Here is a 56,098-nt window from a genome sequence, read left to right as displayed (position 1 = left end):
CCAGTGAACGCGGGCGGCCGGCCGATCGCCGCGTCGGCCCGGTGGTCCCGAGGGGGAGGTGCGAATCAGGACGTTTCACTAGGATGCTCGCGTGCGCGAAGATCAAGGGGTCTGGCCGGACGCGGCCGGTGACGACGTCATGACCGCGCCGCTCCGGCTCCCGGCGGGCGGGCCGGAGGACCAGCAACCGGCGGAGGCGGTCGTGGAGCGCAGCAGCGAAGTCGATTCCGTGCCGGTGCGCGCGTTCGGCCAGGACGTCGAGCGGCTCGGCGAGCTGGTGGCCCAGCTCGTGACGACGGCCGGGACGCTCGGCGAGCGGCTGGACGGCGAGGTCCGCGAGGTGCTCGGCAGCGCCGAGAAGGCCCTGGCCGAGGCGCGCGGCGCGCGGCAGGAGGCCGCCGAGGCCGACGCCCGCGCGGCGGAGGCCGAGGCCCGCGCGGAGGCGGCCCGCAAGGAGGTCGCCGAGGCGCAGGAGGAGCTGCGCAAGGGCCTCGCCACCGCGAAGGCGAGCGTCACGGCGGCGCAGGAGAGCGAGGCCAACGCGTGGAAGGAGGCCGGCGCCCACCAGCAGGCGCGGGCCACGTCCGCCAACGAGGCCGCCAACGCCGAGGGGCTCCGCAAGCGCGCGGAGGCGGCGTGGAGCACCGAGCACCAGGCCCGCGTCGACGCCGAGCGCGAGCGCGACGACCTGGCCACGCGGCTGTCCGCGGAACAGGCGGCGCTGGCCACCGCGCGCACGGACCTCGCCGACGCCCGCACCGAGCTGGAGGGCCTGCGCGCCAGGCTGGAGGAGGCCGCCGAGGCCGAGCGGCGGCTGCGGGCCGAGCTCAGCGTCGTCCAGGGCGAGGTCGCCGGGCTGACCGTGGAGCGCGACTCCGCCGCGACGCGGGCCGTGGAGCTGGCCTCGCGCGCCGACCGGGCCGAGCAGCTCGCCGACGCCGCGGACGCGCGCATCGACGCCGAGCGGGAGCGCGCCGACCGGGCCGAGCAGCGCGCGGACGCGGCGGAGATGCGCGCGGACGCCGCCGAGATCCGCATCGACCGCGACGCCGCCACCGCCCGCGCCCTGCAGGACACGCTGCGGGCGGCGCTGGACCTCCCGTCCATGGAGGACGTCACCGGCGGCCGGCGCGGGGTGCAGGTGGGCGACACGGGCGCGGTCACCGTCCAGCCCGGCGGGCTCATCGGCGTCGACGAGGTCCCCGAGCTGATGGACGGCGAGCTGGCCGGCCGGTTCGCCCGCGCGATCCTCGCCGTCCGCGTCCACCAGGCGACGCGCCGGACCGCCCACGAGCCGCCCGCCGCCGAACCGGCCGCCGAGCCCGAGCCCGAGGCCGAGGAGACGGCGTCCGAGGACGAGTAGCGCCGCCCGCCCGCGTCATCTGAGCGCGGCGGGGGCGCCCTTTGGAACGACCGGCCTGTCGGGCATGACCCGCTCGACGCGCTCGTAGGCGGCGCCGGGCTCGGGCCGCGGGTCCTTCTGCCCCCGGTTCGGCCAGAACGCCATCGCGCGCTCGGCCTGGGCCGTGATGGTGAGGGACGGGTTGACGCCGAGGTTCGCGGTGACCGCCGAGCCGTCCACGACGTGCAGGCCGGGATGGCCGTGGACGCGGTGGTACGGGTCGATGACGCCGGTCTCCGGGGTCTCCCCGATGACGCAGCCGCCGATGAAGTGCGCGGTCGTCGGGATGTTGAACAGGTCGAACCACGTCCCGCCCGGGGTGGCGTCCAGCTCCTCGGCGAGCATCCGGACCGCGTCGTGGGCGACCGGGATCCAGGTGGGGTTCGGCTCCCCGTCGCCCTGGCGCGCGACGAGCCTGCGGCGGCCGAGGCGCCCCCGCTTCTCGCCGAGGGTGATGGAGTTGTCGGCGGTCTGCATGACGAGGGCGATGACGGTCCGCTTGGCCCAGTCCCGCAGGGACAGGCCGCGCAGGATGATCGTCGGGTGCCGGGCGGCCAGCCCGAGGAACTTCAGCCAGCGGGGCGGGCCGCCGCCGTCCACCAGCAGCGTCCGGATGACGCCCATGGCGTTGTTGCCCGCGCCGTAGCGGGTCGGCTCGATGTGGGTCTTGTCGTCCGGGTGGAAGGACGAGGTGATGGCGAGCCCGGTGCTGTGGTCGACGTCCTTCTTGCGGTGCCAGACGGTCATCCGCTCGACTCCGAGGAGCGCCTCGGAGTTGGTGCGGGTCAGCTCGCCGAGCCGCGGCGACAGGTGCGGGAGGCGGCCGGCCGCGCGCATCCGGTGCAGGAGGCGCTGCGTCCCGTACGTCCCGGCGGCGAGGACGACGTGCTCGGCGGTGAGCGTCCCGCGGCGCCTGCGCAGCGGCGCCGTGCGCTCGGTCGCGACCTCGTGGCCGCCCCCGGCCCGCGGCGTGAGGCCGACGACGGTCGTGTCGGGAATGACCTGCACGCCCGCCCTCTCCGCCAGGAACAGGTAGTTCTTGGTCAGCATGTTCTTCGCGCCGACCTTGCAGCCGATCATGCAGGACCCGCAGCCGGTGCACGTCGTCCGGCGCGGGCCGGCGCCGCCGAAGTACGGATCGCCGGCGTCCTCGCCCGGCTTCTCGCCGAAGAGCACGCCGACCGGCGTCGGATGGTAGGTGTCGCCGGCGCCCATCCGGTCCGCGACGCGCTTCATCGCCTCGTCCGCCGGGGTGACGAGCGGGTTCGTGGTGACGCCGAGCATGCGCCGGGCCTGGTCGTAGAAGGGCTTCAGCTCGTCCTGCCAGTCGGTGATGTGGCCCCACTGGCGGTCCTTGAAGAACGGCTCCGGCGGGACGTACAGGGTGTTCGCGTAGACCAGCGACCCGCCGCCCACACCGGCCCCCGCGAGAACCAGCACCCCGGCCTTGCCGCCCACCAGGTGGACGCGCTGGATACCGCGCATCCCCAGGCGCGGCGCCCACACGTACTTGCGCAGCCGCCAGGACGTCTTGGGGAGGGTGTCCTCGTCGAAACGGCGTCCGGCCTCGATCACGGCGACCCGGTAGCCCTTCTCGACCAGCCGCAGCGCCGACACGCTGCCGCCGAACCCCGAACCCACCACGATCACGTCGAAGTCGAAGCCGTCCTCGGCCACCGCGCACACCACCTTCGTCGGGGGAACGAAGGGCCCGAGTGTGGCCTTCCGGACCGTCGCACACCATGCACACAACGCAACGATTCTCCGGCGCGTTTATCACCCGATTGACAAATCCGGCCCCGCGCGCAGAGCGAGCGCACCACTACACTCCGGCTCAGCGGCTGCCGTCTCGGAGGATCGTGTGCCATTTCCCCCCATATCGACGGAGTGCCCTCTGCGGCTGAGGCACGAGACGGGCCGCGTACCGGACGAGAAGCGCAGGACGCTGACCCATGTCTCCTTTGTCGACAGCACCCGCCAGGTGCGGCGTCCGGAGCGGGGCAAGGCCAGAGAAGTCGTCGTGTGCGATCACTGTGGCCGGAGTACCGAGTTCACCGTTTTCAGCGTCAAGCGCGCGCAGCGGATGCGCACCTTCTGGTTCGCGCTCCTGCTGCCCCTGCTGGTGCTCGCCGTGGCGTCGCTCGTCCTGGTCTTCACCATGTTCACCGGTGTCGGCCCGGGCTACACCGACGGCCTGCCGACCTGGGCCGGGGCCACAGTGATCGTTTCCGGTATCGCGTCCATGTGGGCCATCGGTTTCATCCTCTTCTTCCTGTCGGATGAATTCGGCGTCAGAACCCGCTACCGATGGCGATACACCGGCCAGACGGTCACTCCCGACACGGAGCGCGGGACCTTTATCGGGAAATGCGTGGGGACCTGGCTTGAGCCGGGCCGGCCACACGGCCCCGACACGACATTGTGAGCCGACGGCCTTAGACGATGTCTTCGGGGAGGAGGGTGACGAGTTGGTCCGTGGTGAGCTCCGTACCGGAGTTGGCGAGTTGCTCGGTGCGGCGGGCGTGGGCGGTCACGGCGGCGCGGAAGAGCTTGTCGACCTCGCGGCCGTTGCCCTGCCGGAACTTGTCGCGGTTCGCCTCCAAGTGGGCGGCCAGGGCCTGCCTGGTCGGGTCCGGGACGCGGTAGTCCGCCGCCTTGGCCTTGCCCTCGAAGATGGAGATGAGGCCGTCGACGGGGTAGGGCGCGAAGGTCAGGGTGCGGGCGAACCGTGACGCCAGGCCCGGGTTGGTGGCCAGGAACCCCTCCATCTCGGAGGTGTAGCCGGCGGCGATCACGATGACCTCGTCGCGATGGTCCTCCATCAGCTTGACGAGCGTGTCGATGGCCTCCTGGCCGAAATCGTGGCCGCCCCCCTGGCGAGACAGGGTGTACGCCTCGTCGATGAACAGCACCCCGCCGCGGGAGCGCTGGAACACCTCGGTGGTCTTCTGCGCGGTCTGCCCGACGTACTGGCCGACCAGGTCGGCCCGTGCCGTCTCGACGACCTGCCCCTGCGCGAGGACGCCGAGTGCGGCGAGCAGTTCCCCGTACAGGCGGGCCACGGTCGTCTTACCTGTTCCCGGGGGACCGGCGAAGATCAGGTGTCCGGTGAACGGCTCGGCCTCCAGCCCGGCCGCGCGCCGCCGCCGCGCCGACGCGATCAGGTCCAGCAGGTCGCCGATCTCGCGCTTGACCTCGTCCAGGCCGGTCATCGCGGTCAGCCGCGCCTGGACGGAGCGGACCTGCCCGGGGTCGCGGGCCTCCCCGAACCGCGCCGCCAGGCCGGTGTCGACGTCGAGATCCGCCGCCACCAGCAGGGACAGCTCCTCGGCGGACGGCAGCTCCTCCAGGTCGGCGAAGCGCTGCGCCTGCCGCTCCACCGCCGCCTCGAACACCTGCCGCGCCGCCCGCCCGTTCCCGAACGTCGCGTCCCGCTTCACCGACGCGAAGTGTTCGAGGACCGCCTGCCGCGCGTCGTCGGCAAGCCGGTACCCGGCCTTGCCGGCCTGCGCCTCGACGATCTGGACGAGCTCCCCCGGGCTGTAGTTCTCGAACTCGACCGTCCGGGAGATCCGCGACTTCAGACCCGGGTTGGCGGCCAGGAACTCGCGCATCTCCGCCGAGTACCCCGCCGCGATGACGACGACCTCGTCGCGGTGGTCCTCCATCAGCTTGACGAGGGTGTCGATGGCCTCCAGCCCGAAGTCGGTGCCGGACGCCGTGCGCGACAGCGTGTACGCCTCGTCGATGAACAGCACGCCGCCCTTCGCGCGCTCGAACGCCTCGGTCGTCCGCAGGGCCGTCCCGCCGACGTTCTCCGAGACGAGGTCGCCCCGGCTCACCTCGATGACCTGGCCCTTCTCGACCACACCGAGCGCCGCCAGGATCCCGCCGTACAGCCGCGCGACCGTGGTCTTGCCCGTTCCGGGCGGGCCCGCGAACACCATGTGACGCCCGATCGCCGGGCCGGGCGGCAGCCCGGCGGCGCGCCGCCGCTCGGCGACCTTCTGCAGGTTCGTCAGCTTCCGGATCTCGCGCTTCACCCCGGCGAGCCCGATCATCGCCTCCAACTCGGCGAGCAGCGCGTCCGCCTTCGTGCCGCTCTTTCCTTCCGGGGCGGGCGCCCCGGTCTTGGGCTCGGCGGGTGCCTTACTCGCGGGCTTCTTCGCGGGCGCCGGTTTGGCGGCGTCCTTCGTCTCGCCGGTCTTGACGGGGGTGTCGAACCGGTCCGGCCGGCCGTTGCGGACGCTCGTCAGATCGCTGACGACGACTTTCGCCTCGACGGAGGCGGCGATGCCCCGGCCGGCGTTGTCGGTCACCGAGCATTCCCGGATGGAGAGCTGGGCCCCCGGGTCCGCGGCCACGCCGGCGACCTTGTTGCCGCTGACCGTCACCCCCTCCAGTATGCCGACGCCCTCGCCGCCCAGCCCGAAGCCGACCTTGTCCGCCTCGGCGACCCGGCCCCGGACGAGCATGACCCTCGCCTTCTCGGTGACGGACACGCCGTTGGCGCCGGCTCCGACGACCTCGCAGTCCTGGAGGATCGCCTCGCTCTTGGTCGCGATCAGCCCGGCCCGCTTCGACGCGTCCACCCTGACCCGGCGCGCGGTCAGGACGGCGCCGTTCAGCACCCATACGCCGTCGATCCCCGCGTCCGAGATCCGAGTGTCCTCCGCGTCCGCCTTGCCCTTGTCCCGCACGACCAGGGCCGTCTCACCCGCGTTCTGGATCGTCGAGGTGCGGATGGTCGCGCTCGCGTGGTCGTCGACCACGATCCCGGACTTGCCCGGACCGCTGATCGTGCACTGCTCGAGCACCGGCCGGGACCCCTCGGTCGCCCAGATGGCGTGCTGGGCCGCGTCCTCGACGCGGCACGACCGCAGCATCACCGAACTGCCGCTGCGGATCGCGACCGCGTTGCCGGTCGCCCCGGTGAGGACGGTGTTCTCCAGGGCCCCGGTCGAGGCGCTGTACACGACCGCGCCCTCGTCCACCTTGCAGTTCCGCAGGTAGAGCCGGCCGCCTTTCGACGTCCGCACGGCGATGTTGGACCGTGACACGAACTCGCACTGGTCCGCGATGACGGACCCTTCGTCGAGTTCCACCGCGGTGCCCTCGTCGCTCCAGTTCCGGACGATCAGTCCTTGCAGCACGACCTGGCCCGTGACTTCGATCGTGGCGGCGCCACGGCCGTCGAGCGTGACCGACCCCAGCCCCGCCGCGGCCTCCATGAAGAAGTCGCCGGTGCTGCGAAAGCCGGTGTTCGGGTACGAACCCGGCTCGATCACGATGTGCCGTCCGGGCGGTGCGTTCGCCGGCAACGGCGCGTTGAGCGCCTCCAGTACGGTTCGGTACGCCCCGGGGGAGGTCTGTGACACGACCAGACGATGCAAGCTCGGCTCCTCACGATCACCGCAATCGTGCCATGACGTGTCCCCAGATCATGCAGTCGTGCCAGGTATCGCGGTCGGGGTCGGTCGCCTTCCAGGCTCGGCAGTGGCGCGGGAGACGTCGTTCGTACCGGTATCCGGCGCGGTCGGCCAGACGCAGCGAGGGGGTGTTGCCGGGCTCGATCTCAAGCCAGATCCGGTCCAGGCCCAGGTCGTCGTGCGCCCAGCGGGTCAGTGCGCCGACACCGCGCAGGGCCAGTCCTCGGCGGCGGTTCTCCGGCCGCACCCAGTAGGCGAGTTCGGCGCTGCGCGGGCCGTCGATCATCAACCCCAGGGCACCGAGCAGGCAATCGTGCATGAGGAGCCCGTAGGACGCCTGATTTCCCGCGGCCGGATCCCAGTCGTCCAGGGCGGCGTGCGCGTCCCGAGGCGTGTAGGGCCCGGCCGGGTGCGGCCCCCAGAGCGAACGAGCCGTCTCGGTACCGGTCGCCTCGACCACGAGGGCGACGTCATGCCTGGTCAAAGTGCGCAGCCGCAGCCCCCGCCCCAGGTCGACGTCGGCGATCATTTCACCTGGCCCTGGACGTCCGGACGGCATCGGCCGCGACGTCGTAACGTAGTTGGTGTTCATGTTCATGCCGCCTACTATGCGAACGAAGGAGGTAGGGGGTCAAGTGCGTTACGTCGCCTACATCGGCAATCTGACCCGCCTGGCCGTCGAACTGGTCAACGGTGACGAGCCCAGCGAGCTGCGGCGGGAGTTCTTCCGCCAGCACCACATAGCCGAACCGGACGCCGGCGAGCTGGAAGGTCTCCTCGCGCCCCTGCGCGAGGCGGTCGCTGCCGTCGCGGACGGCGGACCGATCGCTCCCGTCAACCTGCTGCTGGAACGCTTCCCGCCCGTGATGCACGTCAGCGAGCACGACGGGGAGGGCCAACAGCACCTGCACTTCGGCCGCGACGGAGAGGAGCCCGTCGCCTGGCTCGGCCGCAGTTGCGCCGCGGCCCTCGCGCACGCGATCTGCGGAGACCCCGAGGTGGCCGTGGGCCGGTGCCGGGCGGAGGGGTGCGCGCGCTTCTACGTCGACGACTCCCGCAACCGCAGCCGCCGCTTCTGCTCCAACACCTGCGCGAGCCGGACGACCGTCGCCAATTACCGCGCCCGCCGCAAGGCGGCCACCACCCGCTGAGCCGCGCCGCCGTGCACCTCGCGTCGGCGGGCTCGACCCGCCCTGCTCGGCGACATGTAGTCGTCGTAGTTCGCTTGACCACCTACACTCTTGCCTCCTAGCGTAGGCAGCATGAGCGCTAATGACACCTACACAATTCTCGATACCGCCCGCCGCCTGCATGTGCTCGGTGACTGGGACCACGCCGCCGCACTGCTGGCCGGAGAGCGAAGCACCGAAGCGCTCGAACTGAGGGCCGAGATCCTGTACGAGCGGTTCCTGTTCAGGCTCGACGGCATCGACGCCGCGGCCGGCGCGATCGCGGACCTCGGCCCGGAATCGCCGCGAGCCCGCCTGCTCGCCGCCCGGCTCGCCTACACCCGCCTGGTCTTCAAGCTGGACCCGCTGCCGGAGGACTACGAGACCGCCGAGTCCGGGTACCGTTTCGCGTCCGCCGACCCGGCCACGCACGGATGGGCCGAGTTCCACTGGGGAGCGCTCCTCGACAACGTCCGCGACGACGGTGATGCCGCGAAGGCGCACTACACCGAGGCTCTCCAGGCCGCCCACCGGGAAGGCGACCCGATCCTCGAATCGATCGTGCTCCGCCACCTGGCCTGGCGGGTGATCGAGGACGGCGATCGCGACGAGGGGCTGCGCATGCTGCGGCGCTCGCTTCATCTACGCTCCGCGGTCGGCCTGCGTCCGCAGATCGCCGCGGCCCAGCTCCTGCTCGCCGCCGAGCTGCCCGGCGATGATCCTGAGCGTGCCACTCTCGTCGAGACCGCCCGGACCACCGCCGACGAACTGGGCCTCAGCTGGGTTCGGACCGGCCTCGATCAGCTCGCCGCCTGACACCAGCCCCGAGGGACGTCCCGATACTCGGTCCCGAGGACGTGTCGCCGAACGGCGTCACGCCGTCCTTCTGGCGCCGCCGGATCTAGGCGCGCTTGACTTCAAGTCGCCTTTAAGTCGCAGCATGACGCGCATGTCCAACGAAACGATCGAAGCCCTCATCCCTCAACTCGATGCGGTCGACGCGAGCCCGGGCGCCGCCGAGCTGCGCGCCCGCTCGTACGAACTGCTGCGTTCCGCCCCGGGCTCGCTCACGGTCGATGTCGGCTGCGGTGCCGGGCGCGCCGTCGCCGAGCTGGCGGACCAGGGCGTCCGGGTGATGGGGATCGACGTTGACGACCAGATGATCGCGCTGGCGCGGAAACGCTGGCCGGACGGCGAGTTCCGCGTCGGGGACGCGTACGCCCTGCCGCTCGGGGACGGGGAGGCCGCGGGCTATCGGGCCGACAAGGTCGTCCACACGCTGGCCGACCCGGGGCGGGCGCTCGCCGAAGCACACCGGGTTCTCACCCAGGGCGGGCGCGTCGTGCTGTGCGGACAGGACTGGGACACGTTCGCGATCGATTCCGCCGACCCGGAGGTCACCCGCACCATCGTGCAGAAACGCGCCGACCTGGTCGCGTCGCCGCGGGCCGCCCGCCGGTACCGCAACCTCCTGCTGGACGCCGGCTTCCGCGACGTGACGGTCGAGGTGCACACGGGGGTGTTCACCGACGGCTCGTTCCTGCCGGTCCTCACCCGCCTCGCCGAGACCTGCCGCGAGCACGGCGCGATCACGCCCGCGCAGGCCCAAACATGGATCGCCGACCAGCGGGAACGCGCCCGGACCGACCGGCTGTTCGCAGCCGTACCGATCTTCATGGCGGCGGCGACCCGTCCCTGAGAGGGTGAGCCGGCCGGGCGCGGTCAGCGCTGCGGGGCGGGGACCTTGCCTATGCCGAGGGTGTTCTGGGCCGGCATCAGGCCGGTCTCCAGCACCTTCACCAGGATCGGCATCGTGAGCTGCGCGAGGCGGTCGGCCTTGGCGGCGCCGAGCGCGCGCCACGGTTCGTGGGCGAGGTCGTCGGTCAGCCGCTCGACGGAGTCGCGGAGTTCGCGTCCCGCGGCGGTCGCGGTGCCGGCGGCGTCGACGAGGCCGCGGGACGCGAGGCGGTCGCGGGCGGCGGACCACTCGGCGTCCGCCCAGCCGCGGCTCGCGAACGTCTCCTCGGGCGCGGCCCCGATCGCGGCGAACGACACCAGCGCCTCGGCCGGGTCGAGCCCGTGGGCGAGCAGCGCTGCGACGTGCCCGTCCCCGCGCTGCTCGCGCAGGATACCGATGGCGTGCCAGAGGACGAGGTGCGGTTCGTCCGGCCAGGGCAGGCCGGCGTTGGCGGCGGCGATCGGGCGCCCGGCCGTGCTCGCGGCCTCGGCGGCGGCGCGGGCCAGCTCGGCGGCCTCGGCGAGGTCCGCGTCCGCGATGCCGTCGCCCAGAAGCGCGCGGTACATGGCGTCGACGGCGCGGAGGCGCCCGTCGAGGACGCGTTCGGGCGGCGCGACCGCCCAGGCCGCGGGGACGTGCTCGGCCACCATGCGGGGGCTGAAGCTGTAGAAGGCGGCCGAGACCAGCTCGGGGCCCGCGGCGCCGAGGGGCGCGGCACGCCAGGCGAAGTAGCTCGGCCAGCGGGTGCCGGTGTCGTAGCCGAGCCGCTCCGCCTCGGCGAACACCTCGGGCGAGTACCAGAACAGGGCGTGCACGGCTTCGAGCTGGTGCCACATCTGCCGTGCCAGGCCCGGGTCGTCCGTCATCGACGTCTCCTCTCTCGTCGTCTCCCACCCTATCTTGACATTGACTAGATTGGAACGTCGACCGGTCTGCGGGCGGGACGGCGCTCGTGGCGGGGGAACACCAGCAGGGCGAGGACGGCCAGCCCGACGCTCGCGGCGCGCAGCGCGAACGGCCCGGTCTCCCGGGGCCACGGCTCCCCGTACAGCAGCGTGGCCGACAGCAGCAGGTGCGTCTTCGCGGTGACCGTGACGACGGTGACGATCACCGTGAGGCGGCAGCGCTGGAGGCCGATCGTCAGCAGCCCGACCCCGAGCGTCCCCGCGAGGAGGAACAGGTACGGGTGGGGCGAGGACGGCACGTCCGCCCCGCGGCCCGCCGCGAGCATCATCGCCATGCCCTGCCCGAACGCCTCGGCCGCGCCGAGCAGGACGCCGGCGCCCAACCCGTAGGCGATGCCCGTCAGCGGCCGTGCGTGCCGGCCGGCGACGGGCCGGTCCCGCACGGCGAACATCCAGAGCGGCAACGCCAGGGAGGGCACGAACACCGGGGCCGCCTCCCGGAGCGGGAGCGCGGCGGCCCCGTCCGCGCGGTGCATCTCGTCCGGCACCGGCAGCACCGACAGGGCCGCGGCGACCATCGCCGCCACGGTGATGAGGACGGCGGCCCACTCGCGCGCGGTGGGGCGCTCGCCGAACCCGCTCATCCCGACGGCCAGCAGCAGGACGAGCCCGAGCCCGTAGGCGGGCAGCGTCGCGGCGACCGGAAGGCCGGCGAGGGCCGTGGCCGAGAGCCCGAAGCCGGCCGCGAGCACCAGCAGGCCGGCGAGCCAGCGCGGGCTGCCGAGGAACCGCGCCGCGGCCTCGGCCGGATGGCGGCCGGAGACCGGGCCCATCCGCCCTGCGGCGGTCTTGAAGAGAACGTAGGCGGCGATGTAGACGGCCTGCGCGGCACAGGCGAGGACGACCGCTTGCATGGCGCACCTCCACGGGGTGGGCCTTGAGCGTGACACGGGGAACGCGGTCGGTGATTGGCGCTGAAAGACGGAGAAACCGCCCGATTTGTACGTTCGAGTGAGTGGTTCCCCTCACATCCGCGCCACCGATGCCCGCGCCCCGCACCGGCGCGCACGGAGCACCATCAGATATGTGGTGAAGTGAGCAATGTGCTGGTCGTTGTTCACTTTTTCCGTGATGCGGGAGTTCTGTGGTAACTCCTACCGTAAGCTCCGCCACCGAGGGTGAAGCTGTCCCGGAAAGGCCAAGATCAATGCGTCCGTTGCGTTGCCCGATCACTCATCGCAGGTGAATGATTGCGGTGCGCTTCCGAGTCCGAGTGGTGATGCATTGACGTCCTCCCCCCGTTGAAGGCGGGGGGATTTCAACCGTTCCTACGCTGGGTGGAGGTCGGGTTGGGGTTCGCGGTTCCCCGAGACCTGTGCGAAGGAGACGTGCCGGCGTCCAGCACGGTCACGGATGCCCCGGAACGACTTCACACCGCCGGAGATAGGGCGGGACCAGCGGAACCGGACCCATCCCACCTTCGGGACCCGTACCTCACCCGTCTTGCGGGACAGGCGCCGTACATCCCATTGCCTGCCGCGCCGACCGACGATCCGGAACCCCTCATGCACACCGGCTTTGCGCCACGTCGGCCGCTGGTGCGTCCCGCCGAAGAAGTTGGCCATGGCTTGGCCGAAGTCCTTGAGCGCCTTGTGCTGAACGGTCACCGACCCGGCGCGCGGCCACGCGAACGCGGCGCGGGCCTCCGTGAGCTGGGCGCACCGCTCGGCGAACCCCGGCGCACCCCGGCGGTCGGGCCTCCAGCGCCCGTGCTGCTCGACGGCCAGGTTCCATACGAACCGGGCGTGCCCGCAATGCTCGAGCAGCCCCGCCTCCTGATCGGAAGTCGACTGCAGACGGTAACGGGACACGCACCCGACGCTAACGGAAAGGACCGACAGAACATGACCAGCCGCAGGAGCACCCTCCCCGGCCAAAGGGATGGGGCGTTCGCCCCAGAAGCCCAGTGACCGTAGGGATGGAACGGCTCGGTGAACCGTTCGGCTTCACCGGCGACGGCGACGGCGGCCGGCGAGCCCGCCGCCTCGTCCGCGAGCGTGCCGCGAAGGTCGTCGCGGACGACACGCTCCTGGACGACGTCGAGCTGATGGCCGCCGAGGCGGTCGCCAACGCCATCCTGCACGGTTCCGGGCTCGTCACCGTGGACGTCGCCACCGACGGCGAGCGGCTCCGCGTGGAGATCGCCGACGACGGCCCCGCCCAGTCCGACCCGCACAGGCGCCCCCGCCTCGACCACGGCCGCGGCCTCACCGTCATCGACGCGCTCGCCGACGAGTGGGGGCTCGACCAGACCACCCGCCGCACCCGCCTCTGGTTCGTCGTCGACGCCCACCGCACACCCGCCGACGCCTGACCCGCGTGCTCAACCCGCGTCCTGGGCCAGCGCGCGGCGCAGCACCTTGCCGGTGGCGTTGCGCGGCAGGGCGTCGACGAACGTGACGTCGCGCGGCACGGCGAAGCGCGCCAGACGGTTCCGGACGTGCGCGCGCACGGCCTCGGCGTCCAGCGTCTCCCCCGCGCGCAGCACGACGAACGCGGCGGCCCGCTGCCCGAAGTCCTCGTCCGGGACGCCGACCACCGCGACCTCCCTGACCTCCGGCAGCCGCTCCAGCACCTCCTCGATCGCGCTCGGGAAGACGTTCTCACCACCCGAAACGATCATGTCGTCATCGCGGCCGTGCACGAACAGCCGCCCGTCCCCGTCGAGGTGGCCGAGGTCGCCGAGGCTCAGCAGGCCGTCCCGCGTCTCCCGGGTCTCGCCGCCGGTGTAGCCGGCGAAGAGCAGCTCGTTCGCGGCGAAGATCCGCCCGGTGACGCCGGCCGGGACGGGCTCGCCGGCGCCGTCCAGGACCGCGACCCGCGTGCCGGGCGGCGGGGTGCCCGCGGTGTCCGGGTGGGCGCGCAGATCGGCGGGCGTCGCGATGGTGACCCACGACGCCTCCGTCGACCCGTACAGGTTGTAGAGGACGTCGCCGAACTCGTCCATGAAGGCGGTGGCGAGCGTCGCGGGCAGCGCGGAGCCGCTGACGGCCGCGATCCGCATCGAGGACGTGTCGTGCGCGCGCCGGACGCCGGCCGGGACGTCCAGGACGCGCTGGAGCATGACCGGGACGGCGACCAGCGCGGTCGCGCCGGTCTCCTCGATCGTGCCGAGCGTCCGCCGGGGGTCGAAGCGGGACCGCAGGACGACGGTGGCGCGCAGCGATACCGCCGTCTGGAGCATCGCGTATCCCCAGGTGTGGAACAGCGGCGCCTCGATGAACATCCGCTCGTGCACCCGGTACGGGATGCGGGACAGGATCGACGCCAGCGGCGACAGCCCGGGGCGCGAGTGCCGGTCGGCGCCCTTGGGCCGGCCGGTCGTGCCGGAGCTGAGCACGATCGTCCGGCCCGCCCTGGCCGGGGGCTCGACCGGCGCGGCGGGCGCGGCGTCGATGAGCCTCTCCAGCTCCGACCCCGGCCCGCCCGCGGTGATGGCGTGCACGCGCTCCGGCACCGCCGCGAGGAAGTCCCCGAACTCCTCGTCGGCGATCACGACCTCGACGCCCTGCTGACCCAGCACGGTCACGAGCTGGCCGGTGCTCATCCCCGTGTTCAGCAGGACGAGGTCGCAGCCGCCCTTGCCGCACGCCGCGAGCACCTCCACCATGCCGCGGTGGTTGCGGCAGAGGACGGCCACGCGCGGGGCGTCGCCGAACCGGCCGAGCGCGGTGGCGAGGCGGTCGGTGCGGGCGTCGAGCTCGCCGTAGGTCAGCTCCCCGGCGTCGTCCACGACCGCGACGACGTCCGGATCGCGCGCGGCGGCGGAGGCGACCGTCCCGCCGAGCAGGGTGCCCCAGCGGCGGAGCGCGCCGAGCTGGCGGGCGACCTTCAGCGGCGGCCCGGGACGCCACAGCCCGCTCCGGGCGAACATGCCGCCCACCCGCGCGACCGACGCCGCGCGGCGCCCGAACTCCGTCCGTCCGCTCATGTGACCGCCTCCGGTTGAGGTTCCGGATACGAACGGTACGGACGTCGCGCGCCGTCCTCTGCTGATCCGCGCCAGCTCTTCGGCCGGGCGGTTGTCAGGGAGGTGACAACGGGCGGCCGTGCGCGACGGGGACCGTCCCGGCGTCCTCGTCGTCCGCGGCGGAGGTCCCGGTGAGTTCGGCCGCCTCGGAGGTCTCGGCCAGGTCGAGGCTGTCGCGCAGGGTCACCGGCCTGAGGAACGCCGCCGCGACGAGCCCGACGACCGCGATCCCGGCGGAGATCATGAAGATGTGCCCGGTCGCGTCGCCGTACGCGGCCTGGACGATCTCCCGGACGGGCGCCGGCAGCGCCGCGATGTCGAGGGTGCCCGCGTCGCCGCCGCCCGCCGCCGGGCTCGCCCCGAGCCCGCGCAGCCCGTCGGCGATCCGGGCGGCGACCTGGTTCGCGAGGACGGCGCCGAGGACCGAGACGCCGATCGTCCCGCCGAGCGAGCGGAAGAACGTGACGGTGCCGGACGCGGCGCCGATCTCGTCCAGCCGCACCGAGTTCTGCACGACGAGCACGAGGTTCTGCATGGTCATGCCGACCCCGGCGCCGACCAGGAACATCCCGGCGCCGATGAAGACCAGCGAGGTCTGGTGGTCGATGGTGGCCAGCAGCCCGAACCCGGCGGTCAGCACGACCGTGCCGGTCACGATGTACGGCTTGACCTTGCCGGTCCTGGTCGCGAGGCGTCCGGCGACCGCGGACGCGCCGAACACGCCGAGCATCATCGGGAAGGTGAGGATTCCGGCCTTGGTCGGGCTGTAGCCGCGCCCGATCTGGAAGTACTGGCCGAGGAAGACGGCGCCGCCGAACATGGCCATGCCGACCGCGAGGCTCGCCACGATCGCGAGCGCGGTGTTGCGGCGCGCGACGACGTCCAGCGGGACGATCGGCTCCGCCACGCGGGACTCGACCCGCATCGCGAGCGCGAGGAGCAGGACGCCGCCTCCGGCCATCGCGGCCGTCTGCCAGGACAGCCAGGCGAAGTTCCGTCCGACGAAGGTGACCCAGATGAGCAGGACGCTGACCCCGGCGGCGATCAGCGTCGCCCCCACGTAGTCGATCTTCACGTCCGGGCGCCGGACCACCGGGAGCCGCAGGGTCTTCTGCAGCAGCCCGAACGCGACCACCGCGAACGGGACGCCGATGAAGAAGCACCAGCGCCAGCCGAGCCACGAGTCGACGATGACCCCGCCGAGCAGCGGCCCGCCCACCGTGGCGACCGCCATCACGCCGCCGAGGTAGCCGTAGTACCGGCCCCGGTCCCGCGGGCTGATCATCGCGGCCATGATGATCTGGACGAGGATCTGCAGCGCGCCGACGCCGAGCCCCTGCACCGCGCGGAACGCGATGAGCTGCCCCGTGCTCTGCGCGAACCCGGAGGCCACCGACGCCAGGACGAAGATGGCGACGCCCGCTTGGAGCAGCACCTTCTTGTCGTAGAGGTCGGCCAGCTTGCCCCAGATCGGGGTGCTGGCCGTGGAGACCAGCAGGGTCGCGGTGACGACCCAGGTGTACTGCGACTGGCTGCCCTTCAGCGCGCCGATGATCTGCGGCAGCGCGGTGGACACGACGGTGCTGCTCAGCATGGCCACGAAGAGCACCAGCAGCAGGCCGCTGAGCGCTTCGAGGATCTGCCGGTGCGACATCGGCGCCGATCGTGGTCGAGCCTGCTCGGTCAACAAAGCCTCCGGGAGAAGTGGGAACGAGGGCTCCAACCCTGGCCCGGTCCAAATCATTCCCAATGAGCAACTTTTCCCGTTGCGCAGCCTGGCTTCTCGGTAGGCTTGCCTGACCATGGAGAGGACCGGCGGGCTGCGCGAGCGCAAGAAGGAGGCGACGCGCCGCGCCCTGCACGAGGCCGCGATGCGGCTCGCCGTCGAGCACGGCCTGGACGCGGTCACCGTCGAGGCCATCGCGGACGCCGCCGGCGTCTCCCGACGCACGTTCTCCAACTACTTCGCCGGCAAGGAGGACGCGCTGCTCTACGGCGCCGAGCAGCGCATCCGGTCCCTGGTCGGGACGTTCGAGGCCCGCCCGCCCGAGGAGTCGTCCTGGACGGCGCTGCGCGCCTCGTTCGGCGCCGTGCGCGACCGGTTCGGCGAGCCCGACCCGCGGTGGGCCGCGCAGATGCGCCTCGCCCGCGAGCACCCGTCCGTCCTCGCCCGGCAGCTCGCCCAGTACGCCGAGTTCGAACGCAGCCTCGCCGACCTGATCGCCGTCCGGGACGGCCTGCCGCCGCTGCGCGCCCGCGTCATGGCGGGCGCGTTCATCACCGCGCTCCGCATCGGGACCCTCACCTGGATCGAGCAGCAGCCGCCCCACTCCATGAGCGAGACCGTCGAGGCGGCACTCGCCGAGATAGCCCGCGAGTTCACCTGACCCCGCCTACTCCTCGCTCATGGGCGGAGGATGTTGCGGAGGTTGCTGCGGGCCAGGTCGAGCATCTTGCCGACGCCGCCGGTCAGCATGGTCTCGTTCGCCCCGAGCGCGGAGCCTCGGCTGCCGACTGGCGCCGATCGCCGATCGTGAACGTTAGCCGTCCCTCGACGTCGCGCGCCCCACGGGTGGTTTGCCCAACTACTACGCGCACGCCCGCATTCAGCAGCATTTGGCGCCTTTCGGCTGGCTCGGCACCCGCCCACTTCGCGGCATGATCGACGCCCGTGCGTATGCGCTTGGTCCGGGCGGAGACGACCGGCGTTGCGCGCAGCCGTTCGAGGCGATCAGATCGGCTCTGCAACATCCCGGCGACGGCGTCCGCCGCCGGGCCTCGGAGCTTGCTGAGCCGGGCCGCCAGTTCCCGTACCTCGTCCTCCAGTTCGGCGATCTCCCCAGTGTGATCGATCGCAGGAATCGACACCACCTCGATGATCTCCCGGTTCCCGGCGGTGGCGAGGAACTCGCGCTCCACGTAGGCGTCGACAGGCTTTGCAACGACGTACGCCGGTTTGACACATGCTCGCCCATGGGCTTTAGCTGCGCACCTGTACTGCCGCACCGGCGCCTTCCTGTTCGGACCGGGTGATAGCCAGGCCTGGTATAGGCGCCCGCCACACGTGCCGCAGAAGAGGACGCCGAGGAGGGGATGAGCACCCGACCGTCGCCCAGGACCACTCGTCGCACGGGAGTCCATTGCGGCTTGAAGTCGATGCCATACATCGTCATTGAGCAACGCGTCACCCTGGCGCACGACCTCGCCGTCCTCGTTCTGAACGGGTCGGCCGTCTTCAAGCACGAGGCCACGCAGCGTCTGCTGGCGAAGCAGCGTCGACACCATTCCCGGATTCCACCGCGCGGCAGGGTTCGTCGGCCGGCCGGCCAGGAGGGCACGATGGTTCGCCGGAGTGACGCCGGGGTGCTCGGCGTTCAACCACGCCGCGACCGCGTGATACGACTTCCCAGCGATCACCAGGTCGGCCATGGTCCGGATGATGTCGGCGGTTGCCGGTTCCTCGGCAAGCCACCAACCGGCGGGGCCACCTTCCCGGTTGAGCTCCGTCGGGTGCGGCGCCGGCCGCGTACCGAATGGAACTCGCCCCCCGGACCACCGGCCGACTGACCGCAGGTACGCCGATGCACCCGCAGTGCGATCCCGGATGGCCTGGCCCTCCATCTGCGCGGCGAACGCCAAGATCATCAAAATGAGTTCCGATATCGGCGACCCCATATCCAACCCCAGCCGACCGCCACCGGGTCCTTCAGCGAAGATCAGCCGCTTTCCATGGTCCTTAGCCCAGCCGGCAAGATCGGCCATATCCCGCATCGATCGGACTGCCCGGTCGAGCCGCCACCAGGCGATGGCGTCGAAATCGGACGGCCGTCGAAGCCACGCTCCCAGTTCCGGACGGTCGGACGCCCGGGCCCCAGAGGCCGAGACGTCCATGTCCCGCGCCCATCCGATGACGAAGCCGCCGATGGACGCGGCCACACTCTCGACGGCCGCCTCCTGCCGTTCCGGTGATGTGCTGCTATCGCGATACCGGGACAACCGGGTCGCGCCGAGGACCCGCACCCCGCAGCGGGCTGACATTGCCATAGCGGCATGCTACATATGCAGGTACGGCGGTATGGAGATTCGAATCATATCCACTCCACGAGTTCATATCTCAGTGGCGTCCCGCTCGAGGCACGCCCCGGTGGGCAACGCCTGACACCCGCGGCCCGGCGGGGTTAAATAGTCAATCTATGAACCATCGTGGGGAGCGCCGCGTGAAGGATGACGAACTGGACTTCTGGTCGTTCGTCGATCTCGCCGGGGAGCGGCTGGCGGAGGAGTTCGGGTTCCCGCACCGGCTGGCGACGCGGCTGCTGCTGACCCTGAACCGCGCGTCGGCGATCGTCACCTACGACCTGGAGTCCACCGTGCACCGGCCGCGCGGGCACTCGTGGGCGGGCTTCCGGCTGCTGTTCGTGACCTGGCTCGCCGGGCCGCTGGAGCCGGGGCGGGCCGCCACGCTGGCCGGGATGAGCCGCGCCGCGGTGTCCAACCTGGCGAAGACGCTGGTCGCGGACGGGATGATGACCCGCACGCCCGGGGAGCGGGACGGCCGGTCGGTGATCCTGTCGCTGACCGAGCGGGGCCGCGCGGCGATGCTGGAGATCTTCGCCGGGCAGCACGAGCGCGAGCGGCAGTGGGCGGGCGCGCTGACCGAGACCGAGCAGCGGATGCTGATCATGCTGCTGGACAAGCTGATCGAGGGCCGGCACCGGTTCGACGTGCGCGAACGGAGCTGACCCCCGGTTCGCCCCCGATTCCTCCTGGCCGGATTGGGCCCTTCCCTGGATGGGAGAACAGTCGTAGTGTCGGGGAAAAGTAGTTAATGCATTAATCATCGGAGGCGATGGACCGTGACCCACTACCGCCGGGTCGGCCACGTGCCGCCGAAGCGCCACACCCAGCACCGCCACATGGACCACGGGGACGGCGCGGAGCGGCTTCTCTTCGAGGAACTGATGGGCGAGGAGGGCTTCTCCTCCGACTCGTCCCTGCTGTACCACCGGGAGATCCCGTCGGCGATCGTCGACTCGCAGACCTGGGACGTCCCGGGCCTCACCACCACGCCCAACCATCCGCTCAAGCCGCGCCACCTCCGGCTGCACGAGCTGTTCCCGAAGGAGACGTGGGCTGAGACCGACGCCGTCACCGGCCGCCGGGTCCTGCTCGCCAACAACGACGTCCGGCTCTCCTACGTCGTGTCCGCCGCCGACTCGCCGCTGTACCGCAACGCCACCGGCGACGAGATCGTCTACGTCGAGTCCGGCACCGCCACCGTCGAGACGATCTTCGGGACGCTGGCCGTGCGGCAGGGCGACTACGTCGTCATCCCGACGTCCACCACGCACCGGTGGCTGCCGACCGGCGACCAGCCGCTCCGCGCCTACGCGATCGAGGCGACCGGCCACGTCGCGCCGCCGAAGCGGTACCTGTCGCGCTACGGCCAGTTCCTGGAGAACGCCCCCTACTGCGAACGCGACCTGCACGGCCCGGACGAGCCGTTCACCCTGGACGGGACGGACGTCGAGGTCCTGGTGAAGCACCGCGGCTCGCGCGGCATCACCGGCACCCGCATGACCTACGCCAGGCACCCGTTCGACGTCGTCGGCTGGGACGGCTGCCTGTACCCGTTCACGTTCAGCGTCCACGACTTCGAGCCGATCACCGGCCGCGTCCACCAGCCGCCGCCCGTCCACCAGGTGTTCGAGGGCCACAACTTCGTCGTGTGCAACTTCGTGCCGCGGAAGGTCGACTACCACCCGCTGTCGATCCCGGTGCCGTACTACCACTCCAACGTGGACTCCGACGAGATCATGTTCTACTGCGGCGGCGACTACGAGGCGCGCAAGGGCTCCGGCATCGGCCAGGGGTCGGTGTCGGTCCACCCCGGCGGGCTCGCGCACGGCCCGCAGCCCGGCGCGTACGAGCGCAGCATCGGCGTCGAGTTCTTCGACGAGCTGGCCGTCATGGTGGACACCTTCCACCCGCTCGAACTCGGCGAGGGCGGCCTGGCCTGTGAGGACGAGGCCTACGCCTGGACCTGGGCGAGGCGGTCATGATCCCCGCGTTCGCCGTCCGGCTCTGCGACGACGCCGCCGTCTTCCCGCCGGGCCTCGCGCCGCTCGCCGAGGCCGTCCCGGCCCACCGCGACCACCTGTCCGCGCCCCACGCGGAACTGGTCGGCCCGCTCGTCGTCCCGGCCGCCGCGCTGGACGAGCTGTACCCGCTGCTCGGCGGCGAGCCGCTCGACGTGTCGGTCACCGCGCCGAGCGGGCCGTGCCAGGCGGCGAAGGCGATGGGCGCCGCCGCCGACCTGCCGGTCACCGTGCGCGGGCTGGAGGTCGCCGTTCCGCCCGGCATGGGGCCCGACGAGTTCTTCCGCGTCCTCGGCCGTGTCGAGCCGCCGGTGTACGTCGAGATCCCCCGCGACGAGCGCCGTCCGGCGTTCATCGCCGCGGCCGCCGCGCGCGGCCACCGCGCCAAGTTCCGCACGGGCGGGGTGAAGGCCCATCTCTACCCGAGCCCGGACGAGCTGGCCGCCGGGATCGCGGCGGTCGTGGACGCCGGCGTCCCGTTCAAGGCGACCGCGGGACTGCACCATCCGGTCCGCAACACCGATCCGGAGACCGGCTTCCACCAGCACGGCTTCCTGAACCTGCTGCTCGCGACCGACGCCGCGCTCGCCGGACGCCCGGTGGCGGAACTCGCCGCCGTCCTGGCCGACCGCGACGCGCCGTCCGTCGCGTCCCGCGTGGCCGGGCTCGGCGCGGCGCGCACGGCCGCCGTGCGCGCCGCGTTCCTGTCCTTCGGGACGTGCAGCATCACCGACCCTCTCAGCGAACTCGCCGACCTCGGCCTGCTCGCGTCCGCCGCCCTCCAGGAGACCTGCCGTTGACCCGTATCGACATCCCCGGGAACTCCCTCTTCGGGCTCGCCAACCTCCCCTACGGCGTCTTCTCGACCCCCGGGACCGCGCCCCGCGTGGGCGTGCGCGTGGCCTACTCCGTCGTGGATCTGGCCGCCGGCCTCGGTGACGACGTGTTCGCCGCGGCGTCACTCAATCCCCTCATGGCGCAGGGCCATGCGCGCTGGGTCGAGGTCCGCGGACGGATCCTCGACCTGGTCTCGGGCGACGTCCCGGGCGAGGCCGTGCATCCCCTCGACTCCGTCACCCTGCACATGCCGTTCGAGGTCGCCGACTACGTGGACTTCTACGCGTCCGAGCACCACGCGTCCAACCTCGGGCGGCTGTTCCGTCCGGGGTCCGAGCCGCTGATGCCGAACTGGAAGCACCTGCCCGTCGGCTACCACGGCCGCGCGGGCACGGTCGTCCCGTCCGGGACGGACATCGTCCGGCCTTCCGGGCAGCGCAAGGCGGAGGGTGGCCCGGCCTTCGGCGAGAGCCGCCGCCTCGACATCGAGACGGAGGTCGGCTTCGTCGTCGGCACCGGCTCGTCGCTGGGCAGTGCGGTGGGCACGGACGGCTTCTCCGAGCGCGTGTTCGGCGTCGTCCTGGTCAACGACTGGTCGGCCCGGGACATCCAGGCCTGGGAGTACGTCCCGCTCGGGCCGTTCCTGGGGAAGAGCTTCGCGACGTCCGTCTCGCACTGGGTCGTCCCCCTCCTCGCCCTGGAGGAGGCCCGCGTCGCGACCCCGCCCCAGGACCCGGAGCCGCTCCCCTACCTCCACGAGAAGAACCCGTGGGGCCTGGACCTCACCCTCGAAGTCTCGTGGAACGGCCAGGTCGTCTCCCGCCCGCCCTACCGGGAGATGTACTGGTCGCCGGCCCAGATGCTCGCGCACATGACGGTGAACGGCGCCTCGTCCCGCACCGGCGACCTCTTCGCGTCCGGCACCGTCTCGGGGCCGGCCAAGGACCAGCGCGGCGCCTTCATCGAGCTCACCTGGGGCGGCAAGGAGCCGGTCACGGTCAACGGCGAGCCCCGATCCTTCCTGGAGGACGGCGACGAGGTCTCCATCACCGCCACCGCCCCCGGCCCCGGTGGCGCCCGCATCGGCTTCGGCGAGGTCACCGGCAGGATCCTCCCCGCCCGCTGATCACCGAAAGTCAACCGGGCGGCATGGCCGAGCGGTCAGAGGCCGGCGAGGAAGGCGAGCATCGCGGCGTTGACCTCGCCGGCCGCCTCCATCTGGACGAAGTGGCCCGCTCCTTCGACGATGTGGACGTCGCGAAGCCCCGGCACCGCGGTCTCCATCCGCTCCATTGCGTTGGAACCCATCATCTGGAGGACGGGGTCACGCTCGCCCACGAGGAACAGCGTCGGAACGGTGACGGGCTCGTCCGGACGGCGCTGCTTCTCTTCCCAGACGTGGTCGTAGGCCCGATACCAGTTGAGGCCTCCGGTGAAGCCCGTCCGGCGGAACTCGTCGACGTAGTAGGCGAACTCGTCCTGTGACAACCACGGCCAGGGCAGGGGCGGGGCTTCGGGCAGCACATCGAGGTAGCCGTTGCCTTCGCTGGGGTGCCGCCAGATGTCGAGGTACCGGTAACCGCCGCTGAGCGCCCAGAACACGTTCGCCAGGAAGCGCTCCGGCGCCGCTCCCAACTCCTGGTCCGCGGGCCCCTCCTCCTGGAAGTAGTGCACGTGGACGAAATGCTGCTCGGCCATGCGCGCATAGATCTCGGTGGGCGGACGCGTCGAGACGGGCATGCGCGGCACGCTCAGCTGCATCAGCGCCTTGACCCGTCCAGGGGCCCACTGGGGCAGGTCCCAGACGAGAGCGGCCCCGAAGTCGTGCCCGGCGAAGACGGCCTCCTCGATCCCGAGCCCGTCCAGGAGCCCGACCAGGTCGGCGACGGTGTGCCGCCGGTCGTACGCCTTCGGCGAGGCGGGACGATCGCTCCGTCCGTACCCGCGCATGTCGACCGCGATCGCCCGGTACCCGGCCGCCGCCAGCACCGGAAGCTGATGCCGCCAGCTGTACCAGAGCCCTGGAAACCCGTGGCACATGACCACCGGGAGCCCGCTCCCCTGCTCGGCCACATGCAGCGCGACGTCGCCGACGTCGAGCATCCGGTGCCGGACCTCCTGCTCGCCAGGGCTCATACCGACGATCCTCGACGCCCGCCCCGGCGTGATCCTCTCCCCTCCCGTTCACCGGGACGCCCCTGGACGGGCCGTCCCCGATGGCCGAGGGTCGACCACCATGGCGCACCCGTCCGACCTCGCCGAGCGCGTCGCCCGGCTGGAGGCCATCGAGGAGATCAAGGCCCTCAAGCACCGCTACCTGCGCGCCTGCGACGCCAAGGACCCGGCGACGTTCCGGGACTGCTTCATCGCCTCGGGCGCCTCGATCGACTACGGCCGGCTCGGCTCCTTCGACGACGCGGAGGGCATGGTCAAGGTCTTCGAGTCGATCGCGCTCCGGCGGGTGGACGGCCGCGACGCCGTTCTCGACATGCATCACGCGACGCATCCGGACATCACCGTGCACGGCCCGGACAGGGCCTCCGGCCGCTGGACGCTCAAGTTCCGCCAGGTGAACCTGCTCGACATGACCGAGTCGGTGAGCACGGGCGAATACCACGACGAGTACGTCGTCGAGGACGGCCGCTGGAAGATGGCGAGATGCCGCTTCCGCCGCTATTGGACGATCACCCGCCCGATCGGCGGCGGCTGCCGCGTCGACCAGGCGGGCGACGTCCCGTAGCTCAGGGACGGACCGCGACCGCGTCCACCTCGAACAGCATGCCGGGCAGCGCGAGCGCGGCGACGCCGGTGAGGGTCTGCGTCGGGGGCTCGTCCTTCCAGATCTCGCGGATCCGCTCGGCGAGGACCGCGAGCTTCCCGGCGTCGTGCTGGACGATGTGGGTGCGCAGCTGGACGACGTGCCCGAAGCCCAGCCCGACCGACGCGAGCGCGGTCTCCAGGTTGGCCAGCGAGCGCCGGACCTGCCCGGCGAAGTCCTCCGCCACGACCTCGCCCTCGATGCCGGATGCGTACTGCCCCGCGATGAAGACCAGCTCGCCCGAGGCGGACGCGACGTGGCTGTAGCCGAAGCGGACCGGGTCGTGCAGGCCGAGGGGGTTGGTGATGGCGTGCGTCATGGTCGTTCTCCTCATCAGGACGCGGCGGGGTTGCGGAGGGTGACGTTGATCCGGTTCCAGGCGTTGATCGCGGCGATCACCATGACGAGGGCGGCGAGCGACTCCTCGTCGTAGTGGTCGGCGGCGTCGTTCCAGACGTCGTCGGAGACGCCGTCCGGGTTCTCGCCGATCCGGGTGGCGGCCTCGGCCAGGGCCAGCGCGGCCCGCTCCTCGTCGGTGAAGAAGGGCGCCTCGCGCCAGGCCGCGACCGACCAGAGCCGCTCGTCGGTCTCGCCGGCCTTCTTGGCGTCGGTGGCGTGCATGTTCACGCAGAACGCGCAGCCGTTGATCTGGCTGATGCGCAGCCTGACCAGCTCCAGCGTGCTCTGCGGGACGGGGCTGCCGTTGATGTACGACTCCAGCGCGAGCATGGCCTTGTACCCCGCCGCGGCGGGCTTCACGACGTTCATTCGTGCCTGCATGGTGGTTTCCTTTCTGCAATCTGGATGTTAAATGTCCAGAATTAGCCGATGGCCGGACGCCCTGCCGGGCCGGCCGTGATCAGGTGCGCAGGTTCGCGAGCCAGGCGCGGGTCTCGCCGGGCGTGGCCGGACGGTGCCGCTCGACCGTGTCCCGGATGTCGGCGAGGGTCTGCCCGGCCAGCTCCTTACGCCAGGCCAGCTCGGCCCGCCGCATGGCCTGGGAGACGAAGCACCGCCTGCGGTAGTCGATCCCCTCGTGCTCGCCGGGGCCCTGCCGCAGGATCTCCTCGCAGCGGAACGCCTCGTCCGGCCCCTCGATCGCCGTCACGACGTCCAGCAGCGTGACGTCCCCGGGGCTTCGCGCGAGCCGGAACCCGCCGCGCGGCCCGGGGGTCGAGGTGAGGATGCCGGCGCGGGCCAGCGCCTGCAGCTGCTTGTTCAGGTAGGCCGCCGGCAGCGCGTAGAACGCCGCCATCCTGGCCGCCGTCACGGCCTCGCCCGGCTCCAGCCAGGTGAGGTTGAGGCAGCTGTGGATCGCCCATTCGACCCCCTCGCTCATCCGCATATTCTGGATACTAGGCATCCAGGATTACCCGTGCAACCCGCGAGCGGGGCCGGGGCATCGCCGGCCCGGGGCTAGAGTCCCGCCTGTGAGTACTCCGAACTTCACCTTCCGCTCGGCGACGCCGGCCGACGTCCCGGCGCTCGTCACGCTCGTCGAGTCGTCCTACCGCGGCGACTCCGGCCGCACCGGTTGGACGTCCGAGGCCGACATCCTCGACGGCCAGCGCACCGACGCGGGCATGGTCGCGGACGCGGTGAGCGGCGCCGGAAGCCGGGTGCTGGTCGCCGAGACCGTCGACGGCCCGGTCGCCTGCTGCCAACTGGAGAACCGCGACGGGCACGCCTACTTCGGGATGTTCGCGGTGGCCCCCGCCGCCCAGCGCGGCGGGCTCGGCTCGACGATGCTGGCCGAGGCGGAGCGGCTGGCCCGCGAGGAGTGGGGCGCGGACGAGATGCACATGACGGTGATCAGCGTCCGGGAGGAGCTGATCACCTGGTACGTCCGGCGCGGATACGTCCGGACCGGGAAGACGAGCCCGTTCCATTACGGCGACGAGCGCTTCGGCATCCCCAAGCGGGACGACCTGGAGTTCGAACTCCTGGTGAAGCCGCTCCGCTGACTTCCGACTGCCTGTGGTTTGAGGGTCTGCGTCGAGTTTCCTCTGCCGACCTGCGCCATTGTCGGCCAAACCTTCACAGGGCACGTCAATGAGACGATTTAATGTATGAAGTTCATCCTCGAAGTCGACATGAGAGAAGGCGCCATCACCGAGGACGCCGCGGGCGAGCTGGGGCGCATCCTGCGGTACTGGGGCGGCAACGTCCGGCACTACGCGCTGAAGCCCGGCGACGCGTCCGCGATCTACGACTCGGACTACCGCGAGGTGGGCCGCTGGGAGATCACCGAGACGCCCGCCTGACCCCCGCGCACGACGGAACGCCCGGCCGGAGGGAACCGGCCGGGCGTTGCGCGGGGAGCACCAGACCAGATCAGGCGATGTTCTTCGGGCGGTACGCCTTGTACTCGCTGCCGCTCGACAGGCCGTACGTGCGGGTCCGGTGGTCGGTGCCGTAGCCGCCCCGCTGCTCGTACGCCCAGTAGGCGGTGTGCTTGCCGCTGGTCCACTTCTCGAAGATCACGACGTGCCGGGTGGTGTTGCTCCCGATCGCGTCGATGATCAGGTCGCCCTTCTTCAGCTGGGACATCGAGATGCGCGTGCTGTAGGTGGACGACGCCAGGCCCACCGTGTTCGGGCCGGGCTTGGGCAGCCGCAGCGTCATGGACGCGTAGCCGGAGCAGTCGGTGCGGTAGCCGCCGTGGGTCTTGGACTGGCTGTAGGGGACCCGGCTGCCGGTGTGCGGGTTCCAGGTCTTGGCGTTGGCGATGACCTGGTCACGGGTGACCTTCGGCGCGGCGGCCGCCGCGACCTTCGCGTCCGCGGCCTGCAGCTGGACGCCCTGGACCGGTGCGGACGGTCCGGCCTGGCCGGACGCGCCGACCAGTCCGAAGACGGTGCCGCCGGCGAGCGCCAGCGAGCTGGCGCCGATGAGAACGGCTCGGGGGGAAGCCATTGATAATCCTCCGTGAATGGCAGTGGGATTGCGCCCGGTGGGGGCGCTTGGCGGGGGTTCGTCGATCGACTCGGCAAACCCTAGGGAGCGCCGTCCGCCATTCGTCAACCTCTCCGGAAAGGTTGGGACGCTGAGACATTCATTACGGCTTCGACCTGCGACAACGCTGTCCCGGACGGGCGTCCGGCGGGACAGTGGGACACGCTGAATTGCCTCTCGGGACTCACGTTGGGTGCCCGCGGCCGGACGATCGGTGATCATCACGGGATTCCGTACTGGCACTCTCGGAACTGGGCATAATGGGCCAGCCCTGCCCCGAGTTCCGGAGCGCACCCGGGCCGCCGCCCGGAAAAGGCGCTGTGACCTGCGGGAGAATCGTTCATGAGCCGAACCCGACCACCGACCCCGCTGCCCGGAGACCTGCCGGAGGCGGTGCGCGTCCTGCTCACCGAGCTGCGCGGGCTGAAGGAGGAGTCCGGGCTCGACCTGCGCGCCCTGGAGCGCCGGACGCACGCGAGCCGCTCGTCGTGGGGGCGGTGGCTCAGCGCCGAGACATGGATCCCGGCCGACGCGGTCGCGGCCCTCGCGGACCTGTGCGGCGCGGACGCGCACCGCCTGGCGGCCCTGTGGGAGGTGGCGGACGAGGCGAGGCGCGCGGCGCCGCCCACCCCCGCCGGGACGACCGGCACGGCGGACACGATGGACACGGCGGCCACGGTGAGCGCGCCGTCAGAGCCGCTGCCCCACCGGACGGGCCGGCACCGCCGCCTGCTGTTCCTGGTCGCCGTCGTCGCCTGCACGTTCGTCGCCGGGACGGCCGGGGTCGCCCTCGGCGCCTCCCTGCGGACGCCGCCCGTCTCCGGGGACTCGGGCGGCCGCCCGCCCGGCGCGACCGGCGAGCCCGTCGGCGCGATCAGCCGCCAGGACGTCATCGCCCGCAGCCGGAGCTGGCATCCGCACGGCCCGCGGCGGGTGCCCTACGACCAGGCGGCCGGCCACCAGGGGTACCGGACGGACGGCTCGGGCTACGCGTCGATGGCGCTAGGGCTCCCGAAGCCCGGCCCCAACTCCGCGCTCCTGGAGGCGTCCTACTGCCGGCAGATCCCCATGCCGTCGCTGCGCCCCGGCGACCTGGTCATCAAGTCGAGCGGCGGCGCCGACGTCCGGGAGGTCCTGATCTTCGAGAGGTGGACGAGCGGCGCGCGCACCGCCTACTGGGCCTACCAGCAGCGGCGCGGCTACGGAACCGACCACCTGGTCCGCCGGGACGGCCTGGCCCGCGGCAGCGACCACCGCGCCTGCCGCCCGAGGAACATCCAGGACGACCCCGTCGGCTGACCCCGTCGACCGGTCGCCAGGGGCCCGTCACCGGGGAGCCGGGACGAGGCGGAAGGCCAGGAACGCCGGGAGGGCCTCCAGCGTGGCGTGGTCCTCCGGGTAGCGGTCCGCCATCTCGGGGGCCGGGCGGGGCTCCAGGAGCTCCTCGATGAGGAAGCCGGCCTCGCGGAACTCGGCGCAGATCGACGTCAGCGGCCGGCGCCAGGCCCGGATGGGCCAGTCGCGCTCGTCGCTCAGCGACTCCTCCACCGGCTCCTCGGTGAAGTAGGAACCGCCGAGGCGCACCCATCCCATCGTCGGGTGCTCGGTGGACAGCACCAGCGCCCCCGAGGGCTTCAGGATCCGCCGGAACTCCCTCAGCAGGGCCACCCGGTCGTCGATGTAGTGGATCGCCAACGCCAGGACGACGAGGTCGGCCGCACCGTCCCCCACCCAGGTCAGCGGCCGGGAGAGGTCGTGCACGCGCAGGTCGGCGCGGCCCCCGGTGCGGGCGCGGGCCAGCTCGACGAAGGTCGGGCTCACGTCGCAGCCGGTGACGCGGGCGCCGCGGTCCAGGAGCTCCCGCGCGTAGAGGCCGGGTCCGCAGGCGGCGTCGAAGACGCCGCGGCCGGCGACGTCCCCGGCGAGGCCGAGCATCGCGGGACGGTCGTAGAGGGCGTTGTGGGCGCTGTCCTCGGCATGGGCCGCGTATTCGCGGGCGAAGCGCTCGTACATGTCCCCGATCGTGCCAGAAAAGATCAACTGGTCGTGTCAGGAGGACGGCCGCTCTCGGTCAGGTCCGGGGGGACGGCCGGCAGCACGGACGCGAAGTAGTCCTGGGCCGCCGTCGACGTGCCGACGTCCCGGCCCGACCTCTCCGACAGGTACCAGCGGTGTTCGAGGACCTCGTGGAACAGCTCGACGTCGTCCAGGCGATCGCGCAGATCCGGCGGGATCGCTTTGATCACGGGTTCGTACACCTCGGCCAGCCACTGGTTCGACGCCACGACCTCCGGCACCGGGCCGCCGTGCAGGCGTTCGAGATGGCCGCGGAAGGCGGCGATGTCGTTGAGCAGCCGCCGCGCCTGGTTCTCCTGCGCGTCCAGCCCGGTGCGGGCCATGAGGATGCGCCGGTGGTGGCCCGGCTCGGCGACGCGCGTGCGCACGCGCAGCCGCGCCCCCTCCGGCGGGCCTTCGGAGGGGGGACGACCCCCCACACCCCCCGGAGCACCTTCGGTGCTACGCACATCGACCAGCTCCACCTCGTCCACATCGAAGCCGAGGGAGTTGATGCGGCGGAGACGCTCCGCGATGCGGTAGCGCTGGTCGGCGGGATGCAGGATCTCCTCGCGGGTCAGCTCGTCCCAGAGCCCCTGGTACCGGCGGACGGTGTCGTCCGCGACGTCGATCGGGTCGACGTCGTCGGGAAGGGTGCCCGCCGCCGCCAGGTCGAACAGCTCCCCGGCGATCCGCTCGCGCGCCAGCGACACGTCGTAGTCGCGCTGTCCCTCGGAGAGGGACGGGTGCAGCTCGGCGGTCTCCGCGTCCACCAGGTAGGCGGCGAACGCGCCCGCGTCCAGGCGGAACAGGACGTTCGACAGCGAGCAGTCGCCCCACATGAAGCCCGCCAGGTGGAGCCGGACGAGGAGCTCCACCAGCGCGTCCAGCAACCGGTCCGTCGGATGGGCGTAGCGCGCGTTGGCGAACAGCGCGCGGTAGGACGACGAGTGGTCGAGGAAGCGCGTGACGAGGATGGCGTCCTGGTCGGGACGGTCGACGACCACGCCGATCACCTCGACCGCGGGCAGGCCGAGGGAGCGCAGCTCGCGCAGCAGCCGGTACTCGCGGCGCGCCAGCCGCGCGTCCAGCTCCTTCAGCGCGTAGACCGCCCCGCCCTCCGCCACGAACCTGACCGTGTGGCGGGACAGGCCGCGCTGCCTGATCTCCACCAGCCGCGCGTCGTCCCATTCCGCGAGCGGCACCGTCCACGGCAGGTCGAGCAGGCCGGCCGCCGACTCCCCGGGCGGGGTGAAGACGAAGTGCATCGGTCACGGTTCCGCGACCGACGCCCCGTCCCCGGCCGCGCCGGCCGCCGGCTCGCGCTGCGCCTCCCGGCCCGCGACGCGCGAGTCCTCGGCGATGCGGCCGAGCTGCGCGACGCGCTCCTCGTCCCGGGTGAGGTTCTCGCCCGTGGCCGGGTCGAAGATGTGGGCGCGCGCGGTGTCGATCCACAGCTCCGCCTCGCGTCCCGGCGCGATCAGGCTGGCCGCGTCCAGCGACACGACGGCCTGCGTGCGCAGCTGGTCGCTGTCGAGCTCCCGGGACAGGTCGCGCAGCTGCGCGGCGAGGTCGTCGGGCGCCTCGTACGGGACGTAGGCGTACAGCTCGTTGCCGAGCCACTCGGTCACGTCCACCCGGGCCCGGACGACGCTGCCCCGCGCCTTCTTCTCGTCGGCGACCAGCGACGCGTCCTCGAAATGCTCCGGGCGGATGCCGACGAGCACGACCGACCGGTCGCCGATGGCCGTGACCTTCCGCTCGTCCCGCAATTCGAAGCGGCCGAGCGGCGTTTCGAGAAACGCGCCGTCCACGGACGCGGGCAGGAAGTTCATCGACGGCGAGCCGATGAACCCGGCGACGAAGAGGTTGACGGGCTCCTCGTACAGCTCGCGCGGGCTCCCGACCTGCTGCAGGACGCCCCTGCGCAGCACCGCGACCCGGTCGCCGAGCGTCATCGCCTCCGTCTGGTCGTGCGTGACGTACACGGTCGTGGTGCCGAGCCGCCGCTGGAGGCGCGAGATCTCGGTGCGCATCTGCCCGCGCAGCTTCGCGTCCAGGTTCGACAGCGGCTCGTCGAACAGGAACGCGTCCGCCTGCCGGACGATCGCGCGCCCCATCGCGACCCGCTGCCGCTGCCCGCCGGACAGGTTCGCCGGCTTGCGGTCCAGGTGCTCGGTCAGCTCCAGCAGGTCGGCGGTCTCCTTCACGCGGCGCTGCACCTCGTCGTCGGAGGTCTTGGCGAGCCGGAGCGGGAACGCGATGTTCTCGAACACGGTCAGGTGCGGGTACAGCGCGTAGTTCTGGAACACCATCGACAGGTTCCGCTCGCGCGGCGCCACCTTGTTGACGACCCTGTCGCCGATGACCATCTCGCCGGACGTGATGTCCTCCAGCCCGACGATCATCCGCAGCAGGGTGGACTTCCCGCAGCCGGACGGGCCGACCAGGATCATGAACTCGCCGTCCCGCACGTCCAGGGACACGTCGTTCACGGCCGGGAAGCCGTCGCCGTACTGCTTGACGATGTTCTTCATGGTGATGGCGGCCATGGTCTTCCCCTCAGCCCTTGACGGCGCCGGACGTCAGCCCGGCCACGATGCGACGCTGGAACAGCAGGACGATGATCACGACCGGGACCGTGACCACGACGGCCGCGGCACAGATCGCGGTGGTGGGCTGCTCGAAGTACGACTCCCCGGTGAAGAACGCCAGCGCCGCCGGCACCGGTCTGGCGTTGTCGGTGGACGTCAGCGAGATGCCGAAGACGAAGTCGTTCCAGCAGAAGAAGAAGGTCAGGATCGCCGCGGTGAACACGCCGGGCGCCGCCAGCGGGACGATCACCTTGCGGAACGCCTGCCAGCTCGTGGCCCCGTCCACCTGCGCGGCCTGCTCCATCTCCCACGGGATCTCGCGGAAGAACGCCGACAGCGTCCAGATCGCGAGCGGCAGCGCGAACGAGATGTACGGGATGATCAGGCCCGGCCAGGTGTCGTACAGGCCGATGTTGCGCCACAGGTCGAACAGCGGCCCGACCAGCGACACGACCGGGAACATGGCGATGGCCAGCGCGAAGGACAGGATGATCTTCTTGCCGGGGAACTCCAGCCGGGCGATCGCGTAGGCGACGAGCGTCGCGAACACCACCCCGATGAACGTGGCGATCAGCGAGATGCCGATCGAGTTGATCAGCGCGGAGGTGAACAGGTCGGTCTGGAACACCGTCTCGTAGTTCTGCCACGTCCAGTCCTGCGGGAAGAACCCCTGGACGTTGCCGATCTCGCTGGGCGTCTTGAACGACAGCATCACGATCCACAGGATCGGGAACGCCGTCCAGACCAGGATCAGCAGCGAGGCGACGATCCACAGCGACTTCGAACGTGCCGACTCCATCAGCGGTCACCTCGCACTTGGGACAGGTCCACCCGGAACCCCTTGATGAACAGTGCCGCGATCAGCACCACCGACAGGAACAGCAGGACGCCGACCGCGTTGCCGAGGCCGAGCTCCGTCCGGGTGATGATCTGCTGGTAGGTGAGGAACGACAGCACCTGGGTCTTCTCCTGCCCCGCCGTCATGATGAACACGTTGTCGAAGATCCGCCACGCGTCCAGCGTCCGGAACAGCACCGCGACGAGGATCGCGGCCTTCATGTTCGGGATCGTGACCCGCTTCAGCCGCTGCCACGCGGTGGCGCCGTCGACCGTCGCCGCCTCGCCGAGGTCGCGCGGCACCTGCGCCAGCCCGGCGAGCAGCAGCAGCGACACGAACGGGGTCGTCTTCCAGATCTCCGACAGGATGATCACGAACAGCGCGGCCCAGCGGTCGGAGAACCAGGCGAAGTCGCCGAGCCCGAACCAGGAGTTCACGAACCCCGACTGCACGTCGAAGGCGTACTTCCAGGCGAACGCGGAGATGACCGTGACGATGCCGTAGGGCAGCAGGATCGCGGTCCGCACCGTCCGCCGCCCGAAGATCGCGCGGTGCATCACCATGGCCAGCGCGAACCCGATGACCAGCTCGACGCCCACCGTGATCACGGTGATGACCAGGGTGGTGAGCACGGTCTGCCAGAACAGCGGGTCCGACAGCGCGGTCGCGTAGTTGCCGAGGCCGACGAACCGCCGGTCGTCGGGCGCGGTGATCCGGTAGCTGAACAGCGACTGGTACAGCGCGTTGATCAGCGGGTACGCGGTGACCAGCAGCATCACGATCACCGCGGGCGCCGACAGCAGCAGCCCCAGCCTGCGCTCGGCCCGGCCCCGGTCGGAGATCTCCGCCCGGGCGGGGGCGCCGGCCGGCCGCTTGAGCGTCGTATCTGCGGACGTCATCCGGACACCTCCGTTAGAGCAGGGCCTTGCCTTGCAGGACCTCGCGGATGAACGCGGCCGACGCGCCGGGCGTGGTGGCCGGGTTCACCGACGCCGGCGGGTGCCACCGGTTCTGGATGGCGCCGGAGACGTCCGCGTAGTAGGGCGTGGCGGGACGGGGGGCCGCCGCGGCGATGGAGTCCCGCATCAGCGGGGCCATCGGGAACTCCTTGAGGATGTCGGGATCGTCGAAGATCGCCGGCCGGGCGGCGACGTTGCCCTCGTCGAGCATGTACCGCTTCATGTTCGCCGGCGAGGTGATGCAGCGGACGGCCTCCACGGCCAGGTCGTCGCGGTGCTTGCCGTACGCGCCGACGCCGATCTCGATCCCGCCGAACGGCGGCTTGCTCTCCTGCTGCGGGCTCACCCTCGGGTACCGCGCCCAGCCGAGGTCGTTGACGATGTTCTTGTCGATGGCGCCCGCCTCGGCGTCGCCCTTCTCGGCCCGCCAGACATAGCCCCAGTTGAGCAGGAAGCCGCCGCGCGGCCCGTTGATCGTCGACCGGGACTGCTCCTCGATGTCGGTGGACAGCGTCGGGCTCGCGGCCGACGAGCGGGCCAGCTTCTGGATGATCGACGCCGCCTGCCGCCCGGCGGGCGAGTCGATGTCGATGGTGGCCTCGTCGCCCTTCTCGGCGTCGCTGATGATCCGGCCGCCGGCGGACGCGATCAGGGCGTTGATCCACACCATGTAGCCCTCGTACCGGTTGCCCTGAACGCCGATCGTGGTGTTGGTGCGGATGGCCGCGTCGATCAGCTTGTCCCAGGTGAAGTCGGGCGCGTTCGGGTCGATGCCCGCCTTCTGCGCCACCGACTTGCGGTACCAGAGCAGCTGGGTGTTGGCCCAGAACGGCGCCGCGTAGAGCTTGCCCTCCCATGTGGAGCTCTGCACCGCCGTGTCGAACACGCCCTCGGTCAGCGGCGCGGCCTCGCTCTGGGTGAACGGGCGCAGGAACCCGGCGTTGGCGGCCTCCGCCACGAAGACGGGGTCCAGGCTCATCAGGTCGAGCCCGGAGTCCTTGGCCGCCAGCCGCCTGATCAGCTGCTCGCGCTGCTGGGTGGCGTCGCTCGGCAGCAGCGACGTCTCGATCCGGTACTTGCCGCCGGCCGCCTGCGTGCAGGACTTCGCGATGGCCGCCTGCCCGCCGTTGTCGGGGTTGATGTACCAGGTGAGCTTGGGCGCCCCGCCGCCGCCTCCGCAGGCCGAGAGCCCCCCGGCCACCAGGGCCAGCGCCAGCGCCGCCCGCAACCGTCCCGCCGGGCCGTGCCGCCCGGTGGCCCTCGTGCGCCGCCGGGCGCGTTCCGGCCCGTCCGACTCCGCTCGTCCGACTCGCTCGACCATGGGGCCTCCCGCAGCCTCCCGCCGCACCGCGAGCACTTCGCCGGACCGCGGATCCGGCGGGATCGATCTCCATTCGAACACCGGACCGGGTGACTGTCGAGATCCAAAGAGTAATCGGCGGGCAAAGCCGACCTCATGCGGAACACAAGCCACAGGGGTCGCACCGGGAGGGGCCCGGGTCGTACAGCCAGCCCGCGTACTGGACCCCCTTGATGACCGTCCTGACCTGCCGGAACAGGGTCGGCGGGAGCGCGCACAGCCCGCTGTCCACGACGTCGCGGAAGATCGGCTCCGAGACGATGAGCGCCACGTTCCGCTCGGGGTGGGCGTCCAGGTACCGGCGCACCGGCCGGGCGTCGAGGAGGCGGCTCACGACGACCGGCGCGTGCCCGGCCGGCCCCAGCACCGCCGGCCATCCGATGATCAGCGCGCCGTGGTGGAGCGCGAGCCGCACCCGCAGCCGGCGCCCCGGGGCGCCGCGCTCCTCCAGGGCGGCGAGCGCGCGTTCGAGAGCGGGGGCGAAGACGCCGGTGACGGTGACGATGTCGGCGTCGTCCGGCAGCACCGCCAGCACACCGTCCCCGGCCACCTGCTGCGCCCACGCGGCGCGGTCCAGCCCGGCGTCCGCCGCGGCCCGCTCCATGGCGTCCAGCAGATCGAGCTGGGCCGCCACCTGCATGCGCGGCGTGCGGAGGCTGTAGCCCTGGATGTCGACGGCGAGCAGCAGCCGGAACGTCAGCCGGATGTCCGCCGGACGCTCCGGGACTTGCGGTTCTGGGACGGATGTCGGGACGACCGCCATGATGCCCTCCGCCTCGTGCACGGCCCTGGACGGGCTTCCCGGCCTGGCCGGGGTTGCATTCAGAATGGCACCCGGGAGAGCATGGCAGAAGTCGCCGAAATGGCCGCCGAAAGCAGAATGCCAGGTGGCGCGGAGCGATCCGGCATATCGCAACGGAGCAGACTGGAGCACGTTCCCGCAAGCCGCTGGAAAGGCCCAGTTAAAGGCTTACTGATCGCGTGTCCCCTGCCTTTCTGCAACCTGGCAGAACGGCATATGGGGGCGACCTGTCCTCGACGTTACATTCTCATTATCGGTAGGTATCGAGAAGGCGCGGAGAGATCGCGGACCCCGACCGACCCGCGAGCCCTCCGCGCCTTCGCCTGTGGGGCGGTGGCGCGGTGGCGGCCTAGTAGCCGCCGCCCGACCCGTAACCTCCGCCGCTTCCCCCGTCGCCGGAACCCGAACCGGATCCCGAGCCGGTGGCGCGTTTGCCGGACGGCTGGGTGGCCCACCAGACGCCGCCGACGCCCTGGCCCTTCGTCTCGCCCGGCTGCTCGTCCTTCTCGTAGTAGTACATGGGCCAGCCGTCGATGGTGAGCTGGCACTTGCCGTCGTCCTTGCGCTCGATGAAGTCGACGAGCTTCTTGGAGACGCCTTCGACCTTGAGTTTCTTGAACCCGTTGAACACGACCGGCGGCCACGCCTTCTTGCACGAGCCGAAGCAGGTCGTCGTGGGCGGCTTGTCGGTGTCCTTGTCGAACCGGTAGAGCGTCCGGCCCTTGCCGTCGGTCAGGATCATCCCGAGCTTCGGGTCCTGCCTGGCCTTGACGACCGTCCAGCCCTTCCAGCGGTTGTCGTTCTCCTTCTTGACCGGCGCGGCCTTCTTGCCCGTCGGCGCCGCCGCGTACCAGGTGCCGCCGACGCCCTGCCCCTCGGTGTCGCCGGGGCTCTGGTCCTTCGCGTACCGGTACAGCGGCCATCCGGCGAGCGTGACCTGCCACGTGCCGTCCGGGCGCTTCACCTTGCCGACCAGCGACTGCTCGACGCCCGTGACCTCGGTCTCCCCCGTGCCGGCCTCCACCGGCGGCCACGCCTTGGCGCACGCCTCCGCGCAGGTGGACGCGGGCGGGCGGGCGGTGTCGTTGTCGAAGCGGTAGAGCGTCATCCCCTCGCCGTCGGTGACGACCTTGCCGAGCCTGGTGACGCTGGCGACCTCCAGGCTGGACGGCTTCGGCGCCGGCGGCCGCGACGGCTCGGCGGAGGGCCGGGCCTGCGCCTGCGATCCCGCGGCGTTCTGCTTCCCCCCGGCCTTCTCCTGCCCGCACGCGGACAGCACCAGTCCCGTCGCCGTCAGGGCGGCCGCAGCGGGGATCGCCCAACGTGGGAATCTCATGTCGTGGTCCTCCAGGTCGTCTGGGCCCCGGCTCCGGTTCCGGGTCCCGCACGTCGATCGCGGGGAGCCGCCGCACCGCTCTCCTGGATCGTGGAGCAGTACGGTGAAGCCCGCGGACCGGGTTCAACGCCGCGGAACCGGTCAGCCGCGTGCCGAGTCGGATACGTACGGCGATCGATGAGGAAGGCAGCGGTGACCACCGGAAACACTCCCCCCGGCGGACGGGTCGACCTGCGCAAGGGCCCGAGCGAGGAAAGGCCCGAGCCGCGTCCCGGCCCGGCGTGGATCGTCGTCCCCGCCCGGATCGTCGCGCTGATCGTGGTGGTGCCGGTCCGCCTCGTCCACGACCTGCTCGTCGTCTTGGGCCGGGGCATCCGGGCGGGATGGAACGGGCTGATGCGGGGCCTCGCCGCCATCGGGCGCGGGCTCGGCGCGCTGTTCGACTTCCTCGTGGTACGGCCGCTGCGCTGGCTGGCCGTCGTGGTGATCCTCGGCTTCCTGCGCCGGCTCGGGCGCGGCTCCGGACGGCTCGCACGCTGGTTCCACCGGGTGCTGCTCGCGCCCGTCGGACGGTTCATCGCCCTGATCGGGCGCGGCCTCGGACGTCTCCTGGACCTCGTCCTGCTGCGCCCGCTACGGGCCCTCGGGCACGGGCTCGCCTGGTGCCTCCGCCTCATCGGCCGCGGGTTCGCGCTGCTCTTCCAGGGGATCGGGCTGCTGCTCGGCGTGCTGCTGGTCATGCCCGCGGTCCTGCTGTGGCGCTACGTCCTGCGCCCGCCGCTCCTCGGCCTGGCCTGGCTGCTCCTGGGCATCTGGAGCGGCCTCGTCCGGCTGGCCCGCGGCGTGTGGGCCGGTCTGAACTGGCTCGGACGCGGCGTGTGGGGCGGTCTGACGTGGCTCGGCCGGGGCTGCCTCATCGTCCTCGCGGCGAGCTGGGGCGTGTTCGCGGCGGGCCTCGCACTGCTGGCGGCGGGCGCGGCCCTGCTCGGCCGCGGTCTCGCGTGGCTCGGGTACATCCTGATCGTCGTGCCCGCCCGCGCCGTGTGGCGGTTCGTGCTCGCGCCCATCGTGGCGGCGCTCGTCGGGACGTGGCGGCTCGCGGGCCGCATCCTGCGCTGGCTGTGGCGGACGCTCGTCGTCGCCCCCGTCCGGATCCTGGTCGTCGCCCCGGCGCGCTGGGTGGGCGCGACCGTGGTGCGTCCGATCGGGCACGGCATCCGCGGGACATGGCGGGTCGCGGTACGCGACCCCGTCCGCGCCGCCCGCCGGACGATGCGCGAGGCGCGGCGCGACGTCCGGCTCCAACTCCGCCGCGTCTTCCGCGGCTACTGACCGCGCCGGACACCGAACCGCGCCGGCCTCCCGGGAGGGAGGACCGGCGCGGCCCGTGATAGGTTCCGCGGCCCTCAACGGGTTTTCGCGGGAGCCGGCTGAGATACTGGCAGGCGATGTATCGACTTCTGTTCACACTGGTCATCGCCCGTGTCCCCGCGGAGACCGTCCACCACCTGACGATCCGCGGGCTCCGCGCGATCCAGGCGGTGCCGGGCGCCGCGCCGCTGCTGCGGCGGCTGCTCGTCCCGCGCGACCCGGCGCTGGCCGTCCGCGCGTTCGGCCTGGACTTCCCGAGCCCGCTCGGCCTCGCCGCCGGGTTCGACAAGGACGCCGTCGCCTACGAGGCGCTCGGCGCGTTCGGGTTCGGCCACGTCGAGATCGGGACGGTGACCGGGCGCCCGCAGCCCGGCAACCCGCGCCCACGGCTGTTCCGCCTCGCCCCCGACCGGGCGGTCGTCAACCGGATGGGGTTCAACAACGAGGGCTCCGAGGCCGCCGCCCGCCGCCTCGCGGGGCGGTCCGCCCGGACGATCGTCGGCGTCAACATCGGCAAGACCAAGGCCGTGCCCGAGGCCTCGGCCGCCGCCGACTACGTGGCGAGCGCCGAGCGGCTGGCGCCGCACGCCGACTACCTCGTCGTCAACGTCAGCTCCCCCAACACCCCCGGCCTGCGCAACCTGCAGGCCGTCGAGCATCTGCGTCCGCTCCTGACCGCGGTCCGCGAGGCCGCCGACCGGTCGTCGCCGCGCCGCGTCCCCCTGCTGGTCAAGATCGCGCCGGACCTGGCGGACGACGACATCGACGCGGTCGCCGACCTCGCCCTCGACCTCGGCCTCGACGGCGTCATCGCGACCAACACCACCGTCGGCCGCGACGCCCTGCTCAGCCCGCCCGCGCTGGTCAAGGAGACCGGCGGGCTGTCCGGCGCGCCGCTGCGGGACCGGTCGCTGGAGGTCCTGCGCCGGCTGCGCGCCCGCACCGGCGGGCGGCTCACGCTGGTCTCGGTCGGCGGCGTCGAGACGGCCGACGACGTGTGGGAGCGCGTCCGCGCGGGCGCGACCCTCGTCCAGGGCTACACCGGCATGATCTACGGTGGCCCGCTCTGGGCGCACCGCGTCAACCGCGACCTGGCCCGCCGCCTCCGCGCCAGCGCATTCCGCACCCTCACCGAGGCCCGCCGCTAGAGGAAGAAGCCGTCGGCGATGAGTTCCGGCAGGACGGCGTCGGCGTGCGCGCGGACCTCGTCCGGTTCCCTCCCGGTGAGCTGGGCGATGGCGTCGAGGAGCGGGGCGAGGGGCAGGTCGCCGTCGCAGACCCCGGCGAGGCCCGCCTCGACCGTGCCGACGCCGGCGGCGCGGCGGAGCCGGCCGGTCTGCCGGAGGACGATCCGCTCCGGATCCTCGGCGCCGGGCGGTCCGATCTGTTCCTGGACGAGACCGGGCGCCGCCGCCGGCGTCCGTCCACAGCCTGTGGAAAACTCCGAGCCCGCGGCGAGGCCGTCCAGCACCTCGGAGACGTAGGCGCCGACGGGCTCCTCGACCGCGTGCCGCAGCTCCTCGATCCGGACGGCCGGGCGGTCGCTCCGCCGCAACGTGATCCAGCCGAACCCGATCCCGGTGACGCCCTGCCGGTCGAAATGATCGAGCCACGCCTCGTACCGCGCGCGGTATTCGGGAGTGCCCGCCTCGCACGAATCCCGGAGCCACAACTCGGCGTACTCCGCCGGATCCTGGACGTCCCGCTGGACGATCCACGCGTCGCAGCCGTCCGCCCACGCCCCGACGCGCTCCTCCCACGGAACCCCGTCGACGTGCAGCCAATTGGCCAGGAGCTGGCAATATCCACCGTCGTTCAGGTACCGCGCGGCGTCCTCCACGAGCCGCCGGCAGAAGTCGTCGCCCGGCATGCCCGACTCCCGGTAGGTGAACCGGCGACCTCCGGACGGCGCCACGACGAACGGCGGATTGGACACGATCAGATCGAACCGGCGCCCCCGGACGGGCTCCAGCAGCGACCCGCGCACGAGCTCGGCGCCCTCCACCCCGGACAGCGCGAAGCTCATCGCGGCCAGTTCGAGAGCGCGCGGATTGACGTCCGTCGCGGTGATGCGCGCGCCCGGAGAGCGGCCCGCCAGATGCACCGCCTGGACGCCGCATCCGGTCCCGACGTCGAGCACGTTATCCACAGGCCTGTGGACAACCAGCCGCGCCAGGTTGCCGGACGCGCCGCCCGCACCCACCACGTGATCGTCCGCCGGGACGCCACCGGACCCCGGCCGCACCGTCAGATCGGACACGGCGTATCCGGCGTGCCCGTCCCCGCCGACCGCCTCCAGCGGCTCGACGCGCAGCAGCGCCCGCACCTCCCCGCCGGACCTCTCCGCGAGGCCCGCCGCCACCAGCCCGTCCGTGACGGCTCCCGCCTCCACGGGGACCTGCAGCCAGAACAGCCGTGTCAGCACCTCGACCGGCGACCCGCCGCGCGTCGCGCGCAGCGCCGGCACGATCTCGTCCCGGGCCAGCGCCCCGCCCGCGACGGGGCCGAGGAGCTCCCGCACCCCGGCGACGGTGTAACCGCTCCCCGGCAACAGCTCACGCACACGACGAAGATCAGGCACCCGCCCATCCTCCCCGAGGCGGCTAGCCCTGGGTCAGGTACTCCTGGAAGCCCTTGGCCAAGGATTCGGCGATCCGCTGCCGGAACGAGGCGCTGGAGAGCTTGGCGGCGTCGTCCTTGTTCTGCATGTTGCCGCACTCGATGAAGACCTTCGGGACCGTCGACATGTTGAGGCCGCCGAGGTCGTCGCGGCGATCGATGGCCTTCTCGCCGAGGTAGTTGGAGTAGGCGATGCCGGTGCCGTCGTGATAGGCGTCCCGCAGCGCCTTGCCGAGCTTGGCGGACCTCGACACCATCTCGGCGTTGCGGCCGATGGAGATCGGCTCGATGATGTGGAAGCCGTGCCCGGACGGGGACGCGCCGTCGGCGTGGACCGACACCGCGGCGTCGGCCTTCATCCTGTTGCCGAGCGCGGCGCGCTCGGTGATGCACGGGCCGACGCCCTTGTCGTCCTTGCGGGTCAGCGCGACCTTGGCGCCGCGGGCGCGCAGGATCTTGGCGAGCCGGTTGGAGACGTCCCAGGTGAAGGCGTGCTCGGCGTAGCCGCCCTTGGTGGCGGTACCGGCCGTGTCGCACTCCTTGCTGCCGTTGCCGATCTTGACCTTCTTGCGGATCTCGGCCGGGTGCGAGGCGTTCCCGCCGTTGTGGCCGGGGTCGATGACGATCACCTTGCCGTCCAGTGACGGCGCCTCGCCGCCCTCCCGCGCGGGCGACCCGCCGCCCCCGGGCGCCGCGCCGGCGGTCGGCGGCGCCGCCTGGCCGGCCCCGCCGGCCGCCCCGGAGGAGCCGCCGCACGCGGTGAGCGCGCCCAGGCACAGCGCGATACCGGCGGCCGCCGGGCCGCCTCGATGGATTCGCACAGGCCGCTTCCTCCGTGACGTCTTCGTTACCGACCCTGACAGTCTGCACGCCGCCGGAGGAACGTCAAACGAACTCCGCGAAACCCGTCCCGTTCAGCGGAGCGGGTCCTCCTTGCCGAGCAGCGCGGCGAGGGCGCGGGCCTCGTCCGCGTCCAGGCCGAGGACGACCCGGGGACGGCCCCACGGGTGGTCGATGGAATGGGCCACGTAGCTGGCGACCGACTCCGACACCTGCTCGGCCAGGCCGCGCGCGTGCCGCCACTCCGACCACGCGCGTTCCAATTCGCTCGCCGCGCGCTGCGCGCACGACACCAGTTCCGGATCACGCACGAGCTGAACCCCCTGGGTGGACACGACTCTCTGGTCCGTCCGGCGGGGTCCCGTCCGGGCGGCCTGCGCCGAGGCCGCCCGGGACCGCCCGCCGGCGATGAGTCCCATTAACCCCCCGCCGGCGGGGCGCGGGCCGGTGAATACGGCAGGTTTGGCCGCCCCCTTACCCGGCGCGTACCCAAGCCATACCGGCGGCGGGCACGCGGTCATGGACCCACGCTGTTCATGGACCCACGTTCATGGACCGGGGCGGGTGGGGTGCTGCGGGAAGCGAGATGAGGCGGGGGGACGTCCTGCGGCGCGCGGGCGGTTCACGGGGCGGTGGGAGCGGGCCCCGTCGTCGAGCGGACCACCAGGTGCGGGACCACCAGGTTCTGCCGGGCGGGCCGGGACGGGTCGCCGATGCGCGCGGTGAGCAGCTCGGCGGCCACGCGTCCCATGTCGCGGCGCGGCTGGTCCACGCTCGTGAGGGAGATGTGCCGGATCGCGGCGAGATGGGTGTTGTCGTACCCGACGATCGACAGGTCCTCGGGAACGCGCATGCCGAGCTCGTCGGCGGCCGACAGCGCTCCGGTGGCGACCAGGTCGTTCGGGGCGAAGATCGCGGTCGGGCGGGGGTCGCGGCGCAGCAGCGCGCCCGCGGCCCGGTAGCCCCCGTCCTCGGTGAAGTCGCCGGGCTCGGCGACGATCTCCTCGCCCAGCCCGTGCCGGCGCATCGCCTTCTCGTAGCCGGCGCGGCGGTAGCGGGCGGTGGTGGAGCGGGCGCCCTCGATGTGCGCGATGCGGCGGTGGCCGAGCTCGACGAGGTGGTCGACGGCCAGGCTCGCGCCGAGCTCGTCGTCGTCCACGACGATGTCGACGCCGACGACGTCGCGTTCCCCGACGACCACCACGGGGACGCTGGCCGCGGCCTCCTTGAGCGACTCGGGGACGACGCTGAGCAGGACCAGCCCGTCCACCCGCATCTCCAGGAACGCCTCGACCGCCTCGGCCTCGAACATCGGATCCCAGCGGCCGCTGCCGACGAGCATCCGCAGGCCCTCGCCGTGCAGGGTCTCCTGCAGCCCGTCGAGGAACTCGGCGAAGAACGGGTTGTGCAGGTCGGCGACGATCGCGCCGATCAGCCGGGTGCGCCCCTCGACCAGGCTCCGCGCCACGGCGTTCGGCCGGTAGCCGAGCTCCCGGGCGGCCTGCAGCACGGCCTGCCGGCGCCGCTCGCTCACGTGCGGTGACCCCCGCATCACCAGGGAGACGAGCGACTTCGACACTCCGGCGCGCTCGGCGACGTTGCGGATCGTCGGTTTCGGCGCGGGCACCGCCCTCCCCTCGTCGCGCGGGGCGGGAGAGGGTTCGCTGCGCGGCCGGGGCACCGCGCCCTCTCCCTTCCTGTGGTGCGGGGGATTCGCTTCATCAGCTGACATGGCACTCCGTCCAGGGGGACCTGCAGGACCTGCCGCGACGGCGCACCGGTGAGGGGTTCGGCGCGCCGCCCTCCGCTCGGGAGGAGATGCCATGATGCCGCGCCTTCCCCCCAAATCGTCGCAACAGTGAGTAACGGGCATACGGCAATGGGGGTTCGGGCCTGTGGTGTCCCGGATCACAACGGCGTCCGGGGAGGATCACGACCCGGTGAAGAGCCTGTTCCGCCGCCGCCCGGCGGGGCTCGCGCGGGTCCGGCTCGGATACGCTGCCCAGGTGGGAGATCGTGCGGTGGCCGGTGAGAAGGTGCCGGGTGAGAAGGTGCGGGGCCGGACGGGCGGTGGACGGGGCCGTCGCCGGCTCAGCGTGGACGAGCGTCGGGACGAGCTGATCGAGGCGGCGCTGCAGCTGTTCAGCACGCGCTCACCCGAGGACATCTCGATCGACGACGTCGCGGCCAAGGCGGGCGCCTCGCGCGCGCTGGTCTACCACTACTTCGGCGGCAAGTACGAGCTGTACATCGCGGCCCTCGGCAGCGCCGCGAAGAAGCTGTCGGTGCTGCTGGAGCCGCCCACCGAGGGCAAGCCGCTGGAGCGGCTGCGGATCTCCCTGAAGCGGTACTTCGACTTCGTGGAGAGCCACGCGGCCGGTTACACCGCGCTGCTGCGCGGCGGCCCGGCCGACCGGTCGGGCGAGGCGGGCGAGATCGTCGACGGCATCCGCCAGCTCCTTCTCGACCGCATCCTGCACTCCCTGGACGTCGACGTCCCGCCGCCCGTCCTGCGCATCACGCTGCGCTGCTGGATGGCGACCGTGGAGACCGCCGGGCTGGACTGGCTGGAGAACCGCGACGTGCCCCGCCCCGACCTGGAGCGGCTGCTCGTCGACCAGCTCGTGGTCATCATGCAGGTCGCCGGGCGGCACGACCCCGGCACGGGCGCCCTGTTCGACCGCCTGGCCCAGGAGGAGATGGGCTCCTCCTGAGACGCGCGCGGCAGCGGAGCCCTCTGGGCCTAGTGTCCGCTTGTGGACGCACGAGTCTGAATTGTCCGAAATTTCGCCCAGCTCACCCGGCGTCCGCGATGATCCCGGCGATCGCCGCGCCGTCCTGGATGCCGGGCACCCCCGGGCGTCCGACGTCCAGGACGACGCGATCGGTGCTGGTTACTCCGAGCGCTGCTGCGGGATTCCCGCGAGCAGCGCCCGCACCTCCGCCTCGCGGTAGCGGCGGTGCCCCCCCAGCGTCCGGATGGACGTGAGCTTCCCCGCCTTCGCCCAGCGCGTGACGGTCTTGGGGTCGACGCGGAACATCGTCGCCACCTCCGCCGGCGTCAGCAGGGGCTCGGCCTCTGGCGTACGTGCTGACATGTTTGCGGCCTCTCCTCCGTGGACCGATGACAGCGATCCTGCGGTTGTTCCTCGCGCGGTCACTGATGTCCCCTATGGCCCGAAAGAGCCACTATGACATCACAACGTGTAACCTTGCCACCACTCAGCGCAACAAGCAAGTTCTCGGCGGTAGTTGCGTGCAAACATCCCCGCGGATGCGGGGTGCCGCGGCCGTCTGGTGGTCCCTGGGTCACGCTGCGTGATTCTAGCGACACGTATAGTCGTATCGCGCGCGGATTCGGGAAATTTGTTTTAGTTCGCCGACTCCAGCGAACGGACGGGCCGCCAGCGGGCGAGGAGCCGCTTGTACATCGCGACGGTCAGCTCGGCCTCTCCCCGCTCCATCCCGGTGAGGGCGACCGTCATCTCGGCGACCGACTCGTCCGTGCGGAGGGTCTCGTCGTCCAGCAGATGGACGAGCCCGCCGTAGTCGAGCTCCACGAGCGCGCGCGGGTGGAACTCGCCGAGCCACCGGCCGAGCGTCTCCAGGCGGCCGGCCGACAGGAGGTAGACCTCTCCCGTCCCGTCGCCGAGGTTCTCCCGCACCACCGGGAGCGCGGCGGCCACCCGGCGGCGCGCCTCGCCCATCGAGGTGACGTAGATGAGCGTGCGCGTGGGCGCGGCCGTCGCCGGGCCGTGCCCCGGGTGCTCCTCGGACGTCTCGTCCTGCCGGCGGTACCCGGTGCCCGGCGTGCCGAGCATCAGGCAGCGCTCGCCGCGCGCGAAAGGGACGAACCAGTCCAGCGGGACATGCCAGGTGCTCGTCAGGATGTGCGGGCGCAGGGCCCGGCCCGAGCGCTTCCACTGCTCGAAGTCGCCCATCACCCGCTCCGACAGCGGCGGCGGCACGAACGCCGCCGCGACGCCCGCCGCGTGCTCGTCCCTGAACCGCTCGAAGGCCAGCCAGGAGCGCAGCCGGGTCTCCCACGGGCACACGTAGATCATGTCGTCCAGCCGCCGCACGTAGGCGTCCCTGCTCTCCCGCTCCGGGACGACCTCCGGCGGCGAGGCCGTCAGCCTGAGCGCGGCCTCGCGGTGCTCCACCCCGAGCGCGTGGATCCGCCTCGGACGGCGCCTGGACTCGGCGTAGACCGTCCACAGGGTCCGCGCGGGCTCCGGGAAGGCGGTCACCGGTTCATAAACCCGTAGGTACGCGGCGTACGGAAGCACGACCGCATCGTTACACGAGATTCGGCCGGGCGTGACGCCATCACGCGCCCTAGGCTGATCTTAGAGACAGAGAGGAGGGCACTACCGTGCCTAATGTCTTCGGGGCGCCCCACAAGGGCACCGAACCCCGACACGAGCAGGTCGTCTTCTGCCAGGACGAGGCCAGCGGCCTGCGCGCCATCATCGCGATCTACTCCACCGCGCTCGGCCCGTCCCTGGGAGGCACCCGCTTCTACCCGTACGGCTCCGAGGAGGACGCGCTCGCCGACGTGCTGAACCTGTCCCGCGGCATGGCGTACAAGAACGCCCTGGCCGGGCTCGACCTCGGCGGCGGCAAGGCCGTCATCATCGGCGACCCGCAGGTCGACAAGACCGAGGCGAAGCTGCGCGCGTACGGACGGTTCGTCCAGTCCCTGAACGGCCGGTACTACACCGCGTGCGATGTCGGCACGTTCAGCGAGGACATGGACATCGTGGCGCGCGAGTGCCGCTTCGTCACCGGGCGGACGGTCGCGCACGGCGGTGCGGGCGACTCGTCCATCCTCACCGCGTTCGGCGTGTTCCAGGGAATGCGGGCGGCGGCGGAGACGGCCTGGGGCTCCCCCACCCTTCGCGGGAAGCGCGTCGGCGTCGAGGGTGTCGGGAAGGTCGGCCACCGCCTGGTGGAGCACCTGCGCGAGGACGGCGCGGACGTCGTCATCTGCGACGTGAACGAGGCCGCCGTCGACCGCGTCCGGTCCCTGCACCCGGAGGTGGAGGTCGTCGCGGACGCCGACGCCATGGTCCGCCTGAACCTCGACGTGTACGCGCCCTGCGCGCTCGGCGGGTCCCTGAACGACGACACGGTGCCGGTACTGGGCGCCAAGGTGGTCTGCGGGGCCGCGAACAACCAGCTGGCCCACACCGGCATCGAGAAGCGCCTCGCCGACCGCGACGTCCTGTACGCGCCCGACTACGTGGTGAACTCGGGCGGCGTCATCCAGGTCGCGGACGAGATCGAGGGCTTCAACTTCGAGCGGGCCAAGGCCCGCGCGGCCGGGATCTACGACACCACCCGGAAGATCTTCGCGCTGGCCGCCGACGAGGGCGTCCCGCCGGCGGTGGCCGCGGACCGGCTCGCCGAGCGCCGGATGTCCGAAATCGGGAGACTTCGCGGCATTCTCTGCTGATTGTCCGACCGATGCCGGTCTGAACGGATGCGCTTCCTAGACCTGTTTAGACCGTTGCAAAACCGTTGCGAGGGCCGCCGCGGGCCGGTGTACGACCGTCCCGCGGTGGCCTTGGCAGGTACTCGTGACCACCGGATACACTGTTGTTATCAGCTACAGGGGCGCCGCCACGTACCGTCGATGTACCGAGCCAGGCGCAAAACGGGTACGGTTGTACCCGTGACTGACGCATGGCTCATCAGGCACCGGTTCGTGTGGTACACGCGCGCGTTGATGGGCCCACGAAAGCCCTGACCATCGAGGGGGTCGAGCCAATGGGTCGCGGCCGAGCCAAGGCCAAGCAGGTAAAGGTTGCCCGGCAGCTCAAGTACAACACCGGCAACACGGACCTCGACCGCCTGAAGGACGAACTGGGAGTCAGCGACTCCGGCGACGACTCCTATGACGAGCTCGCCGAGAAGTACGCCGACTACGCCGATGACTACGGCACGGAGACCCGCAAGGACGGCACCTCCGGTTGACCGGCCGACAGTGCGCCACCGCCCGCACGCTGGGCGGTGGCGTTTGTCGTGACCTCCGGATACCGGATGCCCTCCGCGCCGGACGTGCTCCGCACCGGCCGCCGAGCGGGCCTCTCGCGCGACTTCGGGGGCTCCCGGTCCCCGTGTGACCTCTGAGGGCCGTGAGGCGTTCAGCGGGCCGCTCAGCCCGTCATACGGGCAGCCCGTCAGGCGAGCACTCCGTGTGCGAGCACCTCGTCAGGCGAGCGCCTCGTCAGGCGAGGCGGGCCGTCCCGGTGCCTTCGGTGATCTCGCCGAGCCGCCACGACGGCACGCCGCGCGAGGCCAGCAGCCGCAGCGCGGCGCCGGCGGCGTCCGGTGCGACGATCGCGGCCATCCCGACGCCGAGGTTGAACGTCTTGTCCATCTCGGCTTGAGGCACGTCCCCGCGCGCCTGCAGCACGCGGAAGATCGCCGGGACCTCCCAGGAGGACCGGTCCAGGACGGCGTCCGCGGTCGGCGGCAGCGAGCGCGCCAGGTTCGCCGCCAGCCCGCCGCCGGTGATGTGCGCGAACGCGCGCACGCCGCCCTCTCGGGAGAGGGCCAGGCAGTCCTTGGCGTAGATGCGCGTCGGTGTGAGAAGTACCTCACCCAGCGGCCGGTCGAGCTCGGCCGGCCGGGACTCCAGGGTCAGATCCGTCGTCGCCAGGATGTGCCGGACGAGCGAGTACCCGTTCGAGTGGACCCCGGACGACGCCATGGCGATGACCGCGTCGCCCGCCCGGACCCGCTCCGGTCCGAGGACCTCGTCGGCCTCGACGACGCCCGTCCCGGCGCCCGCCAGGTCGAACTCGTCCGGCTCCAGCAGGCCGGGGTGCTCGGCGGTCTCCCCGCCGACGAGAGCGCAGCCGGCCAGGGCGCAGGCGTCCGCGACGCCGCCGACGATGTCGGCGATGCGTTCCGGGACGACCTTCCCGCAGGCGATGTAGTCGGTCATGAACAGCGGTTCCGCGCCGCACACGGCCAGATCGTCGATGACCATGCCGACCAGGTCGTGCCCGATCGTGTCGTAGACGCCGAGGCGCCGGGCCAGGTCGACCTTGGTGCCGACACCGTCCGTGGACGTCGCGAGCAGGGGCCGCTTGTAGCGCAGGAACGCCGACGCGTCGAACAGGCCCGCGAACCCGCTGGCGTCGTCGACGACCTCCGGGCGCCGCGCGCGCGCCACCCGGGACTTCATCAGCTCGACGGCGCGCTCGCCCGCCGCGATGTCGACGCCCGCGGCCTCGTAGGAGGCCGTCCGGCGTTCCGTCATCGGGTGACCTCCAGCAGATGCTTGCCGCGGGCGTCCTCGTCCACCGCGATGGGGTACACGCCGTCGAAGCACGCCCGGCACAGGCGGTCCTTGGCGATGTGCGACGCGGAGATCAGCTCGTCCAGCGAGATGTAGCCGAGGGTGTCGGCGCCGATGGAGTCGCGGATCTCCTCGACCGACAGGTGCCCGGCGATCAGCTCGGCGCGGGTCGCGAAGTCGATGCCGTAGAAGCACGGCCAGGAGACGGGCGGGCTGGAGATGCGCACGTGCACCTCGGCGGCGCCCGCGTCCCGCAGCATCGCCACGATCGCGCGCTGGGTGTTGCCGCGCACGATCGAGTCGTCCACCACGACCAGCCGCTTGCCCTCGATCGCCTCGCGCAGCGGGTTCAGCTTCAGCCGGATGCCGAGCTGGCGGATCGTCTGGGACGGCTGGATGAACGTCCGGCCGACGTAGGAGTTCTTCACCAGCCCCTGGCCGTAGGGGATGCCGGACGCCTCGGCGTAGCCGATCGCGGCCGGGGTGCCCGACTCGGGCGTCGGGATGACCATGTCGGCCTCGACCGGGTGCTCCCGGGCCAGCCGCCGCCCGACCTCGACGCGGGTCGCCTGGACGCTGCGCCCGGCGATCGTGGTGTCGGGCCGCGCGAGGTAGACGTACTCGAACAGGCAGCCCTTCGGCCGCGCCTCGGCGAACCGCTCGGACCGCACGCCGGCGCCGTCGATCGCGACCAGCTCGCCCGGCTCGATCTCCCGGACGAACCGGGCGCCGACGATGTCGAGGCCGGCCGTCTCGGACGCCACCACCCAGCCGCGGTCCTCCAGGGCGCCGAGGACGAGCGGCCGGACGCCCTCGGGGTCGCGGGCGGCGTACAGCGTCCCCTCGTCCATGAAGACCAGGGAGTACGCGCCGCGGGTGGCCGGGAGGATCTCCCGCGCCGCCGCCAGCGGCCCGGCCGTGCCGTCCGGAGCGCCTCCGGCGCCCCTCTTGCCCTGCTCGGCGAGCAGGGCCGTCAGGACCTCGGTGTCGCTCGTGGCGGTCAGCACGCCGGGTTCCAGCCGCGCGGCCAGCTCCGGCGTGTTGATCAGGTTGCCGTTGTGGACGAGGGCCAGCCCGCCCGCGTCCGTCGACCGGAACGTGGGCTGCGCGTTCTCCCACGTTGGCGAGCCCGTCGTGGAGTAGCGGCAGTGGCCGACGGCGATGTGGCCGCGCAGGGTGTTCAGGACCGACTCGTCGAAGACCTGGGCGACGAGGCCCATGTCCTTGAACACGACGATGCGGGAGCCGTCGCTCACGGCGATGCCCGCCGACTCCTGCCCGCGGTGCTGGAGCGCGTAGAGGCCGTAGTAGGTGAGCTTGCTCACTTCGGCCCTGGACGCCTGGTCGGCGGGGACCCAGACGCCGAAGACCCCGCAGGCGTCCTGCGGAGCGCGGTCAGAGGGATCGATGTCGTGGCTCAGACGTCCGTCGCGAAGAGGCACGTTCGCCAGTCTAGATGGCCGGTTCACCTGCTCCGATCGGTGGCATCTCCTTAACGGACCTTTACCCCTGCGAACCATGGGCATCACACGGTGCGGGGGACTCTGAGGACGGACACGTGGAGGAACTGCATGACGCTGCCCGGGTACCGGATGTACTCGCCCCCTGCGCCGCCCAAGAAGAGCACTCTGGCGCGGGCCTCACAGGTCCTCGGAATCGTGGGCCTGGTCGGTCTCGCCGCATGCTTCGCCGGTCTGGTCCCGGCCGTCGTCGGTCTCATCCTGGGCGGGATCTCCCTGGCGCGGCGCGATCCTGATCGGCGACCGGCTCTCGTAGGGGTCGTCTGTTCGGGCCTCGCTCTCGTCATGGGTGCCCTGGCGCTCTCCTGGCTGCTCAGCAAGGCCGCCCAGTGCGGGGACGAGGCGCGGTACCCGGACGACGTGTCACGCCGAGGCTGCGTCGAACGCGAGTTCCCGTTCGCCCAGGCGAACCCCTAACCCGCCGGGTCCGCGAGGGCGCGGACGGCCTCCTCGTCGAGGGCGGAGGCGTACACGCGCAGATCGTCCATGAGACCGCCGAAGCCGGGCTTGGTGGATTCGCGGCCCAGGTAGATGGGGCCGGCCGGTGTGACGACGGCGTGCTCCAGCGGGAGGGCCGCGTCCTGCCGGCCGTCGATGTAGACGTACATCCCGGCGGTGTCCACGACGAACGCCACGTGCGCCCAGTCGCCCACGGCCAGCCTGGCGCGGCTGTCGACGTAGTCCGGGCCCTTGATGGTGAAGAGCTGGACGCGCAGCCTCATCGCGTCCGGGTACAGCCACAGGCCGAGGCCCCGGGCGTCGTTCTCGGCGACCGGCTTGTAGAGGAGGCTGCGCCATTCGCCGGTCGGCTCCTCGGTGACCTGGACGAAGAAGGCCACGCTGAACCCGAAGACCTGGCTGAGGACGAGCTGGGGCGCGGCGGGGATCACCACGCGGTCGTCCCCGCCGAGCGACAGCGCTGCCCCGTCCCGCCCGGGGACGATCCCGGCGGTGCCGCCGAGCTCGGCCGCCGGCGCGGCGCCCGCCGCGACCGCGACCGTGCGGCCGTCCACGGTGTCGGCGTCGAACGTCCAGTGAGCGATCAGCACGGGACCACCTCCGGTAGGGCGCACGCTATGCCCGGAGTGCTGCTCAGTCGAGAGGTATGGGAAGGTACTCCGTCAGGTCCGCGCGCGCGCCGCTCGCCCGGACCCGTCCATCGGCGACCGCGTCCGCCCAGGCCAGCCGGCCGGTGGCCAAGGCGATCCATGTGGCGGCGTCCATCTCCACCACATTCGGTGGCGTACCCCGGGTATGGTGCGGGCCGTCGATGCACTGAACGGCGGCGTGAGGTGGAACCCGCACCTCCACCGATCGTCCGGGTGCCAGCTCGGCCAGCCGGTCGAGCAGGTACCGCACCGCTCCCTTGACGACCGGCCGGGACGGCTCGGCGCCTCCCGCCCCGAGTCCGGCCACGACCGTGTCCAGGGCCGCGCGGCGCAGGTCGCCGGGCTCGTCCGCGCCGGTGTAGGGCGCCAGGCCGAGCGCGGCGCGCTGCTCGTTCAGGACGTCGGGGGAAAGCGGTGTTCGCGGCATCGCGACGACGCTACCGGGTCCGCCGCGGTACCGGCAGGCGGTAGAAAGGACCCCGGTGCCAGGCATGGGGGAGTGGAGTGGACGGGGAGGCCGGGGACGCCGTCCCCGGGGAGACGGAGGTTCGTCAGATGCCCGAGGCGCTGCCCCTGCAGCCGGGTGACCCGCGCAGACTCGGCTCGTACGAGATCGCGGGACGGCTCGGCGTCGGCGAGCAGGGCGCCGTCTTCCTCGGCAGGGACCCGTCCGGCGTGCCCGTCGCCGTGAAGGTCCTGCACGTGCGGCTGAGCGGCGAGCCCGTCGCCCGCGCGCGCTTCGCGGAAGCGTTCACCTCTGCCCGGAAGGTGTCCGGGTTCTACACGGCGGCGATTCTCGACGCCGACGTGGAAGACGACCTTCCCTACGTGGTGAGCGAGTGGGTCGGTGGCCCGACCCTCCAGAGGCTCGTGGACGAGGAGGGCCCGCGCGGCGGCGTCGTCGTCGAGCGCGTGGCCGTCGGCGTGGCGATCGCCCTCGCGGCCGTCCACAGGGCGGGTGCCGTTCATCACAATCTGAAGCCTGGGAACGTTCTTCTCAGCCGGAGCGGGCCCAAGATGGGCGACTTCGGCATCGTGCAGGCCATGGAGGCCGTGAACGTCTCCTTCGGCGGGCACATCACCGAGGACCCGGCCTACCGGTCCCCCGAGCAGCTGAGCGGCACGGGCATCGGCCCCGCGACGGACGTGTTCGCCTGGGCGTCGACGCTCCTGTTCGCCGCCACCGGCCGGCCGCCGTTCGGAGAGGGCTCCCCGTCCGAGGTGATGCAGCGGATCATGTACGACGACGCGGCCCTGTCGGGCGTCCCGATGTCCCTGCGCGACGTGCTGACGAGCGCCCTCGCCAAGGATCCGGCCGAGCGGCCCACCGCGAAGGAGCTTCTCGAAAAGCTGCTGGACGCGAACGGTGCGCTCGTGACCCGCCTGCCGTTCGGGATGGTGGAAGAGGGGCGTGCCGTCATCTCGCCCCCGCGCGCCACCCCTGACGTCCCGTCTCCCGCTGCGTTCCCCTCTGCCCCGAGCACCCCTCCCCCGGCCCCGAGCACGCCTCCAGGGCCGCCTCAGGAGCAGGCGCCGTCCCCGTCCTTCCCCCTGTTCGGGAAGCTCTCGCGCTCCCGGCGCTACGACTCCGAGCCCGGCGACGAGCCGTCCACCGCCGATCTCGACCCGTCCGCCTTCGAGGCGACGGCGACGTTCGGCGCCCTCGGGTCCGAGCCGCGGGCGGAGCCCGGCGGCACGGACCGGACGGCGACGTTCGACGCGGTCGGCGCCGACTCGACGGCCAGGTTCGACGCCGTCGACCCGCGGGACGACGCCAACACGACCGAGCCGCCCCCGAATCTGATCCCGGGGCTGGGCCACGGCCGCGAGGGCGGCGGGCACCGCTCCCCGTCGACGTCGTCCTTCGTGCGGATGCGGCGTCCCGGCAACCACGTCCTCGGCCTGGCGCTGTCGCTGGTCATCGGGGTCAGCGTCGGGATCGCCATCATCGCGCTGGTGCTGTGGCCGCAGCTCAAGAGCGACGACGGGTCGCCGCCGGACAGCACGAACTCGTCCAACAACCGCCCGGTGACGACGATCCCGGCCTCGTTCGCGGGGACGTGGAAGGGGACGCTGGTCAACACCAACCGCAACGCCTCCTTCCCCGTGGAGATCACGTTCGAGGCCGGCGGGACGACCGGACGCGCCGTGTACCCGCGGGAGAGGTGCAACGGCACCCTGCGGATGACCAGGGGCACGGAGAGCGCGCTGAAGATGAACCTGGACATCGGCAAGCCGTGCACGTCCGGGATCGTCCAGATCACGCGGCAGCCGGACGGGACGCTGCAGTACACGTGGAGCAAGCCGGGGACGGCCCTCGCCTACGGGGGCCGCCTGCGCCGCGGCTGATCCGCCGAGCCGTCCAATTTTTCATCTAATTTCAGGACAGTTCCGCTAAGGTTCCCCTCGATCGAGACCATCGATCATGTGAGGGCCCGCGCCGCGGTCCCCCCGGCAGAAGGAGAAGCCTTGCGGGCTGTCCACCGAAGGCTGCTGCTCGTCGGCACGGTCGCGACCTGCCTCGGCGCCGCCGCGACCTTCCCGGTGCTCGCCGACGACTCCGCCTCCCTCGTGAGGGTGACGGCGGCGGAAGGCACCCCGGTCCCCGGCCAGTACATCGTCACGCTGAAGTCCGGGGCGTCCCCCGACGCCGCGGCCAAGAAGGTCAGGGCCGCCGGAGTCAAGCGCTTCGACGGCGTCCTGAACGGGTTCTCCGCCCGGCTGAACCAGGACCAGCTCACCCAGCTGCGCCGGGACGGCCGCGTCGCCGCGATCGAGCAGGACCAGGTCGTCTCGGCCAGCACGACCCAGCGCGCGCCGCTCCCCTGGGGGCTCGACCGCATCGACCAGCGGTCCGCGAAGCTCTCGAAGAGCTACTACTACAAATCCTCCGGAAGCGGCGTCAACGCCTACGTCATCGACACGGGCCTGGACGTCGGGCACAAGGACTTCGGGGGCCGCGCCTCGGTCGCCTGGGCCGCGAGCAGGTTCGGCGGCGACGGACGGGACTGCAACGGCCACGGCACCCACGTCGCGGGCATCATCGGCGCCCAGACCTACGGCGCCGCCAAGTCGGTCAAGCTGCGCGCCCTGCGCGTCCTGGACTGCAAGGGCGAGGGCTCGATGTCGGACGTGGTCGCCGCCGTCAACTGGCTGCGCACCCACGCCGCCAAGCCCGCCGTCGCGAACCTGTCCCTCGGCGGGCCCAAGTCCGCGGCGCTGAACACCGCGGTGATGAACCTGTCCAAGTCCGGCGTGTTCGTGTCCGTCGCCGCGGGCAACGACAACGCCGACGCCTGCAAGTTCTCGCCGTCCGGCGCGGGATGGGTCATGACCGTCGGCGCGACCACCAAGTACGACAACCGCGCCGCGTTCTCCAACTGGGGCAAGTGCGTCGACATCAACGCACCCGGTTACGGCATCTACTCCACCTGGCCCGGCGGCGGCCACAAGGGCCTCAGCGGCACGTCCATGGCGGCCCCCTACGTCAGCGGCGTCGCCGCCCTCTACCTGTCCACCCACAAGAAGGCCACCTTCCCGCAGGTGCAGAAGTGGCTGAACGACAACTCGACACACACACTCAAGAGGCTGAAGCAACAGGCGAACCGGCTCGTCTACAAGGGCAAGCTGTGAGTCCTGTCACGTAAGATGGCCCGGCTCCCAGCAAAGGAGCCGGGCATCTCGCGCTTCGCGCCGTCCCACGCACGCCAGGGGTTTACTCTTGGCGAGGCAAAGACGGTTCTTTAACGTCCATTGACCCTTTGGCCATGACGAGAGGAGAACACGTGGAGACCCCCGCCTCCACCCGTCGGCCCACCGATCGCCGCCGGGGCGGACGACGCGCCGCTGCGGCTCTCGTGGCCGTCGCCGCCGCGCTGCCCCTGCTCGGCACGGCGACGCCGTCGGCCGGTGCCGCGCCTGCGTCCCTGCCCCTCGACCCGGGCGACAGCAGCAAGTTCGCCAAGCTGAACCGTCAGATCGAGCAGCTCGACAAGGAGTACG

Annotated in this window: 56 protein-coding genes (1 of these 56 cut by a window edge); 24 read left to right on the top strand and 32 right to left on the bottom strand. The window is 71.8% G+C overall.

Translation table 11 applies throughout. The annotated features are described in order from the left end of the window. Positions 1-91: 91 nt before the first annotated feature. Positions 92-1,363, top strand: coding sequence for a coiled-coil domain-containing protein (locus BM339_RS38605; RefSeq protein ID WP_075024090.1), 1,272 nt, complete (start codon positions 92-94; stop codon positions 1,361-1,363). Between the two features lie 15 nt (positions 1,364-1,378). Here BM339_RS38605 and BM339_RS38600 read toward each other — a convergent pair whose 3' ends face one another. After that, complete coding sequence (locus tag BM339_RS38600; RefSeq protein ID WP_075024141.1) at positions 1,379-3,079, bottom strand: FAD-dependent oxidoreductase; 1,701 nt, start codon at positions 3,077-3,079, stop codon at positions 1,379-1,381. A 184-nt stretch (positions 3,080-3,263) separates the two neighbouring features. On the opposite strand from BM339_RS38600, the gene BM339_RS38595 reads away from it, so the two are divergent. Then, entirely contained in the window at positions 3,264-3,827 is a 564-nt protein-coding gene (locus BM339_RS38595) for a hypothetical protein (RefSeq protein WP_075024089.1), read from the top strand. A gap of 10 nt (positions 3,828-3,837) precedes the next feature. Here the strand turns inward: BM339_RS38595 and BM339_RS38590 are convergent, their stop codons facing one another. Both BM339_RS38590 and BM339_RS38585 read right to left on the bottom strand, forming a co-directional pair. Next, complete coding sequence (locus tag BM339_RS38590; protein WP_244938505.1) at positions 3,838-6,780, bottom strand: AAA family ATPase; 2,943 nt, start codon at positions 6,778-6,780, stop codon at positions 3,838-3,840. Positions 6,781-6,811: 31 nt separating this feature from the next. Further along, positions 6,812-7,429, bottom strand: coding sequence for a GNAT family N-acetyltransferase (locus BM339_RS38585; protein WP_083598401.1), 618 nt, complete (start codon positions 7,427-7,429; stop codon positions 6,812-6,814). A 37-nt stretch (positions 7,430-7,466) separates the two neighbouring features. Here BM339_RS38585 and BM339_RS38580 point away from each other — a divergent pair, with 37 nt between their 5' ends. The 3 genes from BM339_RS38580 (at position 7,467) to BM339_RS38570 (ending at position 9,699) form a co-directional block, all read left to right on the top strand. Continuing rightward, positions 7,467-7,982 (top strand): CGNR zinc finger domain-containing protein, encoded by a 516-nt coding sequence (locus BM339_RS38580; RefSeq protein WP_021597454.1) that lies wholly within the window; start codon positions 7,467-7,469, stop codon positions 7,980-7,982. Positions 7,983-8,093: 111 nt separating this feature from the next. Further along, positions 8,094-8,816 carry a hypothetical protein gene (locus BM339_RS38575; protein WP_075024086.1) on the top strand — a complete coding sequence of 241 codons (723 nt, stop codon included), beginning with the start codon at positions 8,094-8,096 and terminating at the stop codon, positions 8,814-8,816. A 133-nt stretch (positions 8,817-8,949) separates the two neighbouring features. After that, entirely contained in the window at positions 8,950-9,699 is a 750-nt protein-coding gene (locus BM339_RS38570; protein WP_075024085.1) for a methyltransferase domain-containing protein, read from the top strand. A 23-nt stretch (positions 9,700-9,722) separates the two neighbouring features. Here the strand turns inward: BM339_RS38570 and BM339_RS38565 are convergent, their stop codons facing one another. The 3 genes from BM339_RS38565 to BM339_RS38555 all read right to left on the bottom strand — a co-directional run bounded on the left by BM339_RS38565 (position 9,723) and on the right by BM339_RS38555 (position 12,514). Beyond that, on the bottom strand, positions 9,723-10,604 hold the full coding sequence (locus tag BM339_RS38565; protein ID WP_075024084.1) for an SCO6745 family protein: 882 nt from the start codon (positions 10,602-10,604) through the stop codon (positions 9,723-9,725). A 44-nt stretch (positions 10,605-10,648) separates the two neighbouring features. Continuing rightward, positions 10,649-11,557 carry a hypothetical protein gene (locus BM339_RS38560; protein ID WP_021597450.1) on the bottom strand — a complete coding sequence of 303 codons (909 nt, stop codon included), beginning with the start codon at positions 11,555-11,557 and terminating at the stop codon, positions 10,649-10,651. A 414-nt stretch (positions 11,558-11,971) separates the two neighbouring features. Further along, on the bottom strand, positions 11,972-12,514 hold the full coding sequence (locus BM339_RS38555) for a helix-turn-helix domain-containing protein (protein ID WP_218163873.1): 543 nt from the start codon (positions 12,512-12,514) through the stop codon (positions 11,972-11,974). Between the two features lie 95 nt (positions 12,515-12,609). On the opposite strand from BM339_RS38555, the gene BM339_RS38550 reads away from it, so the two are divergent. After that, a complete protein-coding gene (locus BM339_RS38550; RefSeq protein WP_235206295.1) occupies positions 12,610-13,017 on the top strand; it encodes an ATP-binding protein in 408 nt (135 codons plus the stop codon). A 9-nt stretch (positions 13,018-13,026) separates the two neighbouring features. Here the strand turns inward: BM339_RS38550 and BM339_RS38545 are convergent, their stop codons facing one another. Both BM339_RS38545 and BM339_RS38540 read right to left on the bottom strand, forming a co-directional pair. Then, positions 13,027-14,634, bottom strand: coding sequence for an AMP-binding protein (locus BM339_RS38545; RefSeq protein WP_075024083.1), 1,608 nt, complete (start codon positions 14,632-14,634; stop codon positions 13,027-13,029). 94 nt (positions 14,635-14,728) lie between these two features. Further along, positions 14,729-16,327, bottom strand: a complete 1,599-nt coding sequence (locus BM339_RS38540; RefSeq protein WP_075024082.1) for an MDR family MFS transporter — start codon at positions 16,325-16,327, stop codon at positions 14,729-14,731. Positions 16,328-16,475: 148 nt separating this feature from the next. On the opposite strand from BM339_RS38540, the gene BM339_RS38535 reads away from it, so the two are divergent. Then, positions 16,476-17,060 (top strand): TetR/AcrR family transcriptional regulator, encoded by a 585-nt coding sequence (locus tag BM339_RS38535; protein WP_075024081.1) that lies wholly within the window; start codon positions 16,476-16,478, stop codon positions 17,058-17,060. An 82-nt stretch (positions 17,061-17,142) separates the two neighbouring features. On the opposite strand, the gene BM339_RS38530 is transcribed toward BM339_RS38535, so the two are convergent. Then, complete coding sequence (locus BM339_RS38530) at positions 17,143-18,711, bottom strand: recombinase family protein (RefSeq protein WP_256255707.1); 1,569 nt, start codon at positions 18,709-18,711, stop codon at positions 17,143-17,145. A 179-nt stretch (positions 18,712-18,890) separates the two neighbouring features. Between BM339_RS38530 and BM339_RS38525 the strand changes: the two genes are divergently transcribed. The 4 genes from BM339_RS38525 to fahA all read left to right on the top strand — a co-directional run bounded on the left by BM339_RS38525 (position 18,891) and on the right by fahA (position 22,734). Continuing rightward, complete coding sequence (locus BM339_RS38525; RefSeq protein WP_250358749.1) at positions 18,891-19,415, top strand: MarR family winged helix-turn-helix transcriptional regulator; 525 nt, start codon at positions 18,891-18,893, stop codon at positions 19,413-19,415. Positions 19,416-19,529: 114 nt separating this feature from the next. Beyond that, on the top strand, positions 19,530-20,735 hold the full coding sequence (locus tag BM339_RS38520) for a homogentisate 1,2-dioxygenase (protein ID WP_021594898.1): 1,206 nt from the start codon (positions 19,530-19,532) through the stop codon (positions 20,733-20,735). After that, positions 20,732-21,571, top strand: coding sequence for a hypothetical protein (locus BM339_RS38515; protein ID WP_021594899.1), 840 nt, complete (start codon positions 20,732-20,734; stop codon positions 21,569-21,571). The genes BM339_RS38520 and BM339_RS38515 overlap by 4 nt, the downstream gene beginning before the upstream one ends. Next, positions 21,562-22,734: a fumarylacetoacetase gene (gene fahA, locus BM339_RS38510; RefSeq protein ID WP_218163877.1), complete on the top strand. Its 1,173-nt coding sequence runs from the start codon at positions 21,562-21,564 to the stop codon at positions 22,732-22,734. Before BM339_RS38515 ends, fahA begins: the two co-directional genes overlap by 10 nt. A 35-nt stretch (positions 22,735-22,769) precedes the next feature. Here the strand turns inward: fahA and BM339_RS38505 are convergent, their stop codons facing one another. Next, positions 22,770-23,744 carry an alpha/beta fold hydrolase gene (locus tag BM339_RS38505; RefSeq protein ID WP_075024077.1) on the bottom strand — a complete coding sequence of 325 codons (975 nt, stop codon included), beginning with the start codon at positions 23,742-23,744 and terminating at the stop codon, positions 22,770-22,772. A 100-nt stretch (positions 23,745-23,844) separates the two neighbouring features. Between BM339_RS38505 and BM339_RS38500 the strand changes: the two genes are divergently transcribed. Then, positions 23,845-24,348: a nuclear transport factor 2 family protein gene (locus tag BM339_RS38500; protein WP_075024076.1), complete on the top strand. Its 504-nt coding sequence runs from the start codon at positions 23,845-23,847 to the stop codon at positions 24,346-24,348. A gap of 1 nt (position 24,349) precedes the next feature. On the opposite strand, the gene BM339_RS38495 is transcribed toward BM339_RS38500, so the two are convergent. From BM339_RS38495 to BM339_RS38485, 3 genes are all read right to left on the bottom strand, one after another. Then, a complete protein-coding gene (locus BM339_RS38495) occupies positions 24,350-24,745 on the bottom strand; it encodes a RidA family protein (protein ID WP_021594903.1) in 396 nt (131 codons plus the stop codon). Positions 24,746-24,759: 14 nt separating this feature from the next. Then, positions 24,760-25,206, bottom strand: a complete 447-nt coding sequence (locus BM339_RS38490; protein WP_075024075.1) for a carboxymuconolactone decarboxylase family protein — start codon at positions 25,204-25,206, stop codon at positions 24,760-24,762. A gap of 79 nt (positions 25,207-25,285) precedes the next feature. After that, positions 25,286-25,765, bottom strand: coding sequence for an RrF2 family transcriptional regulator (locus BM339_RS38485; RefSeq protein ID WP_021594905.1), 480 nt, complete (start codon positions 25,763-25,765; stop codon positions 25,286-25,288). A gap of 91 nt (positions 25,766-25,856) precedes the next feature. Here BM339_RS38485 and BM339_RS38480 point away from each other — a divergent pair, with 91 nt between their 5' ends. Both BM339_RS38480 and BM339_RS38475 read left to right on the top strand, forming a co-directional pair. Continuing rightward, positions 25,857-26,390: a GNAT family N-acetyltransferase gene (locus tag BM339_RS38480; protein WP_021594906.1), complete on the top strand. Its 534-nt coding sequence runs from the start codon at positions 25,857-25,859 to the stop codon at positions 26,388-26,390. A gap of 105 nt (positions 26,391-26,495) precedes the next feature. Further along, positions 26,496-26,690, top strand: coding sequence for a hypothetical protein (locus BM339_RS38475; protein WP_021594907.1), 195 nt, complete (start codon positions 26,496-26,498; stop codon positions 26,688-26,690). Positions 26,691-26,760: 70 nt separating this feature from the next. On the opposite strand, the gene BM339_RS38470 is transcribed toward BM339_RS38475, so the two are convergent. After that, the gene (locus BM339_RS38470) at positions 26,761-27,342 is read right to left on the bottom strand and encodes an NlpC/P60 family protein (RefSeq protein ID WP_021594908.1); all 582 of its coding nucleotides are present in this window, start codon (positions 27,340-27,342) and stop codon (positions 26,761-26,763) included. A 381-nt stretch (positions 27,343-27,723) separates the two neighbouring features. Between BM339_RS38470 and BM339_RS48175 the strand changes: the two genes are divergently transcribed. After that, on the top strand, positions 27,724-28,680 hold the full coding sequence (locus BM339_RS48175; RefSeq protein WP_143118767.1) for a helix-turn-helix domain-containing protein: 957 nt from the start codon (positions 27,724-27,726) through the stop codon (positions 28,678-28,680). A 27-nt stretch (positions 28,681-28,707) separates the two neighbouring features. On the opposite strand, the gene BM339_RS38455 is transcribed toward BM339_RS48175, so the two are convergent. From BM339_RS38455 to BM339_RS38420, 8 genes are all read right to left on the bottom strand, one after another. Beyond that, on the bottom strand, positions 28,708-29,394 hold the full coding sequence (locus BM339_RS38455; RefSeq protein ID WP_075024074.1) for a class I SAM-dependent methyltransferase: 687 nt from the start codon (positions 29,392-29,394) through the stop codon (positions 28,708-28,710). Between the two features lie 23 nt (positions 29,395-29,417). Continuing rightward, entirely contained in the window at positions 29,418-30,704 is a 1,287-nt protein-coding gene (locus tag BM339_RS38450; RefSeq protein ID WP_024934226.1) for a DUF4032 domain-containing protein, read from the bottom strand. Between the two features lie 3 nt (positions 30,705-30,707). Continuing rightward, on the bottom strand, positions 30,708-31,988 hold the full coding sequence (locus BM339_RS38445) for an ABC transporter ATP-binding protein (protein WP_075024073.1): 1,281 nt from the start codon (positions 31,986-31,988) through the stop codon (positions 30,708-30,710). 10 nt (positions 31,989-31,998) lie between these two features. Further along, positions 31,999-32,829 carry a carbohydrate ABC transporter permease gene (locus tag BM339_RS38440; RefSeq protein WP_021594914.1) on the bottom strand — a complete coding sequence of 277 codons (831 nt, stop codon included), beginning with the start codon at positions 32,827-32,829 and terminating at the stop codon, positions 31,999-32,001. Further along, positions 32,829-33,767 carry a carbohydrate ABC transporter permease gene (locus BM339_RS38435; protein WP_021594915.1) on the bottom strand — a complete coding sequence of 313 codons (939 nt, stop codon included), beginning with the start codon at positions 33,765-33,767 and terminating at the stop codon, positions 32,829-32,831. The genes BM339_RS38440 and BM339_RS38435 overlap by 1 nt, the downstream gene beginning before the upstream one ends. Positions 33,768-33,780: 13 nt before the next feature. After that, positions 33,781-35,148: an extracellular solute-binding protein gene (locus BM339_RS38430; RefSeq protein WP_083598399.1), complete on the bottom strand. Its 1,368-nt coding sequence runs from the start codon at positions 35,146-35,148 to the stop codon at positions 33,781-33,783. Between the two features lie 133 nt (positions 35,149-35,281). Next, positions 35,282-35,950, bottom strand: coding sequence for a nucleotidyl cyclase domain-containing protein (locus BM339_RS38425; RefSeq protein ID WP_075024139.1), 669 nt, complete (start codon positions 35,948-35,950; stop codon positions 35,282-35,284). 388 nt (positions 35,951-36,338) lie between these two features. Next, a complete protein-coding gene (locus tag BM339_RS38420) occupies positions 36,339-37,325 on the bottom strand; it encodes a hypothetical protein (protein WP_075024072.1) in 987 nt (328 codons plus the stop codon). A 192-nt stretch (positions 37,326-37,517) separates the two neighbouring features. On the opposite strand from BM339_RS38420, the gene BM339_RS38415 reads away from it, so the two are divergent. Further along, on the top strand, positions 37,518-38,657 hold the full coding sequence (locus BM339_RS38415) for a hypothetical protein (RefSeq protein ID WP_075024071.1): 1,140 nt from the start codon (positions 37,518-37,520) through the stop codon (positions 38,655-38,657). Positions 38,658-38,773: 116 nt separating this feature from the next. Continuing rightward, positions 38,774-39,844: a quinone-dependent dihydroorotate dehydrogenase gene (locus tag BM339_RS38410; RefSeq protein WP_075024070.1), complete on the top strand. Its 1,071-nt coding sequence runs from the start codon at positions 38,774-38,776 to the stop codon at positions 39,842-39,844. On the opposite strand, the gene BM339_RS38405 is transcribed toward BM339_RS38410, so the two are convergent. The 4 genes from BM339_RS38405 to BM339_RS38390 form a co-directional block, all read right to left on the bottom strand. After that, positions 39,841-41,259, bottom strand: coding sequence for a DUF7059 domain-containing protein (locus BM339_RS38405; RefSeq protein WP_256255697.1), 1,419 nt, complete (start codon positions 41,257-41,259; stop codon positions 39,841-39,843). The two genes, BM339_RS38410 and BM339_RS38405, sit on opposite strands and share 4 nt — an antisense overlap. Positions 41,260-41,299: 40 nt before the next feature. Then, positions 41,300-42,136, bottom strand: coding sequence for an N-acetylmuramoyl-L-alanine amidase (locus tag BM339_RS38400; RefSeq protein ID WP_024934224.1), 837 nt, complete (start codon positions 42,134-42,136; stop codon positions 41,300-41,302). A gap of 93 nt (positions 42,137-42,229) precedes the next feature. After that, positions 42,230-42,466 carry a hypothetical protein gene (locus BM339_RS38395; protein WP_024934223.1) on the bottom strand — a complete coding sequence of 79 codons (237 nt, stop codon included), beginning with the start codon at positions 42,464-42,466 and terminating at the stop codon, positions 42,230-42,232. A gap of 311 nt (positions 42,467-42,777) precedes the next feature. Continuing rightward, positions 42,778-43,782, bottom strand: a complete 1,005-nt coding sequence (locus BM339_RS38390) for a LacI family DNA-binding transcriptional regulator (RefSeq protein WP_021596072.1) — start codon at positions 43,780-43,782, stop codon at positions 42,778-42,780. A gap of 313 nt (positions 43,783-44,095) precedes the next feature. Here BM339_RS38390 and BM339_RS38385 point away from each other — a divergent pair, with 313 nt between their 5' ends. Continuing rightward, positions 44,096-44,869, top strand: a complete 774-nt coding sequence (locus tag BM339_RS38385; RefSeq protein WP_244938507.1) for a TetR/AcrR family transcriptional regulator — start codon at positions 44,096-44,098, stop codon at positions 44,867-44,869. 180 nt (positions 44,870-45,049) lie between these two features. Here the strand turns inward: BM339_RS38385 and bldC are convergent, their stop codons facing one another. Together bldC and BM339_RS38375 are read right to left on the bottom strand one after the other, a co-directional pair. Further along, on the bottom strand, positions 45,050-45,253 hold the full coding sequence (gene bldC / locus BM339_RS38380) for a developmental transcriptional regulator BldC (protein ID WP_012850682.1): 204 nt from the start codon (positions 45,251-45,253) through the stop codon (positions 45,050-45,052). 273 nt (positions 45,254-45,526) lie between these two features. After that, positions 45,527-46,444, bottom strand: coding sequence for a DUF8083 family protein (locus BM339_RS38375; protein ID WP_024934222.1), 918 nt, complete (start codon positions 46,442-46,444; stop codon positions 45,527-45,529). A gap of 86 nt (positions 46,445-46,530) precedes the next feature. Between BM339_RS38375 and BM339_RS38370 the strand changes: the two genes are divergently transcribed. Together BM339_RS38370 and BM339_RS38365 are read left to right on the top strand one after the other, a co-directional pair. Beyond that, entirely contained in the window at positions 46,531-47,613 is a 1,083-nt protein-coding gene (locus BM339_RS38370) for a Leu/Phe/Val dehydrogenase (RefSeq protein WP_021596068.1), read from the top strand. 314 nt (positions 47,614-47,927) lie between these two features. Then, on the top strand, positions 47,928-48,134 hold the full coding sequence (locus BM339_RS38365; protein ID WP_021596067.1) for a DUF3073 domain-containing protein: 207 nt from the start codon (positions 47,928-47,930) through the stop codon (positions 48,132-48,134). Positions 48,135-48,387: 253 nt separating this feature from the next. On the opposite strand, the gene purM is transcribed toward BM339_RS38365, so the two are convergent. Together purM and purF are read right to left on the bottom strand one after the other, a co-directional pair. Beyond that, complete coding sequence (gene purM, locus BM339_RS38360) at positions 48,388-49,428, bottom strand: phosphoribosylformylglycinamidine cyclo-ligase (protein ID WP_075024068.1); 1,041 nt, start codon at positions 49,426-49,428, stop codon at positions 48,388-48,390. Next, entirely contained in the window at positions 49,425-50,909 is a 1,485-nt protein-coding gene (gene purF, locus BM339_RS38355; protein ID WP_021596065.1) for an amidophosphoribosyltransferase, read from the bottom strand. Before purF ends, purM begins: the two co-directional genes overlap by 4 nt. A 129-nt stretch (positions 50,910-51,038) precedes the next feature. Between purF and BM339_RS38350 the strand changes: the two genes are divergently transcribed. Next, entirely contained in the window at positions 51,039-51,404 is a 366-nt protein-coding gene (locus tag BM339_RS38350; protein ID WP_075024067.1) for a hypothetical protein, read from the top strand. Here BM339_RS38350 and BM339_RS38345 read toward each other — a convergent pair. Then, entirely contained in the window at positions 51,401-52,036 is a 636-nt protein-coding gene (locus BM339_RS38345) for a LamG domain-containing protein (RefSeq protein WP_075024066.1), read from the bottom strand. The genes BM339_RS38350 and BM339_RS38345 overlap by 4 nt on opposite strands. Before the next feature lie 43 nt (positions 52,037-52,079). Next, on the bottom strand, positions 52,080-52,523 hold the full coding sequence (locus BM339_RS38340; RefSeq protein WP_021596061.1) for a sterol carrier family protein: 444 nt from the start codon (positions 52,521-52,523) through the stop codon (positions 52,080-52,082). A gap of 128 nt (positions 52,524-52,651) precedes the next feature. Here BM339_RS38340 and BM339_RS38335 point away from each other — a divergent pair, with 128 nt between their 5' ends. From BM339_RS38335 to BM339_RS38325, 3 genes are all read left to right on the top strand, one after another. Then, positions 52,652-54,445 carry a serine/threonine protein kinase gene (locus BM339_RS38335; RefSeq protein ID WP_024934220.1) on the top strand — a complete coding sequence of 598 codons (1,794 nt, stop codon included), beginning with the start codon at positions 52,652-52,654 and terminating at the stop codon, positions 54,443-54,445. A 120-nt stretch (positions 54,446-54,565) separates the two neighbouring features. After that, the gene (locus tag BM339_RS38330) at positions 54,566-55,729 is read left to right on the top strand and encodes a S8 family peptidase (protein WP_075024065.1); all 1,164 of its coding nucleotides are present in this window, start codon (positions 54,566-54,568) and stop codon (positions 55,727-55,729) included. Positions 55,730-55,863: 134 nt separating this feature from the next. Then, on the top strand, positions 55,864-56,098 hold the 5' end (the start) of the coding sequence (locus tag BM339_RS38325) for a coiled-coil domain-containing protein (protein ID WP_235206294.1). Its footprint extends 755 nt past the window's final position; only the first 235 of its 990 coding nucleotides appear in the window; the start codon lies at positions 55,864-55,866; its stop codon lies off the right edge, out of view.

It is taken from the genome of Actinomadura madurae (assembly GCF_900115095.1).
Taxonomy (GTDB): Bacteria; Actinomycetota; Actinomycetes; order Streptosporangiales; family Streptosporangiaceae; genus Spirillospora; species Spirillospora madurae.
This window is presented reverse-complemented; position numbering and strand designations above follow the sequence as displayed.

Bases quoted from the DNA above. Each gene is read 5' to 3' on its own strand.
- BM339_RS38470 (WP_021594908.1), bottom strand. From the start codon at position 27,342: ATGGCTTCCCCCCGAGCCGTTCTCATCGGCGCCAGCTCGCTGGCGCTC.
- BM339_RS38440 (WP_021594914.1), bottom strand. From the start codon at position 32,829: ATGGAGTCGGCACGTTCGAAGTCGCTGTGGATCGTCGCCTCGCTGCTG.
- BM339_RS38435 (WP_021594915.1), bottom strand. From the start codon at position 33,767: ATGACGTCCGCAGATACGACGCTCAAGCGGCCGGCCGGCGCCCCCGCC.
- BM339_RS38500 (WP_075024076.1), top strand. From the start codon at position 23,845: ATGGCGCACCCGTCCGACCTCGCCGAGCGCGTCGCCCGGCTGGAGGCC.
- purM (WP_075024068.1), bottom strand. From the start codon at position 49,428: ATGACGGAACGCCGGACGGCCTCCTACGAGGCCGCGGGCGTCGACATC.
- BM339_RS38530 (WP_256255707.1), bottom strand. From the start codon at position 18,711: ATGTCAGCCCGCTGCGGGGTGCGGGTCCTCGGCGCGACCCGGTTGTCC.
- BM339_RS38410 (WP_075024070.1), top strand. From the start codon at position 38,774: ATGTATCGACTTCTGTTCACACTGGTCATCGCCCGTGTCCCCGCGGAG.
- BM339_RS38505 (WP_075024077.1), bottom strand. From the start codon at position 23,744: ATGAGCCCTGGCGAGCAGGAGGTCCGGCACCGGATGCTCGACGTCGGC.
- BM339_RS38565 (WP_075024084.1), bottom strand. From the start codon at position 10,604: ATGACGGACGACCCGGGCCTGGCACGGCAGATGTGGCACCAGCTCGAA.
- BM339_RS38420 (WP_075024072.1), bottom strand. From the start codon at position 37,325: ATGAGATTCCCACGTTGGGCGATCCCCGCTGCGGCCGCCCTGACGGCG.
- BM339_RS38545 (WP_075024083.1), bottom strand. From the start codon at position 14,634: ATGAGCGGACGGACGGAGTTCGGGCGCCGCGCGGCGTCGGTCGCGCGG.
- BM339_RS38335 (WP_024934220.1), top strand. From the start codon at position 52,652: ATGCCCGAGGCGCTGCCCCTGCAGCCGGGTGACCCGCGCAGACTCGGC.
- BM339_RS38535 (WP_075024081.1), top strand. From the start codon at position 16,476: ATGGAGAGGACCGGCGGGCTGCGCGAGCGCAAGAAGGAGGCGACGCGC.
- BM339_RS38570 (WP_075024085.1), top strand. From the start codon at position 8,950: ATGTCCAACGAAACGATCGAAGCCCTCATCCCTCAACTCGATGCGGTC.
- bldC (WP_012850682.1), bottom strand. From the start codon at position 45,253: ATGTCAGCACGTACGCCAGAGGCCGAGCCCCTGCTGACGCCGGCGGAG.
- BM339_RS38425 (WP_075024139.1), bottom strand. From the start codon at position 35,950: ATGGCGGTCGTCCCGACATCCGTCCCAGAACCGCAAGTCCCGGAGCGT.
- BM339_RS38540 (WP_075024082.1), bottom strand. From the start codon at position 16,327: ATGTCGCACCGGCAGATCCTCGAAGCGCTCAGCGGCCTGCTGCTGGTG.
- BM339_RS38560 (WP_021597450.1), bottom strand. From the start codon at position 11,557: ATGCAAGCGGTCGTCCTCGCCTGTGCCGCGCAGGCCGTCTACATCGCC.
- BM339_RS38475 (WP_021594907.1), top strand. From the start codon at position 26,496: ATGAAGTTCATCCTCGAAGTCGACATGAGAGAAGGCGCCATCACCGAG.
- BM339_RS38485 (WP_021594905.1), bottom strand. From the start codon at position 25,765: ATGAGCGAGGGGGTCGAATGGGCGATCCACAGCTGCCTCAACCTCACC.
- BM339_RS38350 (WP_075024067.1), top strand. From the start codon at position 51,039: ATGACGCTGCCCGGGTACCGGATGTACTCGCCCCCTGCGCCGCCCAAG.
- BM339_RS38365 (WP_021596067.1), top strand. From the start codon at position 47,928: ATGGGTCGCGGCCGAGCCAAGGCCAAGCAGGTAAAGGTTGCCCGGCAG.
- BM339_RS38515 (WP_021594899.1), top strand. From the start codon at position 20,732: ATGATCCCCGCGTTCGCCGTCCGGCTCTGCGACGACGCCGCCGTCTTC.
- BM339_RS38495 (WP_021594903.1), bottom strand. From the start codon at position 24,745: ATGACGCACGCCATCACCAACCCCCTCGGCCTGCACGACCCGGTCCGC.
- BM339_RS38445 (WP_075024073.1), bottom strand. From the start codon at position 31,988: ATGGCCGCCATCACCATGAAGAACATCGTCAAGCAGTACGGCGACGGC.
- BM339_RS38490 (WP_075024075.1), bottom strand. From the start codon at position 25,206: ATGCAGGCACGAATGAACGTCGTGAAGCCCGCCGCGGCGGGGTACAAG.
- BM339_RS38340 (WP_021596061.1), bottom strand. From the start codon at position 52,523: ATGCCGCGAACACCGCTTTCCCCCGACGTCCTGAACGAGCAGCGCGCC.
- BM339_RS48175 (WP_143118767.1), top strand. From the start codon at position 27,724: ATGAGCCGAACCCGACCACCGACCCCGCTGCCCGGAGACCTGCCGGAG.
- BM339_RS38575 (WP_075024086.1), top strand. From the start codon at position 8,094: ATGAGCGCTAATGACACCTACACAATTCTCGATACCGCCCGCCGCCTG.
- BM339_RS38450 (WP_024934226.1), bottom strand. From the start codon at position 30,704: ATGCACTTCGTCTTCACCCCGCCCGGGGAGTCGGCGGCCGGCCTGCTC.
- BM339_RS38430 (WP_083598399.1), bottom strand. From the start codon at position 35,148: ATGGTCGAGCGAGTCGGACGAGCGGAGTCGGACGGGCCGGAACGCGCC.
- BM339_RS38585 (WP_083598401.1), bottom strand. From the start codon at position 7,429: ATGAACATGAACACCAACTACGTTACGACGTCGCGGCCGATGCCGTCC.
- BM339_RS38455 (WP_075024074.1), bottom strand. From the start codon at position 29,394: ATGTACGAGCGCTTCGCCCGCGAATACGCGGCCCATGCCGAGGACAGC.